Origin of the sequence: Dyella sp. SG609 (assembly GCF_012275375.1) — a bacterium.
Lineage (GTDB): Bacteria > Pseudomonadota > Gammaproteobacteria > Xanthomonadales > Rhodanobacteraceae > Dyella_D > Dyella_D marensis.
The window spans coordinates 1-57,671 of the sequence record NZ_JAAZQJ010000012.1 but is presented as its reverse complement, the minus strand read 5'-3'; the positions used below and the strand labels follow the sequence as shown (position 1 = coordinate 57,671).

The window sequence follows — 57,671 nt, the reverse complement described above, 5'->3', positions numbered from 1 at the left end:
CAACTCGGAAGGCCAGCTCGACTCCGACATCGTGCAGGCCGACGTGTCCACCACCGAAAGCTGGGACGCGCCGGAGCTGATGGAGAACACCAACGGCCCGCTGGCCAACGACCAGACGCACCAGCTGCGCATCCTGGGCGTGTACCAGCCGACGCCGGAATGGCGCTTCTCCACGGTCAGCCGCATCACTTCCGGCACGCCGATCAGCTGCATCGGCGCGCGCCCGGAATCGGCCGGCGGCGACCCGGTGGGCTACCAGGCGGCATACTTCTGGTGCAACGGCAAGCCCGCTCCGCGCGGTTCGTACGGCCGCACGCCGTGGACCTATACGATCAACCTGAGCGCGGCCTGGCAGCCGGCCTTCCTCGATCACAAGCTGACGCTGTCGGCGGACGTGTTCAATCTGCTGGGCAAGCAACGCATCACGCAGCTCAATGAGACGTGCGAGGATCCGTCGGGTAACACGACGATCAACTGCTTCCGCCCGCGTTCGTTCCAGGATCCGCGTTACGTCCGCCTGGGCGCGCGGTACGACTTCTCGCTGTAAGGGTCTGGCATTCCAAAGTGCGCGGGGCTCCATGGATGGGGTCCCGCGCCGACAAACAGCTGGTATCTCCCCATATGGGCCGCCGTGAGGCGGTCCCTTTTTTTCGGCGCTGTGCTCGTCATTTCGGCGTAGGCCGGGATCCAGTGGCGACTAGGTGTGGTTGTCGCGACTTGGCCGCTTATGCAGCGGGCATTTCGGACGCCTGCCGGCGCCCGAGTCACTTTCTCTTTGCTGGCTCAAAGAGAAAGTAACCAAAGAGAAATAGCCTAAGAGCCAAGGCTCGCGACGCGACTAGAAGGAGCGGTGGGCGGCTGCGGTAGTCTGATTAACCTGGGTCTACACGAAACGGCAGTGCGTTTACGTAGCGGCTGCTTCAACGTGCCGTTGCCGAGAGGATGTTCAATGACCGAGGCCAGCTTTTGCTCTTCGTTCCTGCCTGCCTCACGACTTCACCCCTCTCCCCTCCGGGGAGAGGGCAGGGTGAGGGGCCGGGCGGAGCGCAAGGTCGAATCTCGCCGGCGTAGGTTGGGGTGAGCCGCAGGCGAACCCCAACAATGCGTGGCGCATCGACGTGCAATGGCGGCTCTGTTGAAAGCCGCGCATAAAAAAGCCCCCGCCAAAAGGCGGGGGCTTTTTCCTCGACACCGCTTGCGTCAGAAGTCGTAGCTCACCGAGAACCGCACGTAGCGCGGCGTGGTGTACGAGATCGGCGTCTGCCAGTTCACGCTGGGGGTGCCGGGGCCGGAGACTGAGCCCTGGCGGTACTGCGTGATCACCTGCTTGTCGAAGATGTTGTAGACCATCACGTCGAACGCCAGCTTCTTGCCTGCCCACTCCGGACGGAATTCGCCGTTGAGGCTGACGATTTCCTGCCACGGCGTGCGGCCGGTCGAGCCGTACGGTGCGGGCGTGCCGTTGGGGCCGCAGAAGTGATAGGCCACGCCGTAGGCGTACGGATCGGTCTGTTCCGGACCGAAGAAGCTCAGGCAGGTCTTCGGCGTGCCGGACAGGATCTGCACGTTGCCGCCGATCAGCCACTCCGGAGTGATCTGGTAGTAGCCCACCATCTTCAGCTGGTGGCGGCGGTCGTTGGCCAGCGAGCCGTTGGAGTTGGTCATCACGCCGGCGTTGTCCCAGTCTTCGGTCTGCGACACGTCGGTCTGGCCGATGTCCGAACGCACCGAGCCCTCGGTGTTGCCGAAGTTGTGCGACCACACGTAGTCGATGCGGCCGTACCACTTGCCGTCGAACGGATGCTCCAGGTACGTGTTCAAGGCCACGTACTTGCGCTTGAGCGGCGGCATGCCCCAGGCGGACCACGGGATATTGAGGATGCTGTAGCCGCCGTTGCCGTCGGACACGTTGATCTGCGCGCTCTTGCCCGGGTTCATGATGTAGCAGCCGGTCGAGCCCAGCGCCGCCACCGGATCCAGCCCCTGCTGCACGGCGTAGGCCTGGATGATGGTGTCGTCGCAGACGTCGTCCAGGTCGTTGCGCAGCACGCGGTAGGTGCCCTTCGCGCCGTACACCCACTTGGTGCCGAACGCATCGAGCGTCTTGTCGAAGCCGGCGATGTATTCGTCCTGGTATTCGGCCTTGGCGTTGCGGCTGGTCACCGTCTTGGGGTCAGGCGGAATGCCGAACTCGTTGTTAGCCGACACGCCCGGATAGCGGTCCTGGGTGATCTGGGTGAGACCCGTCGGCGCGCCGGTGGCCTGGTCGATGCCGGTGTAGGTGAAGTACTGCGAGGTGAAGGTGCTGCCCGCGGCGCCGCGGATGGCCACGTTGGCCGGCTCGTCGAGGTAGTAGCGGCCGGCGTTGGCGTAGATCTTCAGGCTGGAATCGCCGTACACGTCCCAGCTCGCGCCCAGGCGCGGCGCCAGCTGCGGCTTGGTCAGGCGCAGGTAGGGCACGCCGTCGGGGTTGTAGTTGGTGAACTGGTCGTTGCGCACGCCGACGGTGAGCAGGATGCGGTCGTTGATCTGCCACGCGTCCTCGATGAACTGCGCGTGCTGCTTCACCCGCGCGCTGGCCGAGTTGGAGTAGATCGTCTTGGCCACGTAGTAGCCGCTGCCGCCCGGCGCGCCGACGGCGTTGCCGGGCAAGGTGCTGATCGGTGCGTTCGGATCGCCCTGGCCATAGACCCAGTAGTAGCCGGGACCGGACGGCGTGGTGCCGATGTCGATCGCCTGCACTTCGAGGTTGTCGATGCCGGCGGTGATCGAGTGGTTGCCGATCTTGTAGTTGACGTCGAAGCGCAGGTTCGAGGTCTTGTCGTGCGAACGCGGATCGTCCACGGTCTGGTTGATCTGCGGGCCGTTGATGCCGCTGGAACCGGGCGGCAGCAGCGCCGGATTCTGGAAGCTGGCGTTGCCGATCCACGCCGCGTCGCCGCCTTCGGCGTTGCTGTAGTCGGTCTGCCGCATCTTGCCGTACAGCGCTTCCACCGTGATGCTGTCGGTGATGTAGCCGGTGTACTTGGCCACCCACATGTCGGCGCCGTCCTTGGTATAGGTCGCCGGCCCCAGGTAGGCGCCGCGCGTGCCGGGCGAGCTGCTCTGGGTATACGCATAGGCGTAGGTGTTGCCCGAGAACATGCTCTTGTTGGACGCGCTGGTCAGCTCGAGGATGTTCTGGTCGGTGATGTTCCAGTCCAGCTTGCCGTACCACTTCGGCCGCGAGTAGCCATAGGTCTGCTCGGTATTGGTCGAACGGTTGGCGACATTGACGCCGCTGTCGATATGGTCGGCTTCGACCGCGCCGAAGATGTACAGCTTGTCCTTGATCAGCGGGCCGCCGAAGTAGGCGTCCTCGACGTGCTCCCACGACTTGTTGTCCTGCCGCGTCCAGTACATCTGGCCCTGGCGGCTGTTCGGGCCGGACAGGAAGGCCGGGCCGGTGGGATACATGCCGTTGTCCGGCGAGGCCTCGCCGAACTTCGGCTGCCACACCACCTGCGCTCCGAAATGCCATTCGTTGGTGCCGCGCTTGCCGACCTGGTTGATCACGCCGCCATCGGAACGGCCGTAGGCGGCGCCGTAGCCGCCGGTCATGATCTGCTCCTGGTCGATCGCACCGTAGGGCAGGGTCAGGCCGCCGAAGTTATGCAGCGGGTCGCTGGTGTTGAAACCGTTGATGTAATAAGCGTTCTCCGCCACCGACGAACCGCCGAACGTGACCAGGACCTGGCCGGTCGGGCTGGTGAAGTAGCTGCTGCCGGCGTTGACGCCCGGCGCCAGGATCGCCACCGACTCCGCGCTGCGCGCGATCGGCAGCTTGGACAGCTGCTCGGCGGTGATCACCGTGCGCGAGTCCATCTGGCTCACGTCGATGGCCGGCAGCGCATTGCCCACCACTGTGACGCTGCCGAGGTTGGTCGCATTCGCCTCGGACGCGCCGGCGAACATCACCTGGGTGCCGCCGCCGACGGTCAGGCTGATGTTGTCGCGCGTCTCGACCACCGCGCCGTCCTTCTTCAGGCTTACCTTGTAAGTGCCCAGCGGCAGCTTGGTCGCCGAGTAGCGGCCGCTGGCGTCCACCGGCACTTCGCGGGTAACGCCGCCGTCGCTCTGGATCACCACCGTCTCGCCCGATGCCACGGGCGCGTTGCCGAAGATCGAGCCGGTGGAGGACTGCGCGTGCAGCTGGCCCGCGATGGCGCAGCTGGCCGCGATGGCGAGCGCCAGCGCGGTGCGGCGCGTGGAAACGTGGCCGGAAGCCGGCCGGCTATACGGATTGGTCATGCGTTACTCCCCCGAGCAGAGAAAAGACCGCCAATTGAGTTAATCAAGGAAAAAAATCCCCACCGCCATTACCCGATGGCAATGGCGTTCCGAATAAATGGCCAACAAGCTCCCACCCTTTCATTGGAGCGACCGCGCTGCAGCCTTGCTGCAATGACGCCGCAACCGGACCCTGGCAGCGCGATTCGAATCACCCTAATCGGGCGAATAACGACACGTCAACAATGATTTATTGCGCGCTTAACACCAGAAATTGCGCCGGAGCGCGAGCGCGCCGGCGCGCTCGCGGCGGAATGCATGAAAGCAGCGGTAAATAGGCGCGAACGCGGCCACGCAGGTATTCGCAAAGAAATGACGCCGCGCGCGATTTCTTTGCGAACGTGCGATGCGCCTAGGAATAATTCCTAGATTAAGCGCAACACATCGCAACACATTTACAGACTTATTTATCCGGCCATTGCGCATTAGCAAAGTCGCGTTTATTTGCGTCAATTAATCGCGCTTGACAGCCGCCGCCGCGCATTGCATAAAAAATACGAACCGGATATTCGAGCGCCGTTTTACGCTGCGGCCGGGCAATACATACCCGCCACGCAGCTTTGCGGCATGGCGTCCGATGCAAAGGAAACCGATCCACCGATGCGTTCGCGCCATCGCCGATGGCGCGAACGTCCGTCGCCAGTCCAGCACCGAGCATTCACTACAAAGCGCGTGCGGCACCAGGACGGTGCCGCACGCCGATAATGTTGGATCACCCCGGTAGGGCCGCTCGCAGCGGCCCTTTTTTTATGGATGGCCGGCACGCGCGCAGCGCCGGCCATCGCTTCACTCGACGTTTTCCTCGAAGCGCAGGTGCTTCACGCTGCGGCCGTTGCGGCGCACCAGCTTGAGCGCCTCGATGCCGATGCGGATATGGCGCTCGACGAACTGCGCCGTCACGCTGCGGTCGCTGGCTTCGGTCTTCACCCCTTCCGGAATCATCGGCTGGTCCGACACCAGCAGCAGCGCGCCGCAGGGGATCTGGTTGTGGAAGCCCGCCGCGAAGATGGTGGCGGTTTCCATGTCCACCGCCATGCAGCGGGTACGGCGCAGGTAGTCCTTGAACTGCTCGTCGTGCTCCCACACGCGGCGGTTGGTGGTGTACACCGTGCCGGTCCAGTAGTCGTAGCCGAGGTCGCGGATCATGGTGGACACGCCGCGCTGCAGCTGGAACGCCGGCAGCGCCGGCACTTCCGGCGGCAGGTAGTCGTTGGAGGTGCCCTCGCCGCGGATCGCGGCGATCGGCAGCACCAGGTCGCCGATCGCGTTCTTCCTCTTCAGGCCGCCGCACTTGCCCAGGAACAGCGCCGCCTTGGGCGACACCGCGCTGAGCAGGTCCATCACGGTGGCGGCATTGGGGCTGCCCATGCCGAAGTTGATCAGGGTGATGCCGTCGGCGGTGGCATTGGGCATGGGGCGGTCGCGCCCGTGCACTTCCACGCCATGCCATTCGGCGAACAGATCCACGTAATGGCCGAAATTGGTGAGCAGCACGTACTCGCCGAACTGCTCCAGCGGCGTGCCGGTATAGCGCGGCAGCCAGTTGGAGACGATTTCCTGTTTGTCTTTCATGGGACCCTTTGGCAGGTCGATGGGCGCGGGAGCCTCCCGCACCGCGTTACCGGCGACGCCACGCCGGCGATAGGCCGAATGATCCGCGCCATTCTAGCCGGAACGGCGGGCTGGCTTCCGCATGGCGCAGTGCCGCATGGCCGCGATCCGTTCTGTGATGGACTTCACCCATGTTATGTTCCCGCCGCAGCCGGACTAGGGGGTGACAAGATGCGCATGGGCCTGGCCATCGATGCGTCCTGCGACGTTTCGCAGGGCTTCCTGGAGGAACACGGCGTCACGGTGATGCCGATCACCGTGCGGGTCGACGACGAGACCTTCCTGGACAACCGCGATCCCGCCGAGGTGCGCCGCTTCATCGACCGCAAGCTGGGCGACCGCAGCCATTCGGCCGAGACCGAGCCCTGCTCGGTGGAAGAGGTGCAGAAGCTGTTCCTGGAGAAACTGGTGCTGGAGCGGGACTGCGTGTTCTGCCTTACCGTCACCTCCACCCGCAGCCCGATCAACGACCACGTCAACAAGGCCAGCTTCGCGGTGCTCAAGCACTACCGCGCGGCGCGCGAGCAGGGCGGGCTGTCCGGCCAGTTCCTGATGCGCGTGATCGACACCCGCAACCTGTTCGCCGGCACCGCGCCGGCCATCCTGGAAGCCGCCCGCCTGGTCCGCGCCGGCGAGACGCCGCCGGCGATCCGCGAGCGCGCCACCTTTATCGCCAACCACTCCTACGGCTACATGCTGCCGCGCGACCTGTACTACCTGCGCGCGCGCGCCAAGAAGAAGGGCGACCGCAGCGTCGGCCTGTTCAGCGCGGTGCTGGGCTCGGCGCTGGACATCAAGCCGCTGCTGCGCTGCTTCCGCGGCGAGACCGGCCCGGCCGGCAAGGTGCGCGGCTTCGAGCACGGTGCGCAGACCCTGTTCGGCTACGCCGTGCAGCGGGTGCGCGCCGGCCTGCTGGTGCCGGCCATGTGCGTCAGCTACGGCGGCGACCTGGCCGAGCTGGACGGCCTGCCCGGCTATGCCGGCCTGCGCGCGGCCTGCGCCGACCACGGCGTGGCGCTGATGGAGGCGCCGATGAGCATCACCGGCATGGTCAACGTCGGCGAAGGCGCCATCACTCTGGGCTTCGCCGCCGAGGAACATGAGGCGGAGTTCTGAGCCGCCCGCCGCCGGCGCGCATAGAATCCTGCCGATGCGCCGACCTGTCCTGCTCCTGCTGATGCTGTCGCCGCTGGCCGCCCTGCCGGCCGGCGCGGCCACCGTGTACAAGTGCACCGGCGCCGACGGCCGGGTGACCTTCCAGGACCGCCCCTGCCCCCGCGCGCAGCGGCAGGACATCGTGCCGCTGGCCGACCCCACGCCGGCCGCGCCGGCACCGCCGCCGCAGCCCGTCAGCGACGACCGCGACAGCAGCCCGCCACCACCCTCGCCCGCCCCGCCGCCACCGTCCGCGCCCCTGCCCGGCCTGTACGCCTGCACGCGCGCCACCGACGGCAAGTTCTATATCAGCCGCAACGGCGATCCCCAGCCTTATCTCGCCCCGTTCGGCATGGTCGGCATGGTGCAGACGCCGCTCGCCCGCGGCGGGGCCGGCGGCGCCTCGGCGCCGGAGCTCAACCGCGGCAAGGTCACCGCGGGGCTGGTGTCGGACAACTACGTCTGGGTGCAGGACCAGTGCCGCCCGATGACCTTCAACGAAACCTGCCACGCCCTGCAGGACGACTACGAGGACAACGCGCGCAAGCTGCGCCGCGCCTTCAAGAGCGACCGGCCGCCGCTGGAACGGCGCGACGAGGAGCTGCGGGGGCAGCTGGCGAATTGCCGCTGACCCATGTTCGTCATCCCGGCGCAGGCCGGGATCCAGTGGCGAAAGCGCGTGATTTTCGTGACGGCGCTTGAAGGGCTTTCGCGAAAACCGAGCGATACCGCTACTGGATCCCGGCCTGCGCCGGGATGACGAGCAGAAAACTCAGAACCCGTAGTTGAGAAACCCGCCATCCACCGCCAGCACCTGCCCCGTGACGTAGCTGGCGGCCGGCAGGCACAGGAAGGCGATCGCCGCGGCCACTTCCTCCGGCTCGCCGATACGGCGCAGCGGGGTGTGGTCGAGCACTTCGTCGAGATAATCGTCGTCGGCCAGCGCCGGCTCCGAGCGCTGCGTGCGGATATACCAGGGCGCCACCGCATTGACGCGGATGCCGTCGGTGGCCCACTCGGCGGCGAGGTTGCGGGTGAGCTGGTGCAGCGCGGCCTTGCTCATGCCGTACGCCGCGCCGGTGCGCACGTGGGTGATGCCGGAAACCGAACCGACGTTCACGATCGCCGCATTCGCATGCTGCACCAGCTGCGGATGCGCGAGGCGGCACATCTCGAAGGCGGAGAACAGGTTCAGTTCGAAGATCGCGCGGTAATCGCGCTCGCTGTATTCCAGCGCCGCGGCCGGGGCATTGCCGCCGGCGTTGTTGACCAGCAGCGACAGCGGCGCGCCCAGATCCGCGATCCAGTCGAACACCGCCAGCCGCTCCTCCTGCACGCTGAGGTCGGCGGCGAAGGACAGCACCTCGATCTGCTCGAAATCGTCGGCCAGTTCGACGCGCACCTGTTCCAGGTAATCGTCGTCGCGCGCCACCAGCAGCAGGTTGGCGCCCAGCCCCGCCAGCTCGCGCGCGGCGGCGTAGCCGATGCCCTTGCTGGCGCCCGTGATCAATGCGGTATGGCCTTGCAGCTGCCAGGCGTCGATGCGGTTGTTCATGCGGCGAGCTTAAAACCTGGGTCACGCGGGGACCAGCCCGAGGTTGCCGCGCCACGGCATGCGCGGGACACTCGGGGCCGGCCCCCGTGGAGCATCCACCATGAAAGCTCGGCTCATCCTCCCGCTCAGCCTGCTCGCTCTCTGTGCCTGCTCCGGCAAGCCGCCCGCGCCCAAGGCCGAAGCCACGCCCGCGCCGCGCGTCGCCACGCCGTTCGACGACCTGAAGAAGCAGGAACAGAAGGCCAAGGACGTGCAGAAAGTGGTCGACCAGCAGGCCGAGCAGCAGCGCAAGCAAGCCGACGCGGCGGAACAGTAAACGCATGGCGCACGAATCCACTGCAGCCGGATACGCCGCACCCGCGATCGCCGCCGATGCACCCGTGCTGGAACTGGACCGCGCCAGCGTATTGCGCGGCGAGCGGCTGATCCTGGAAGCGCTGAGCCTGCGCGTCGCCGCCGGCGAACACACCGCCATCCTCGGCGCCAACGGTTCGGGCAAGTCCACCCTGGTGAAGCTGGTGACGCGCCAGCTGTACCCGCTGGCACGTGACGACGGCCAGCCCAGCGTGCGCGTGTTCGGCCGCGAGCGCTGGCACGTGGCCGAGCTGCGCAGCCTGCTCGGCATCGTGTCGCCGGCGCTGCAGCTGGACTACACCACCGACACGCCGCTGGAAGTGTTCGACGCGGTGGTGTCGGGCTTCTACGCCGCGCGCGGCCTCGGCCCCGGCCATCGCCCCACGCCGGCCATGCGCGAGCGCGCGCACGCGGCGCTGGCGCAGATGGGCATAGCGCATCTGATCGGCCGCGACATGGCCACGCTGTCCACCGGCGAGGCGCGCCGCGTGCTGATCGCGCGCGCCCTGGTGCACCGTCCGCGCGCCCTGCTGCTGGACGAACCCAGCGCCGGCCTGGACCTGGCCACCCGCCGCCACTTCCTGGAAAGCCTGCGCACGCTCGCGCGCGGCGGCACCACCTTGCTGCTGGTCACCCATCACATCGAAGAGATCGTGCCGGAGATCGGCCGCGTGCTGCTGCTGCTCGAAGGCAAGGCGCTGCGCCATGGCGACAAGGCGCAGGTGCTCACCGATGATGCACTGAGCGATGCCTTCGGCATGCGCGTGCGGGTGGGACGCGACGGCGACTATTACAGCGCCGTGCCGGCATAAAAAAACGGCGGCCCGAGGGCCGCCGTTTCGTTCAAGCTGCTGCGCCCGCTTCAGCGCGGCTCGCAGAAGCAATACGCATACACGTTCGGCTTGCCCGACTGCGCGTTCTTCAGCAGCTTCAGTTCCGGCGCCATCGCGGGCAGCTGCGCCACCCACTCCGGCAGATGCACGCCGTAGGCGCGCAGCGCGACGGTGGCCGAGCTGTCGTTGAGGTTGACCATGAACTGCTCGACGGTGCCCAGCGGCGCCTCCACGTAGCGCACCGACGGGTTCTTGCCCAGCTTGGCGCGCTGGGCCGCATCGGCCACCGCTTCGCGCAGGCCGCCGAGCTGGTCGACCAGGCCGCGGTCCAGCGCCTGCTGGCCGGTCCACACGCGGCCTTGCGCGATGGTGTCGATGGCGTCGTACGGCTTGCCGCGCGCCTGCGCCACGCCGCCGACGAAATCGCGGTAGCCCTTGTCGATGATGGCCTGGATCAGGGTGCCCACCTTCGGATCCAGCGGGCGGGTGATGTTGAACGCGCCGGCCAGCGGGCCGGTGCCCACGCCGTCGGTCTTCACGCCGAGCTTGTCCAGCGTGCCGGGCACGGTGAAATACATGCCGAAGATGCCGATCGAACCGGTGATCGTATTGGGCTCGGCGAAGATGCGGTCCGCATTCATCGAGATCCAGTAGCCGCCGCTGGCCGCCACGTTGCCCATCGACACCACCACCGGAATGCCGGCTTCCTTGGTCAGCGCGACTTCGCGGCGGATCAGCTCGGCCGCGTACACCTCGCCGCCCGGCGAGTTCACCCGCAGCACCAGCGCCTTGGTGCGGCGGTCCTCGCGCGCGGCGCGGATCAGCTGCGCGGTGGATTCGCCGCCGATGCTGCCCTGCGGCTGCTTGCCGCCGACGATCTCGCCCTCGGCCACCACCACCGCCACGCCCGGTTCCAGCACGCGGCCCGGCGACACGCCGGCCAGGTAGCGGCGCAGGTCGACCTGGCGGAAGCCCTCGCCCTTGCCGCCGGCCGGCACGCCTTCCTTGCGCATCATGTTTTCCAGGTCGTCGCGGGTGGCGAGGCCGTCGACCAGGTGTTCGTTGAAGGCCAGCTGGCCGAGGTCGCCCTTGGTACCGGCGATCGCGTCGGGCAGGCCGTCGATGGCGGCGCGCAGCGCGGACGGCTCGATCTTGCGCAGCTTGGCCACTTCGTCGATGTAGCGGTCCCACAGGCCGCCCATCCAGAACGCATCGGCTTCCTTCGACTCCGGCGAGGCGTGGTCCAGGACGTACGGCTCGGCCGCGCTCTTGAACTGGCCGACGCGGAACAGGTGCACGTCCACGCCCAGGCGGTCGAGCAGGTCCTTGTAGAACAGGCGGTAGTTGGCCAGCCCCGTCAGCACCACGCCGCCCATCGGGTCGAGCAGCACGCGGTCGGCATGCGCGGCCAGGTAGTACTGGCCCTGGTCCATGCTGGAGGCCCACACGATCACCGGCTTGCCGGCGGCGCGGAAGCGGTCCAGCGCCGCGGCCACCTCGCGCAGCGCGGCGAAGCCGCCGGCGTGCAGTTCCTGCGGCTGCAGCAGGATGCGGGTGATGCGGCTGTCGCTGGACGCCGCGTCGATGGCCGACACCAGGTCGCGCACCTGCACCTGCTTGGGCGCATTGCCGGACAGGCCCTGCAGCGCGCGCTCCAGCGGCTCGATGCTGAACTGTTCGACCAACTCGCCCTGCGGCTTCAGCACCAGCACGCTGTCGTTCTGCACGCCGCGCTCGCCGTGGCTGCCGGCCCAGAAGCCGAGCATCAGCAGCAGGAAAAAGCCGAGGAAGACGAAGAAGATCAGGTTGATGATGACCAGCCTGACCACGTTGATTCCGCGCCCGAACACGCGCAGGAATGCCCAGAAACCGTTGGTGCCGCGCTCCGCCATGCTTACTTTCCTCGACAAGACGGCGGCAGCGTAACCGCTCGGGCTTTACAGGTCATGTGGGAGAAGTTTGGGTCGTGCGGCGCCAGCGCTCGGTCCGGGAATTGCGCCAGAAGCGGGTGAACAGGAGGATGGCCGCCACGCTCAGCCCGGCCACCAGCCCCATCCACATGCCGCGCGCGCCCAGCCCCTGGCGGAACGCCAGCCACCAGCCGAACGGCATGCCGATCACCCAGTAGGCGAACAGCGTCATCGCCATCGGCCAGCGGGTGTCCTTCAGGCCGCGCAGCGCGCCGTTGGAGGCGACCTGGATGCCGTCGGAGAACTGGAACACGCCGGCCAGCACGATCAGCTGGGTAGCCAGCGCGATCACCGCCGCATCGCGGGTGTACAGCGCGGCGATCAGGTGCGGCAGGCCCAGCATCAGGCTGGCCGAGACCACCTGGGTGAGCACGGCCAGGCCGATGCCGCAGAAGCCGGCGTAGCGCACGCCCTCGGCGTCGCCGCGGCCCACCGCATTGCCCACGCGCACGGTGATCGCCATGGCCAGGCCCAGCGGGATCATGAAGAACACCGAGGCGATGTTCAGCGCCACCTGGTGGCTGGCCACCACGGTTTCGCCCAGCGTGCCCAGGGCCAGCGCCACCGCCACGAACAGGCCGCCCTCGGCCAGCAAGGTGATCGCCATCGGCAGGCCTATCGACAGCAGCTCGCGGATGCGCCTGAGGTCGGGCAGGTCGAAGCGCTCGCCCAGGTTCAGGCCGCGGTAGTTGCCGTGGCGCGCGATGTACAGCGCGAAACCCAGCATCTCCATCCACAGCACCAGGGCCGTGGCGATGCCGCAGCCGCGCGCGCCCTGCGGCGCCAGGCCGAACTTGCCGAACATCAGCACATAGCCCAGCGGCGCCAGCACGCACAGGCCGGCCAGGGCGAAGAACATCGACGGCAGGGTCATCGACAGGCCTTCGGAAAGACCCCGCAGCGCGAAGTAGCAGGTGAGCGCGGGCGCACCCCAGCTGATCGCATGCAGGAAGGCCACCACGTCGTTGCGCAGGCCCGGGTCCACGCCGATCAGGTCGATCAGCGGACCGGCATGGCGCACGAAGAACCACAGCAGCACGCCCATGCCCAGCGCCAGCCACAGCGCCTGGCGGAACACCGCGCCGACTTCGCCGCGGCGGCCGGCGCCGTCCAGCTGCGACACCGAAGGCGGCACCGCCATCATCATGCCGATGCCGCTGACGATGGCCAGCGCCCAGATGCTGGCGCCGACGGCGACCGCGCCGAGCACGTGCGCGCAGTAATGGCCGGCCAGCATGGCATCGACCACATTGGTGCCCACCGCGGCCAGCTGGGCCAGGATCAGGGGTGCCGCGAGCGAGACGGTGGCGCCGACCTCGTGCGCCACGCGGGCGCGATCGGAAGGGGAAAGAAACATAGGCGGGACTCCAGGGCCGGGCATTCTACAGGCTCTTGGTCCCTCATCCCGGCGCATGATCCGTCATCCCGGCGCAGGCCGGGATCCAGTGGCGATACCGTCGGGTTTTCGCGGTAACGCTCAAGAGCCATGCCTTTCGACGCCCTCGCCCGTACGTAGCTTGTCGCCACTGGATCCCGGCCTGCGCCGGGATGACGAGCGAGGGCGGCCGCGCGATGCTATCGGTCAAGCTCTTATGCCAAGATCGCCCGCTTGCAAGGGGAGAGGTCAAGGTGAGCGGGAAAGACATCGTCTCGTACGACGGCGTGCATTGCGCCAATTGCACGGCAGCCATGCAGGGCGAGTTCTGCCACCACTGCGGGCAGTCGATCCACACCGTGCTCAAGCCGGTGCACCACATGTTCGAGGACACGCTGGAGACCTTCCTCCACGTGGACGGCCGCGTGCTGCACACCTTGCCGCCGCTGATGACCAGGCCGGGCTTCCTCACCCTGGAATATTTCTCCGGGCGCCGCCAGCGCTACGTGCCGCCGTTCCGGCTGATGTTCGTGCTGTGCCTGCTGGCGTTTTTCCTGACCCATATCGCGGTCGACGCGCTGGTGACGCGCGGCAAGGATTTCGCGCCCGGCGTGCACGTGGACCGGCGCCAGTTCGACGACCTGAAGACCTCGGACGAGGTCCGCCACGCTCTGGACGAGCAGTTGGCCAACCTGCAGCAGGCCCGCGCGACGGTGGCCAACGTGCCCGGCGCCGACGCCGGCCTGGTCAAGGCCGAGAAGGAACTGCGCAAGCAGGCCGAGCGGCGCATCGCCACCATCGATGGGGCGGCGGCGCCGGCCTCGGGGGCATCGGCCAAGGCACCGGCGGCGGCGTCCTCAGCGCCGGCCGTCGCTTCCAGCGCCGGGCACCGCGTCGCCAAGGACGACGACGTGGAAGCGGAAGACTGGCTGGACAAGCCGGCCAACACCCGCGTCTCCTGGCTGCCCGAATTCATGAATGCGCGGCTGGCCCACGCCGCCGCCAACCTGCGCGCCAATATCCGGGGCTGGAAGAGTTCCGACCCGGAAGTGCACGAACAGGCCGCCGAGCGCTTCAAGGCCGGCATCTTCGGCGCCCTGCCGCAGACCATGTTCGTGCTGATGCCGGCCTTCGCCCTGCTGCTGAAGCTGTTCTACCTGTTCAAGCGCCGGCTCTATATGGAGCACCTGATCGTGGCGCTGCACAGCCACGCCTTCCTGTTCGCCACGGTGCTGCTGTGGGTGCTGCTGGCGCTGCTCAAGTCCTGGATCGCGCCGCATGCGGCCTGGGCCGGCAGCGTGCTGGGCTGGGTGGAATTCGCCCTGGCGATATGGGCGCCGGTGTACCTGCTGCTGATGCAGAAACGGGTCTACCGGCAGGGCTGGTTCATGACCGTGCTGAAGTACCTGGTGATCGGCTGGTGTTACACCTGGTTGCTCGGATTCGCCCTGGTAAGCGCCTTGATGATGGGCGCGGTGCACTGAAGCAATAGGCGGGTATTTTGTGATGCACATCACAGCGAAACCGGGCAGTGGCCGACGCATCGAGCCCTGCCAGAATCGCGCCAGCGAGGGTTTTGCACAGCATCACAGGACTGTCAATAGATTGACCACGGCTATGTCAATTGGATGAACACCAGCCGAGCGGCCCCTGTAAGTCATTGAATATACACTGCATTACAAGTTGGCTAAAAGTTCGACAGCACGTCGCAAAGTCCGATTTTTCTGGCTTTGAGGGCACCCTTCCCCGGCGCATCCACAGACTTATCCACAGCTCTTGTGGATAAGCCAGATTTTCCCCTTCACAGAGCTACTTAGGGGGGACTTCTCGACGGGGGGCCAGCAGGGGGCCGAAAACGAAGGCGCAGGTTGGGGTGAGCCGCAGGCGACCCCCGACACCGGCACCTTCATGCGCCGCGCCACGTTGGGGTTCGCCTGCGGCTCACCCCAACCTACGTCGATGGCGCACGGCCGTTACACTGGCCCGCCCTGAGGATCGCCATGCCCTCCGTCCTGCGCGTCGCCCTGCCGGTGCCCCTGCCCACCCTGTTCGACTACCTGCCGCCGGCGGCCGGCGAGGCGCAGGCGGGCAGCCGGGTGCTGGTGCCGTTCGGGCGCGGCAAGGCGGTGGGCGTGGTGGTGGAAACGGATGTCGAATCCACCCTGGGCGGCGCGCGCCTGAAACGCGTGCTGCGGCTGCTGGACGAAACTCCGCTGCTCGACGCGGAACTGATGAAGACCCTGGCCTGGGCCGCCGACTACTGGCTGGGCGCGCCCGGCGAGGCCTACGCCAACGCCTTGCCGCTGGCGCTGCGCGAAGACAAGCCGCTGCCCGACACGCATGAAGAAGTCTGGGCGCTGACCGTCGCCGGCCGCAGCGCGCTGGATGCCGGCAGCCGCAAGGGCGGCAGCCGGCGCCTGCTGGAAACCCTGGCCGCCGCGCCGCTCGGCGCCGGCGAACTGCACGAACGCCTGCCGGACTGGCGCGAGGCCGCGCGCCGGCTCGCCACCGCGGGCCTGATCGAACGCGTGCGCCGCGCAGCCGATACCGCGCCGCAGCCCGCCGTCGCGCCGCCGGCGCTCAGTCCCGAACAGCAGGCCGCGGTGGAGGCGGTAAGCGCGGAACTGGGCCGCTTCCAGCCCTTCCTGCTCGACGGCGTCACCGGCAGCGGCAAGACCGAGGTGTACCTGGCGCTGATCGAACAGGTGATCGCGCAGGGCAAGCAGGCCCTGCTGCTGGTGCCGGAAATCGGCCTGGCCCCGCAGACCGTGCGCCGCGTGCGCGAACGCCTGGGCGTGCCGGTGGAAGTGCTGCATTCCAACCTCGCCGAAGGCGACCGCGCGCGCGCCTGGCTGCGCGCGCGCGACGGCGAGGCGCGGGTGATCCTGGGCACGCGCTCGGCGGTGTTCACGCCGCTGCCGCGCGCCGGGCTGATCGTGGTCGACGAGGAACACGACGGCGCCTACAAGCAGCAGGAAGGCTTCCGCTACCACGCGCGCGACCTGGCCCTGCTGCGCGGCCGCGCGCTGGGCGTGCCGGTGCTGCTGGGTTCGGCCACGCCTTCGCTGGAATCGCTGGCCAACGTGGACGCCGGCCGCTACCGCGCCCTGCATCTGCGCGCGCGGCCCGGCGCGATCCGCCCGCCGCAGGTGCAGATCGTGGACATGCGCGCGCAGCGGCTGGAGCACGGCCTGTCGCCCACCCTGCTGAGCGCGGTGGCCGACACCATCGCGCGCGGCGAGCAGGCGCTGGTGTTCCGCAACCGCCGCGGCTACGCGCCGGTGCTGCTGTGCCATCAGTGCGGCTGGCATGCCGAATGCCCGCGCTGCGAACACCCGCTCACCCTGCACGCGGGCCGGCGCCAGCTGATCTGCCATCACTGCGACTACCACACACGCCTGCCCGAGCACTGCTCCTCCTGCGGCGCACCGGACCTCAAGCCGCAAGGCCAGGGCACCGAGCGCCTGGAAGAAGCGCTCAGCGCGCGCTTTCCGGATGTGCCCGTACTGCGCATCGACCGCGAGACCACGCGCCGCCGCGACGCCTTCGACGAACTGCTCGAGCGCCTGCGCGGCGACGGCCCGGCGATCCTGGTCGGCACGCAGATGCTGGCCAAGGGCCACGACCTGCCCAATCTCACCCTGGTCGCCATCGTCGGCGTGGACGAAGGCCTGCACAGCGTGGATTTCCGCGCCAGCGAGCGGCTCGCGCAGCTGATCGTGCAGGTGGCCGGGCGCGCCGGCCGCGCCAGCAAACCCGGCCGGGTGATCCTGCAGACCCACCACCCGGAACACCCGCTGCTACGCCAGCTGCTGGCGCAGGGCTACGCCGCCGCGGCGAAGGAACTGCTGGCCGAACGCCAGGCAGTGCAACTGCCGCCGTACATGCACCAGGTGCTGCTGCGCGCCGATGCGCACCAGCGCGAACACGTGGACGCCTTCCTGCGCGAAGCACGCGGCACGCTGGAACCGGCCGCGCAGGCGGAACTGGGCATCGCCGGCCCGATGCCCGCGCCGATGCCGCTGCGCGCGGGGCGCCATCGCGGGCAATTGCTGGTCGAGGCGGGCAGCCGCGCGGTCCTGCACGCGGCGCTGCGGCCGTGGGCGCGTGGTTTGTCGGCACTGCCGTCGGCGCGGCGGGTGCGCTGGTCGCTGGATGTGGATCCGGTGGATCTGTACTGAGCGTGCCGGAACCTGAAGCCCCTCTCCCATCGGGAGAGGGGTTGGGGTTGGGGTGAGGGTGCGGGCGGAGCGCAAGAGTGATGTGCACCGCTCCGACCGAACCCTCATCCGCCTGCCGGCACCTTCTCCCGGAGGGAGAAGGCTCTAGCTTTGAGAGATTGAGGAAACGGCCAGCCGCAATCGCGTACTGAGCGGGATCGGCCCGGTAAAATACGCGGCGCCCCTCTCCCAACGAGCTTCCCCCGATGTCACAGCCCGACCCCCGGCCGCACATCGTCATCCTCGGCGGCGGTTTCGGCGGCATGGCCGCCGCGCACCGGCTCGACGACGCCTCGCTCCGCGTCACCCTGGTCGACCGGCGCAACCACCATCTGTTCCAGCCCCTGCTTTACCAGGTCGCCACGGCGGGTCTTTCCGCACCGTCCATTGCCGCGCCGCTGCGGCAGATCCTGCGCAAGCAGCGGAACGTCACCGTGCTGCTGGACGAAGCGCAGGGCATCGACCTGGCCCATAAGCGTGTGCTGCTCGCGCAAGGCCCGCTCGACTACGACTATCTGATCGTCGCCACCGGCGCCACGCACGCCTACTTCGGCCATGACGACTGGGCCCGCCACGCGCCGGGCCTGAAGACGCTGGACGACGCCTTCGCCATCCGCCGCCGCGTGCTGCTCGCCTTCGAGCATGCCGAGCGCGAGGACGAGCCGGCGCGGCGCCAGGCCTGGCTCAATTTCGTGGTGGTCGGCGGCGGCGCCACCGGCGTGGAGCTGGCCGGCACGCTGGCGGAAATCGCGCGCCACACGCTGCCGCGCGAATTCCGCCGCAGCGATCCGCGCCAGGCGAACATCCTGCTGGTGGAAGCGGGGCCGCGCGTGCTGCCGGCGTTCGCGCCGGAGCTGTCGGCGAAGGCGCGCAAGCAATTGGAGAAACTCGGCGTGCAGGTGCGCACGGATACCGCCGTTACCGCGATCGGCAGCGACAGCGTGCAGCTCGGCAACGAGACGCTGGCCTCGCGCACCGTGCTATGGGCGGCCGGCGTCGCCGCCTCGCCGCTGGGCCAGCACCTCGGCGTGCCGCTGGACCGCGCCGGCCGCGTGCTGGTGACGCCGGAGCTGGCCGTGCCGGGTCACCCGGAGGTGTTCGTCGTCGGCGACCTGGCCAGCGTCACCCAGGCCGACGGCAAGCCGGTGCCCGGCATCGCGCCGGCCGCCAAGCAGATGGGCCGCTACGTGGCGGACGCGATCCTGGCGCGCCTCGGCGGCCGCGCCGCACCCGCACCGTTCCGCTACCGCGACGACGGCACGCTGGCCACCATCGGCCGGCTGTCGGCGGTGGCGCAGTTCGGGCGGGTGAAGCTGTCGGGCGTGCTGGCCTGGTGGGTGTGGCTGGTGGCCCACGTGTATTTCCTGATCGGCTTCCGCAACCGCCTGGTGGTGCTGCTGGACTGGGCCTGGTCGTACTGGACCTACCAGCGCCATGCGCGCATCGTCACCGGCTCCGATACCCGCCGATCCGGCGGCACAGACGAAAGCTGAGCGCGCTTTGCCCGGCGCCGCCGGGCGGCGACAATACCTCGTTCCCCCAGACGGATTCCGCTCGTGTCCAACCAACTCGAACAGCTGCGCCAGTACACCACCGTGGTCGCCGACACCGGCGACATCGAGGCGATCGCCCGCTATCGCCCGGTGGACGCCACCACCAATCCCTCCCTGCTGCTGAAGGCGACCGAGCTGCCGGCCTATGCGCCGCTGATCGACGAAGCCGTGCAGTGGGCCAAGGCCCAGAGCGGCTCGCGCGAACGCCAGCTGGTGGACGCCGGCGATTACCTCTCGGTCGCCGCCGGCCGCAAGATTTCCGAGCTGGTGCCGGGCCGCGTGTCCACCGAAGTGGACGCGCGCCTTTCCTTCAACACCGACGCCACCATCGCCAAGGCCGAGCGCCTGATCGGCCTGTACGAAGCGGCCGGCGTGAAGCGCGAGCGCATCCTGATCAAGATCGCCTCCACCTGGGAAGGCATCCGCGCCGCCGAGACGCTGGAACGCCGCGGCATCCAGTGCAACCTCACCCTGCTGTTCTCGTTCGAGCAGGCGGTGGCCTGCGCCGAGGCCGGCGTGTACCTGATCTCGCCCTTCGTCGGCCGCATCATGGACTGGTACGTCGCCAACACCGCGACCAAGACCTACGCGCCGGAAGAAGACCCGGGCGTGAAGTCGGTGCGGCGCATCTACGGCTGGTACAAGCAGCACGGCTTCGACACCGTGGTGATGGGCGCGAGCTTCCGCAATATCGGCCAGATCCAGGCGCTGGCCGGCTGCGACCGCCTGACCATCAGCCCCGATCTGCTGGAGAAGCTGGAAGCCACCAGCGAACCGCTGCCGCGCGCGCTGCAGGACGACGGCAAGCGCGAGGCGCGCGTGCCGGCGCTGGATGAGGCGGGGTTCCGCTGGGGCCACAACGAGGATGCGATGGCGACGGAGAAACTCGCCGACGGCATCCGCAAATTCGCCGCCGACCAGCGCAAGCTGGAGGCGATGCTGGCGGCACGGCTGTAAGCCTCTGCTCTTGCCCCCTCTCCCCTCCGGGGAGAGGGTTGGGGTGAGGGGCCGGGCGGAGCGGTGAGCTGAGGGTCGAGAAAGCTCAAAAGCTTTTCTTCTCTTCGTAGAAGCCTTACCGCGAGCACCCGCCCCTCATCTGCCTGCCGGCATCTTCTCCCCGGAGGGGAGAAGAGTTCGCTATTTGGCGCTGGCTAAATCGCCGGTGGTCCACCCGCCACCCAACGCCCGCACCAGCTGCACACTCGCCCGCAGCTGCCGCGTATCCAGATCCAGCAAGGTTCTCTGCGCATCCAGCGCCGCCGTCTGCGCCTGCACCACGTCGAGATAGCCCACCGCGCCCTGCCGATACCGATCCATCGCGATATCCAGCGAACGCTTCGCCGCGTCCGCCGCGTCCTGCTGGTCGTTGCGGGCCGTGCCGAAGTGATCGAGCTGGGCGAGGTTGTCCTCCACCTGCTGGAACGCGTTGAGCACCACGCCGCGATAGCGCGCGCCGGCTTCCTCGGTGGCGGCCTTGGCCGCTTCGACGCCGGCCTTGCGGCGGCCGCCGTCGAACAAGGTGAGCAAGGCCGTCGGGCCGATCGCCCAGAACTGGTTGGGCGCCGTGAACAGGCTGCCATAGCGGTCGCTCTGGAAACCGCCCTGCGCGCTCAAACCCAGCGACGGGAAATACGCCGCGCGCGCGATGCCGATCCGCGCATTCGCCGCGGCGACGCGGCGCTCGGCGGCGGCCACATCCGGACGGCGCTGCAGCAGCGTCGACGGCACGCTCACCGGCACCGTCGGCAAGGGCAGCGCCGCGGTGTCGGCCTGCAACGAGAAATGGGAAGCAGACTCGCCGACCAGCGACGCGATCGCATGCTCCACCAGCGCGCGCTGCGCCTGCGTCTGCGACCACTGCGACTTGGCCGAGGACAGCTGCGTCTGCGCGCGCGCCACGTCCAGGCCCGAAGCGATGCCGCCGCTGTGGCGCGTCTGCGTCAGCTCCAGCGCTTTCTGGTAGGCGGCGATGCTTTCCTTCAGCAGCTGGATCTGCTGATCGAGTCCGCGCAGCACCAGGTAGTTGTCGGCCAGCTGCGCCTGCAGGCTCAGGCGTGCGGAGGCCAGATCCGCGGCCGCGGCCAGCGCATCGTCCTTGCCCGCTTCGACCGTATTGCGCACGCGGCCCCAAAGGTCCACTTCGTAATCGACCTCGGCACCGAGCGTGTAGCTGTCGTAGTTGGCCGGCGAGGTGGCACCGCGCAGCGGACGCGTATCCGACTGGCGGTCGCGCTGCGCATTGGCATTGAGGCCCGCCTGCGGGAACAACCCCGCGCGCGCCTGCTGGCTGAACGCCTGCGCCTGCTGGTAATGCGCCAAGGCAGCGGCGAGGTCGGCGTTGTTCTTCAGCAGGCGCTGCTGCAGATCGCTCAAGCGGGCGTCGCCGTACAGCGTCCACCAGCCGTCGCGCGGCAGCTGGTCCGAGGGCTGCGCCGCCACCCAGCTCTTGCCGTAGGCCTCGCCGTGCTCCTGGAACTGCTCGGCCACCGGTACCTCCGGCGCCTTGTACGCCGGCGCCAGCGAACAGCCGGCCAGCAGCGCGGCCAGCGCGAGGGCGAGAACGCGCTCAGGCCTTCTTTGCATTGCCGCGCCCCTGGTTCTTGGCCAGTTCGGTGTTGTCCTTCTCGGCGGTGCGCACCTGGTCGCCGTCGACCAGGCCGTCCGGCGGGCTTTCGATCACGCGGTCGTCCGCGCCCAGGCCCGAGCCGATCTCCACCGTCTTGCCGTAGTCGCGCAGGATGGTCACCTGCTTGAAGGCGATCTTGTTGTCCGCGCCCAGCGTGGCGATGCGCGTGCCCTTGTCGTCGATGATCAGCGCGCTGGCCGGCACGCGCAGCGCGGCGGCGTCGCCGGGGCGGTCCAGCCGCACGCTGGCGAAGCTGCCGGGCATCAGCTTGCCGTCGGCGTTGTCGACCGCGAGCTGGATCAGCGTAGTGCCGGATTCGGCGGCCACCGCGCCGGCGGAAGCTTCCACGCGCGCCTGGAAGGTGCGGCCGGGATACTCCGGCAGCGACAAGGTGGCGATCGCGCCCGGCTTGATCGACGGCGCGTAGTTCTGCGGCACGCGCACGTACACGCGCAGCTTGCGCACGTCGGACACCACGAACAGTTCCGGCCCGCTGCCGCTGCCGGCGTTGATCAGCGCGCCGACGTCGGTCTCGCGCGCGGTGACCATGCCGTCGAACGGCGCGACGATGCGGGTAAAGCCCTTCAGCGCCTCGATGCGGTCGACATTCGCCTTGGCCGCCTTGGCGATGGCCTGCTTGGCGGTGAAGTCGCCGGTCTTCTCGTCCACTTCCTGGCGCGAGACCGAATCCGAACCGAGCATGGCCTGCCAGCGCTTGGCGGTGGTGGCGGCCAGCGCGGCATTCGCTTCGGCGCTGGCCAGGTCCGCCTTGGCCTGCAGCAGCTGCTGGTCCAGGTCCGGCGTTTCGATTTCCGCCAGCAGCTGGCCGGCCTTTACCGGCGCGCCGATGTCGACCTTCCAGGATTTCAGGTAACCGCTGACGCGCGCATAGATCGGCGCGCGCGCATAGGCTTCGAGGCGGCCCGGCAGATCGAGCGAGGCGCCGGCGGCGCTGCGTTCGACCGGCACCACGCTCACCGTGGGCACGGCCTGCTGGTCGGTCCAGTCCTTGAGCTTGCGCGCGTCGTTGGCGCGGGTGACCACGCCGGCGGCGACCACGGCGACGACCACGACGGCGCCGATGATGCCGGCGCGGCGCAGGCGGTGCACCGGCACGGGACGGGGGGTGTGAGGAGCGTTAGACATGGACGGGCTCTCCGGAAACCGAAGCCGGGTCGGCGGCGCGGCCATGCCGCGCGTGGATGATGCGGAAGACGACAGGAACGAAGAACAGCGTGGCGACCGTGGCGAAGATCAGGCCGCCGATCACGGCGCGGCCCAGCGGGGCGTTCTGCTCGCCGCCCTCGCCCAGGCCCAGCGCCATCGGCGCCATGCCGATGACCATCGCCAGCGCGGTCATCAGCACGGGGCGGAAGCGCACGAAGCCGGCCTCCATCGCCGCCAGATGCGCGTCGCCGTGCTCGGCCAGGCGCTCGCGGCAGAAGCTCACCACTAGGATCGAGTTCGCCGTGGCCACGCCCATGCACATGATGGCGCCGGTGAGCGCCGGCACCGACAAGGTGGTGCCGGTGGCGAACAGCATCCACACGATGCCGGCCAGCGCCGCGGGCAGCGCGGTGATGATCACGAACGGATCGCTCCACGACTGGAAGTTCACCACGATCAAGAGATAGATCAGCACCGCCGCGCCGAGCAGGCCGAAGATCAGGCCGGAGAACGCGCTGTTCATGGTCTTGACCTGGCCCAGCAGCACGGTGGACGAACCCTTCGGCAGCTGCTTGGCGTGCGCGGCGACGATGTTCTGGATATCCGCCGCCACGGCACCGAGGTCGCGCCCCTGCGTGGTGGCGAAGATCTCCACCATCGGCTGGATGTTGTACTGGCTCACCACCGCATTGCTGGTGCCGCGCTTGATCGTGGCCAGGCCGCCGAGCAGCTGCGAGCTGCCGCCGCCGCTGGAGGTGACGGGGATGTTCTCCAGCGCCGACAGCGAATCGAGCTTGTACTGCGGCGTCTGCATCACGATCGGGTAGGAGATCTGGTTCTGCGGATTCAGCCAGAAGGTCGGCGCCACCTGGCTGGAGCCGGCCAGGTTCACCACCAGGCTGTTGGTGACGTCGCGCTCGGTCACGCCCAGCAGCTGCGCGCGGGTGCGGTCCACGTCCACGGCGAAGGTGGGGTTGGCCTGCGACTGCTGGATGCGCGCATCGGCCACGCCCGGCACGCGGCGGATCTCGCGCAGCAGCGTGTTGGCGTAGGCGAAGTTCTGCGGCAGGTTGTTGCCGCGGATCTGCAGGTCGATCGGCGCGGGCGAGCCGAAGTTGAGGATCTGGCTGATGATGTCCGCCGGCGGGAACGAGAAGGTCACGCCCGGGAACTGCCGCGGCAGTTCTTCGCGCATGCGGCGCACGTACCCGGCGGTGGGCCGGTGGCCTTCGTTGAGCGCGATCTGGATGTCGCCGTCCCACGAACCGATCGTGCCGGTGTTGTTGTAGGCGGTGTTGATGCCGCTGATCGGCTGGCCGATGTTGTCCACCACCGTGCCCAGTTCCTCCGGCGGCACGATGCGGCGGATCGCCGCCTGCACGTTGGCGAAGATGGTGGCGCTCTCCTCCACGCGCGTGCCGATCGGGGCGCGCACGTGCATCAGGATCTGGCCCGCATCCACCGCGGGGAAGAAGTTGCGGCCCAGGAACGGCACCAGCGCAAACGAAGCCACCACGAAGGCGAGGAAGCCGCCGACGAACACGCGCCGGTGTTCCAGCGCCATCGCCAGCAGGTCGCGGTAGGCCGCGCGCACGCGCTCGAAGCGCGCCTCGAAGCCGCGCTGGAAACGCACCAGCGGGTTGGACGAAGGCGGCAGCGCAGCGCTGTTGCCGTGCTCGTCGGTGTGCGGCGCGTGCGGCTTGAGCAGGTACTTCGCCATCGTCGGCACCAGGGTGCGCGACAGGATGAACGAGCAGATCATGGCGAACATCACCGCTTCGGCCATCGGCACGAACAGGAAGCGCGCCACGCCTTCCAGGAAGAACATCGGCACGAACACGATGCAGATGCACAGCAGCGAGACGAAGGCCGGCGTCACGATCTGGCGCGCGCCGTCCATGATCGAGGTCTCCACGTCCTTGCCGTGTTCCAGATGCCAGTTGATGTTCTCGATGGTGACCGTGGCGTCGTCCACCAGGATGCCCACCGCCAGCGCCAGGCCGCCCAGGGTCATGATGTTGAGCGTCTCGCCCACCGCCGACAGCGCGATGATGGAGCCGAGGATCGCCAGCGGGATCGAGGTGGCGATGATCACGGTGGAGCGCCAGCTGCCCAGGAACAGCAGGATCATCAAACTGGTCAGCGCCGCGGCGATGATGCCTTCCTTCGCCACGCCGCCGATGGCCGCGCGCACGAACAGCGACTGGTCGCCGATGGGCGCGATCTGCAAGGTGTCGGGGAAGCTGTCCTTCGCGTCGCGCAGTTTCTGCTTGACGCCGTCGATGATGGCCAGGGTCGAGGCCGAGCCGTTCTTCAGTACCGTCATCAGCACCGAGCGGCCGCCGTCGACGTGCACGATATTGCTCTGCGGCGGGTTGCCGTCGCGCGCCTGCGCCACGTCGCGGATGTACACGGTGGTGCCGTTGACCGTCTTGATCGGCAGGTCGCCCAGCGCGCGGATGTCCGACGGCGCGTTGTTGAGCTGCAGCGTGTATTCGTATTCGCCGATCTTCTGCGTGCCCACCGGCACGATCAGATTCTGCGCGGCCAGAGCATTGGCCACGTCCTGCGCCGACAGGCCGCGCGCCTGCAGCGCGGCCGGATCGATGTCGATCTGCACCTGGCGCGTCTTGCCGCCGAACGGATACGGGATCGACGCGCCCGCCACCGAGGTGAGCACCGGACGCACCGCGTTGGTGCCGAGGTCGCCCAGGTTCTGCTCGCTCAGCCCCTTGCCCGACAGCGCCAGCTGGATGATCGGCACGGTGGAGGCGTTGTAGTTGAGGATCAGCGGCGGCGTGATGCCCGGCGGCAGCTGGCGCAGCAGGGTCTGCGCGACCGCGGTGACCTGCGCGTTGGCGGTGCGGATGTCCACCGTCGGCTGGAAGAAAATCTTGATCACGCCGAAGCCGTTGATCGACTGCGCCTCGATGTGTTCGACGTCGTTCACCGTGGTGGTGAGCACGCGTTCGAACGGCGAGGCGATGCGCCCCGCCATCTGGTCCGGCGGCAGGCCGGTGTACTGCCACACCACGCTGATCACCGGAATCTTGATGTCCGGGAAGATATCGGTCGGCGTCCGCATCGCGGACAGCGGGCCGATGATCATGATCAGCAGGGCGAGAACGACGAAGGTGTAGGGCCGCGAGAGCGCGATCCGGACGATGCCAAGCATGCGGGGGATTCCGAGCGCGAATGTTGCGTCGCGAAATTTTGCCACGGCACCCTGGCCGGGCGTTCGGTTATCCGGATGAAGATATTTTCATTATTGATTTACCCCCCACGCCGAGACGACCTAGCCCCCTCTCCCCTCCGGGGAGAGGGCTGGGGTGAGGGGCCGGGCGGAGCGTTAGGCTGAGGGTCGCAAAAGACGTAAGAGCCTTTCTTCTCTTCGTAGCGGCGCTACCGCAAGCACCCGCCCCTCATCCGCCTGCCGGCACCTTCTCCCCGGAGGGGAGAAGGCTTGCTTCGTCGAGCGGCGCCTGCACCGTGCGCGACAGGCAGGTACCCGGCACTTCCCCCGGCTTCACCGTATAGCCGTATAGCGTAATACGCGAACCGGGCCCTTCCTTCTGCTCGCCGATATCCAGCGCAAAGCCATGCAGGCGCACGATCGCGCTGACGATGCTGAGGCCCAGGCCCGAGCCGGGCATGGCGCGGCTGTTATCGCCGCGGTAGAAGCGGCGGGTGACGGCATCGCGCTCGTTCGCGGGGATGCCGGGGCCCTGGTCCAGGATGCTGATGCGCGGGCCGCGGCTGTCCATGCGCGCGCGCAGGCGCACTTCGCCGCCGGCGGGGGTGAACTTGATGGCGTTGCCGACCAGGTTGGCCAGCGCCTCGAACAGCAGATGGGCGTCGCCGCGCACGGACACCGTGGGTTCGATATCGAGCACGAAAGGCTGGCCGCGGTCCTCCGCCACCGGCGCGTAGAACTCGTGCACCTGCTGCAGCACGCTGCCCAGGTCCACCTCGTCGAAGCAGGCGCTGCGCCGGCCGTCTTCCAGTTCCGATACGCGCAGCAGCGCGCGGAAGCGGCCGAGCACCTGGTCGATGTCGACGATGCTCGCTTCCAGCAGCGCGGCCTCGGGCTGCTCGGCCAGCTGCTGCTGCGCGCGGTACAGCCGCGCGCGCAGGCGGGTGAGCGGCGTGCGCAGGTCGTGGGCGATGTTGTCGCACACGCCCTTCACTTCGTTCATCAGGCGCTCGATCTCGTCGAGCATGGTGTTGACGATGGCCGCCAGCACGTCGACTTCGTCGCCGCGGCTGCTCACCGGCAGGCGCTTGGCGAGATCGCCCTGGCGGATCGGATCGGTGGCCTGCTGCAGCATGCGGATGCGTTTTTCCGGGCCGCGGCGCAGCAGGAAGCCGCCGAGCAGGCCGGGAATGATGGTGAGCGACACCGCCCACAGCAGCGCGCGCCACACCACGGCGCCGAGACCGTCGACGGTGCTGTTGTCCTTGGCGATGACCAGCACGCGGCCGTCCGCGAGCTTCGTGGCCAGCGCGCGGGCGCGCACGCGGCTGCCGTCGCGGTCGGGGCGCGGCAGGCCCTGCGCCAGCAGGCGCACCTTGCTGTCGGCGGCCAGCTCCGCCGGCATGCGCGCGATATTGCCGGCCAGCGGCTTGCCGGCGGCGTCGAACAGGCCCACCGACATCACGCCGTGCGGGTCGATGGTGATGGCGGCGTCCACCGTGGCGGGCAGGCGCGAGGTGTCGGTGTTCGCCAGATAGTGCATGCGCTGTTCCAGCATCTGGTCGATCACGGTATTGAGATAGCGCGTGGTCTCCCACTGGATGACGCCGACCAGCACCAGGCCCCACACGGCGAACAGCGCGCCGTAGATCAGGATCAGGCGGGAGGTGGCGGAGCGCCAGGCGTTGGGGCGATTCATGCCGATAACCTCACGGCGGGGCCGCCGCGTTCTGGGGTGCCGAGGTGATCATGTAGCCGGTGCCGCGCACGGTGCGGATCAGCGGCACCTGGCCGGACCCGTCGATCTTGCGCCGAAGCCGGCCGATGTGCACGTCGATCACATTGGTGCCGGGGTCGAAATGGAAGCCCCACACCGCCTCGAAGATCATGGTGCGGGTGAGTACCTGGCCGGAATGGCGCATCAGGTATTCCAGCAGGCGGTATTCGGTGGGCTGCAGGGTGAGCGGCTGGCCGTTGCGGAAGGCGACGTGGCGCACCCGGTCCAGTTCCAGCTCGCCGACGCGCAGGCGCGTGCCGTGCGGCTGCGGCTGGCGGCGGCGCAGCAGCACTTCGGCGCGCGCGGCCATCTCGTCGGGGGCGAAGGGCTTGGTCAGGTAGTCGTCGCCGCCGGCGCGCAGGCCGCGGATGCGGTCGTCCACTTCGCTGAGCGCGCTGATCATCAGCACCGGCGTTTCGATCTGCTGGCGGCGCAGCGCCTCGACCACTTCGATGCCTTCCAGGCCGGGCAGCATGCGGTCCAGGGTGATCAGGTCGTAGGCCTGGGCGCTGGCGCGGGCCAGGCCCTCGCGGCCGTCGGCCACCCATTCGGCGGTCATGCCGTGCACGCTGAGCTCGGCCACGATCTCGCGGGCGGTGACCTCGTCGTCTTCGATGACCAGGACTCTGGGCATGGCTATGGACGTCCGGACGTCTATCTGTCGTGTCGCAAAAACCGACGGCCCCGGGTGGGGCCGTCGGCAATCGTAACGCTGCAACGGAGAATCAGGCGGCGAACAGGCCGCGCATCTTCTTCATCGCATTGGCCTCGACCTGGCGGATGCGCTCGGCCGACACGCCGTACTCGTCGGCCAGGTCCTGCAGGGTGGCCTTTTCCTCGTTCAGCCAGCGGCGCTGGATGATGTCGCGCGAGCGCTGGTCCAGCTTCTGCAGGGCGTCGCTCAGGGTTTCGAGCTGGTTGTCGGCCTGGTCGGCGTCGGCGATGTTGTCGTACGGGTCGGCGCCTTCGTCGATCAGGAACGCGGCCGGCGCGGGCTTGGCGTCGTCATCGGCGTCGGCCGGGGCTTCGAAGCCGATGTCGCGGCCGGACAGGCGGGCTTCCATTTCGCGCACGGTCGCTTCCGGCACGCCCAGGTCCTTCGCCACCACGCGCACTTCCTCGGCGTTCATCCAGCCCAGGCGCTTCTTGCTCTTGCGCAGGTTGAAGAACAGCTTGCGCTGCGCCTTGGTGGTGGCCACCTTGACGATGCGCCAGTTGCGCAGGATGAATTCGTGCATTTCGGCACGGATCCAGTGCACCGCGAAGCTGACCAGGCGCACGCCCTGGTCCGGGTCGAAGCGCTTGACCGCCTTCATCAGGCCGATGTTGCCTTCCTGGATCAGGTCGCCGATCTGCAGGCCGTAGCCGCTGTAGCCGCGGGCCACGTGGACCACGAAGCGCAGATGGGACATCACCAGCTTGCGGGCGGATGCGAGGTCTTCTTCTTCCTGATAGCGGCGCGACAGCGCCTGCTCTTCTTCCTGGCTGAGCACCGGGATGCGGTGTACCGCCGAAATATAAGCATCCAGACTGCCGACGACGCTGGGCACCGGCAGGTTGGCGGTCACCAAAGCTTGAGACATGTGTGGATCCTCCTGGGGTCGAATTCAGCTTAGCACTCCCTCAGTGAGAGTGCTAAAGCGGTCGGGAGTTCCTCAGCGGGTGATCCCGGCTGCTTTATTGAACCGAATCGTACAGGAATACAGGGTTCCTGTCCAGACGCAGGCCACGGTAGCCGCCCGGCCCTCAAGTCCCCGTTAATCGAACCTCACCGCAAGCTTCACGTAAGGCTTTTCCTACCGTGCGGCGGGGGCTGCGCCGACAGACAGGCGGCATCCCGGAGGCGTCCCATCGACCGGTCCGGCGGGGTGCCGGGCGTTCCATGCGGACATTCACTCTCCAAGGAGCAAACCAGATGCGCGTTGCAAAATGGCTGTTGATCGCCGCGACCACCGGCGTGGCGGGCCTGTTCGCCGGCTCCGTCGCCGCCGAGCCGAACTGTACGGTGTGCCTGAAGGGCTACCAGGGTTGCGTCAACAAGGACCCAAACAATGCGGCGAACATCGCCGCATGCATGGCGCAGTACTCCACCTGCCTGGCCTGGTGCGGCGAGCCGTCCGCCACCGCGGCCCAGCGCCGCGCCCTGCTGGACGTGCGGCCGTACCGGCCGGACCTGTCCGCCACCTCGACGGCCACCGCCCTGCCCCCGCCGCTGGCGCCGCGGGCGCCCTGATCGCCGGGGATTCCACGGAGGGTGCCGCCGGCACCCTCCTCGCCGTCAGGCGGCCAGCTCGCTGCGCCGGGGCAGCGACCAGTCGATCGGCGCCTGGCCGTGCTCTTCCAGATAGCGGTTGGCCGCGGAAAAGTGCCCGCAGCCCAGGAACCCCCGGTGCGCCGACAGCGGCGACGGGTGCACCGAACGCAGGATGCAGTGCCGGCTGCTGTCGATCAGCTGCCCCTTGCGCTGCGCATACGAACCCCACAGCAGGAACACCAGCCCTTCGCGCTCGCGGTTGAGCGCGTCGATGGCCGCGTCGGTAAAGCCTTCCCAGCCCTTGCCCTGGTGCGAGGCGGCCTGGCCCTGCTCCACCGTCAGCACCGCGTTGAGCAGCAGCACGCCGCGGTCGGCCCAGGGTGTGAGGCAGCCGTGGTCCGGCGGGGCGATGCCCAGGTCGCGCTGGATCTCCTTGAAGATGTTCTGCAGCGACGGCGGCGGCGGCACGCCCGGCCGCACCGAGAAGCACAGCCCATGCGCCTGGCCGGGGCCGTGGTAAGGGTCCTGCCCCAGGATCACCACCCGCACCTGCTCGAACGGCGTGTGTTCGAACGCGGCGAAGATCTCCGGCCCGGGCGGGAAGATCACCTTGCCGTGCTGCTTCTCGGTGCGCAGGAAAGCCGACAGCGCCTGCATCTGCGGCCGCTCCAGATAGGCGCCGATGCGCTCCTTCCAGGACGGCTCCAGCTTGACCCGGCCCTCGTTCATGCGGCCTGGTCGTCGCGCTGGCGCAGATGCCGCGCCACGCGCAGCTGGAACAGCACCTTGGTGATCAACAGCTTCTCCTCGATCGGTTTCTCCACCAGGTCGTTGGCGCCGGCCTTGAGCAGCGCGGCCTGGTTGGCGGGATTCTCGTCGCCGGTCATCACCAGCACCGGCAGGCGGCCCTTGCCGTAGGCGTAGTCGCGGCGGATGCGCTCCAGCAGGTCGCCGCCGGTGAGCTCGCCTTTCAGGCTGACGTCGGTCAGCACCAGGTCGGCGCCGATCTGGCCTTGCGCCTTGGCCACATCCAGCCAGGCGAGTGCGTCCTCGGCACTGATCACGTGGCGCACGGTCAGGCCGTATTTTTCCAGGATGCGGCGGGTGGCCAGGGCGACCACGCGGCTGTCCTCCACGTAGAGCACCTCGCCCTCGGCCGAGCTTTCCGGGCGCACATAGCCGCGGATGAACTCGGCCAGCGCCTGGAAACCCAGCGACTTGTCGAAGTAATCGGTGACGTGCTCGCCCAGGGTACGGCGGTGCAGGCGGTCGTCGACGTCGCCGGACACCACCACGATGGGCACATAGATCTGCGGCGCCGATTCGCGCACGTAGCGCGCCAGCTCCAGGCCGTCCATGTCCGGCAGGCGCAGAGCAATGGTGATGAAGTCGAACACGCCGCCCTCGAGCAGCTGGTGCGCTTCCGCACCGCTCGCGCAGCCCACCACCTCGGCGTCCGGCAGCTCCACCTTGAGCACGCGGCTGATCAGCTGCCGCACCACTTTCGAACCGTCCACCACCAGCACGCGCGGCGCGGCGCTGACGATGCGGTTGCTGAAACCTTCACTCATTGACCGATCCATCCACGCTCAGCGGCCTCCTTGCCGAACCATCGATGGACGCCCCCTTGCGCCCTCTCATCCGGGCATCTTGCCCTGCCGGTGCGGCAGCTGCCTGCGACCGGCGTCACTTTCGTTATTGTCCTAAGCGGCCTTGCGCAGCTGCCAGGCACTGACCAGGCGCGCGCCCAGCCAGCCCAGCACCGCCGCGGCCAGCGGCACCGCGCCCAGCAGCCACAGCGGCAGCATGCCGAGCTGAAGCTTGCCCTCGTAGACATGACCGAGCCGTGTCACCGGCTCGGCCAGCGCCATCTCGATTAACAGCGCCATGCCGGCGGCCAGCACGCCGCTGAACAGGCCGTACCAGATGCCCGCGTACAGATAAGGCCGGCGCACGAAGGCGCCGCTGGCGCCGATCAGCATCAGCACGCCGATCTCCTCGCTGCGGCTGGCGATATCCACGCGCACCGTATTGCCCACCACCAGCAGCACGGCCAGCGCCAGCAGGCCGGCCAGGATCAGCACCACCCGGTTGCCCACCCCCAGCAGCGCATCCAGGCGCTGGCGCCAGGTGCCGCTGTCCTGCACCAGGTCCACGCCCTGCAGGGCGCGCAGGTCGGTGACCAGGCGGGCCACGTCGTCGGCATTGGCGCCGGGCCTGGGCAGCACTTCCACGGCGTACGGCAGCGGGTTGCTGTCGAGCGTGTTCAGCGCGCCGGAGAAGCCCTGCATCCGGGCCAGTTCGTCCATGCCCTGCTGCGGGCTCTTGACCGTTACCGAGGCCACGTCCGCGCGCTCGCGCAGCTTGGTCGCCATCAGCTCCACCGCCGGCCCGGTCTGGCCCGGCTGCATGAACACCGACACCGCCTGGTTCTGCCCCAGCGCCGCGCCGAGCTGCTGCACATTGCCCAGCAGCAGATAGAAAGTAAGCGGCAGGGCCAGCGCCAGCGCCATCACCGCCACCGTCAGCAAGGTGCCGACCGGGCGCGCCATCAAGCGGCGCAGGCTGGCGCCGGCGCTCCAGGCGTGGTGGTCGCGCCAGCTGGCGACGGGGCGCGGGCGGCTGCGTTCGACCCGGTTCGGCTCGGCCACGATCGGCGCATCGAAGTTCTGCGGGGCGCTCACAGCACCTCCTCCGAGGCGATGTCCGCCACCAGGCGGCCGTGGTCCAGCACCACCACGCGCTTGCGCATGCGCTTGATCAGCGGCAGGTCGTGGCTGGCGATCAGCACGGTGGTGCCCACCTGCTGGAATTCGGCGAACAGGCCCATGATTTCCACCGCCAGCTGCGGATCGAGGTTGCCGGTGGGTTCGTCGGCGATCAGCAAGGTGGGCTTGGCCACGATGGCGCGGGCGATGCCCACGCGCTGCTGCTCGCCGGTGGACAGCGTGGCCGGCAGCTGGCGCTCGTAGGCGAGCAGGCCGACTTTCTCCAGCGCGGCGCGCACGCGCCGGCCGCGCTCGGCCGGGGCGACGCCGCCGATCACCAGCGGCAGTTCCACGTTGGCGAAGACGGTGCGGTCCATCAGCAGGCGATGGTCCTGGAACACCATGCCGATGCGCCGGCGCAGCTTGGGGATGCCGCCGCGGCCGATCTTGGCCAGGTTCTGCCCATCGAGCGAGATGCTGCCGTGCGACGGGCGCTCGATCAGCCCGAGCAGCTTCAGCAGCGTGCTCTTGCCGGCGCCCGAATGGCCGGTGACGAAGGCCATCTCACCCGCCGCCACCTGAAAAGACAGCTGCGAGAGCGCCTCATGGCCGCCCTCGTAGCGTTTGCTGACTTGGTCGAAGCGGATCACCGCGTGTCCTCGATCCCTGATGCCGCACTGCCCGCAAGGATAAGGGATGCGCGCAGCAAAACGATCACCGCGCAGGCCGCCGCGACGCGATCGGCGTGCGCGGCGGCAAGCAGGTTCAGCGGCCGGTGAACAAGCGCGCGAGGCGGCGGAAGAAACCGGGCTTCTTCGGCGCAGTTTCCTTCGCGTGCACGGCGGCGGTGGCCGCCACCTGGCGCGACGGACGCGGGCCGGCATCGGCGCCGCGCTCGCGCTGGGGACGATGCCCGTCGCGATTGCCGCGCGAACCTTCGCCAGCGGCGGCGGCCGGAGCGGCGTTCTCCACCGGCGCACCCTCGCGGCGGCGGCCGCGGCCGCCACGGCGGCGGCGGCGCTTGTTCGGGCCTTCCGCACCGGCGGCATCGCCGCTGGCCGGGGTTTGCGCATGCACGGCCACGGCCTGCACGGCTTCCTCGGCTGCCGGCACGGCTTCGCGCGGCTTGCGCTCGCGCGGCGGGCGGCCCTCACTGGAGCGGCCCTCATTGGAGCGGCGCTCGCCCGAACGGCGCTCGCCGGACCCGCTGCGGCTGCGCGGACCGCGTCCGCCGCCGTCCTTCTCGCGGCTCTCGACCTTGTCGCCGAACGCGGCGCTGTCGGCCGCGGCGTCGGCGGCGTACTGCGCGTCGATCTCGCGCGGCTTGGGCATCACCAGCATTTCGGGATCGATCGCCGCCACCGGGATGCGCTGGCCGATATAGGTTTCGATGTCCGGCAGCGACATGGCGTACAGGTCGCAGGCGAAGCTGACCGCGTCGCCCTCGGCGCCCAGGCGCGCGGTGCGGCCGATGCGGTGCACGTAGTCCTCGGCGTCCTGCGGCAGGTCGTAATTGAAGACGTGGCTGACCGCCGGGATGTGCAGGCCGCGCGCGGCCACGTCGGTGCACACCAGCATGTCGAGCTGGCCGTCCTGGAAGCGCTGCAGCAGCTTCTGGCGCTTCAGCTGCGGCACGTCGCCCGAGAGCGCGCCGACGCGGTAGCCCTGGCGCTTCACGCGGTCGGTGATGCGCTCGGCGGCCATCTTGGTGTTGACGAAGATGATGCTGCGGCTCGGGTTGGTGCGCTCGAGCAGGTTCAGCAGCAGCGGCATCTTCTCCTCCTTGGAGGGGAAGTAGACCACCTGGCGCACGCGGTCGGCGGTGACGTTCTCGGTCTCCACCACCAGCTTCTCGGCGTTGTGCATGTGCTCGTAGGCCAGCTCCAGCACGCGGTGACTGAGCGTGGCCGAGAACAGCAGCACCTGGCGCTGCTCGCGCGCCGGCAGGCGGCGGAAGATGAAGCGCACGTCCTTGATGAAGCCGAGGTCGAACATGCGGTCGGCCTCGTCGATCACCATCACTTCGACGCCGTTGAGGCCGAACACGTGCTGCTTGTAGTAGTCGAGCAGGCGGCCGGGCGTGGCGATGATGATGTCGCAGCCGTCCTGCAGCTGCTTGCGCTGCTTGTCGTAGTCGACGCCGCCGTAGATCAGCGCGGTCTTCAGGCCGGTGTGGCGGCCGATGTTGCGCGCGTCCTTGTCGATCTGGATGGCCAGCTCGCGGGTGGGAGCGATGATCAGGGCGCGCGGGTCGCTGTCCTTGCGCTCGGCCACGGCCGGGCTGGTCAGCAGGCGGTTCATCAGGGCGACCAGGAAGGCGCAGGTCTTGCCGGTGCCGGTCTGGGCCTGGCCGGCGACGTCGCGGCCGGTGAGGGCCATGGGCAGGGTCAGCGCCTGGATCGGCGTGCAGCGGGTGAAGCCCGCCTCGTCGAGGCCCTGCTGCAGCAGCGGATGGAGGTCGAAATTGGTGAAAAAGGTATCGGTAAGAACGGTTTCGGACATGGATAAGAGTCGGTGAGGTAGGCGGCCGGGTGGCGGCTCGCCCTGTCCCGGCGGCGGTCGGAAAGCCTGAAGGACGGGTTAAGGTGCGGCGCCGGCCAGCGCGACGGGTTGGCCGGTCAGCGGCGAGGGCTCGCGGGTTACCGCGGTGCGCCTCGCGACTGGCGCCGAGGTGGCGGGCCCAGGCGACCGGCAGTTCCGCCGACATAGGGAAACAGGCCCCTTGCCCGTTTTCCTATATCGCCGGAACTGCCGCGAAGGCGGCCCTTGAATCGCTTGAATCGTGCCCTGAGTTACGCTGGAATGGAGGCCTGCCGCAACGGCATCACTTCCTTATTCCGGTCCGACCCGCGCTTCATGGGCGCCCCAGTGTAGCCGATGCTGGCCGCGCGGTCGTCAAACCATCCCCCGCCTGTCAATCGGAGACCCCGGTGAGCGACCTGATTACCCACGTGAGCGACGACGCCTTCCAGAAGGAAGTGCTGGAGTCGGATACCCCCGTCCTGCTGGACTTCTGGGCCGAATGGTGCGGCCCCTGCAAGGCCATCGCGCCGGCGCTGAACGAACTGGCCCAGGAGTACGAGGGCAAGCTGCGCATCGCCAAGATCAACATCGACCACAACCAGAAGACGCCCCGCGACTACGGCGTGCGCGGCATCCCCACCCTGATGGTGTTCAAGAACGGCAAGGTCGAGGCCACCCAGATCGGCGCCGTCAGCAAGGGCCAGCTCAAGCAGCTGATCGACAAGTCGATCTGAGCCTTCGATCCGAATACCGGATCTTTCGCACCCGCCGCCCGCTTTACGGCGCCGCGCGGCGGGTGTTAGATTCCCCGGGCCTGTCGGGACTCCCGTCCCCCGCGCCCTTCGCGCCCCGCGCGCACCCTTCCCTCCTGTGATTAACGGCGCCCCGTGAGGTTTGCCCGTGTCTGATATCGAAAGCCAAGACCAGAACGACGCCAAGAGCGCCGAGCCCAAGACTGCGTCCGAAACGCCGCGCACCCGCGCACCGCGTAAATCCGCCGCAGCCGCCGCAGCAGCCGCCGCCGAGAGCGCGCCCCGCGTGGAAAAGCCCGCGTTCGAGCCGCCGCCGCCGCTGCCGCCCATCCCCGTGCAGGCCAGCCTGCCGGTGGACCAGGCGCCCGGCAGCTTCCAGGGCGATGCCGCACCCCGCGAGGGCGCGCCGCCGCAGCAGGCCCGCGAGGGCGGCCAGCCCCAGCAGCAGGGCGGCCAGAATCCGAACAACGACCGCCGCAACGACCGCAATGACCGCGGCCGCCGCCGGCGCCACGAGCGCAACAACAACCAGCCGCAACAGCAGCAGCGCGGCCAGGGTGGCGGTGGTGGCCAGCAGCACGTCCGCAACAACAACGGCCTGCCGGTGGACGACGACTACGCCGACGCCGGCAGCAACGACCGCCTGATCAACCTCACCGAGCTCAAGCGCAAGAACGCGATCCAGCTGCTGGAATTCGCCGAATCGCTGGGCATCCAGGAAGGCGTCGCCCGCGCCCGCAAGCAGGACGTGGTGTTCAGCATCCTCAAGGCCCACGCCCGCTCCGGCGGCGGCATCTGGGCCGAGGGCGTGCTGGAAATCCTGCAGGACGGCTTCGGCTTCCTGCGTTCGGCCGACGAGTCCTACCTGGCCGGCCCCGACGACATCTACGTCTCGCCCAGCCAGATCCGCCGCTTCAACCTGCGCACCGGCGACTACATCACCGGCCGAGTGCGCCACCCGAAGGAAGGCGAGCGCTACTTCGCGCTGCTGAAGGTCGACGACATCAACGGCGACCCGCCGGAAGCATCGAAGAACAAGATGCTGTTCGAGAACCTGACGCCGCTGTTCCCGCGCAAGGCATTCCATCTCGAGCGCGGCAACGGCTCCACCGAAGACATCACCGGCCGCATCCTCGACCTGGTGGCGCCGATCGGCCGCGGCCAGCGCGGCCTGATCGTGTCGCAGCCGAAGTCCGGCAAGACGATGATGCTGCAGAACGTGGCGCAGGCCATCCAGTACAACCACCCGGACGTGCATCTGATCATGCTGCTGATCGATGAGCGCCCGGAGGAAGTGACCGAAATCGCCCGCACCGTGCGCGCCGAGGTCATCAGCTCCACCTTCGACGAGCCCGCCGTGCGCCACGTGCAGGTGGCCGAGATGGTGATCGAGCGCGCCAAGCGCCTGGTCGAGCACAAGAAGGATGTGGTCATCCTGCTCGACTCCATCACCCGCCTGGCCCGCGCCTACAACACCGTGGTGCCCAGCTCCGGCAAGGTGCTCACCGGCGGTGTCGACGCCAACGCCCTGCAGCGCCCCAAGCGCTTCTTCGGCGCCGCGCGCAACGTGGAGGAAGGCGGCTCGCTGACCATCATCGCCACCGCGCTGACCGACACCGGCAGCAAGATGGACGAGGTGATCTACGAAGAGTTCAAGGGCACCGGCAACATGGAAGTGCACCTGAACCGCCGCATCTCCGAGAAGCGCGTCTACCCGGCCATCGACATCAACCGCTCCGGCACCCGCCGCGAAGATCTGCTGATCGACCCGGACATGCTTTCCAAGATCTGGATCCTGCGCAAGCTGCTGCATCCGATGGACGAGCTGGCGGCGATGGAGTTCATGCTGGACAAGATGAAGAACACCAAGACCAACGACGAGTTCTTCAACTCGATGAAGCGCTGACGCCTCACCGCGTTCCGCTCGATAAGGCCGGCTCCATGCCGGCCTTATTTTTTGGCGCAGGCGGAAGCACCGCACGCCAACTGAAAATTGGGAGTCTTCCCTAAGCCATCGTGGCTAGCCCAAGCCACATGCGGCTTGCGGCGAATACGGCCGCGCATGTGCGCAAATATTTCGGAGTTCGCCGCATTTATTCGGGTTTCTGGCTGAGTGTATTCAAGCTTCTCCCTAACGCGAGAGGCATACGCTCATGCAGCACACGAAAGCGCAGCAACCGGGATTCGCACGTTATCTGCCTCTGCTCCTGCTGGCCTTCGCGCCGGCCGCCTTTGCGGAAGACCGCATCCTTCCCGAGATCAACTACACCGGCACGCTGGTCACGTCCAATCCCAATACCGTGGGCAAGGGCGCGCTCATCCTCACGCCCAACCTCATCTACCTGTATGCGAACGAACGCTACAACCGCTCGGGAGAAACCAGGAAGCTCGCGCACCCGTATTCGCAGTGGCAGGTGCTGCTGCCGATCGCCTACGGCATCACGCCGCGCCTCACCGGCAAGTTGAACCTCGGTGCCACGCACACCTCCGAAAACGGCAAGCACACCACCGCCATGCGCGCCACCGACGCCTCGGTGCGCCTGCAATACCTGCTGCAGGCGCCGAGCCGCGACGGCACCCGCGCCGCCATCTCGTTCTTCGTCCAGCACAACCTGCTCACCGCCCCCTACGATTCGCTGCGCGACCACGCCTTCGACGGCATGGGCAGCGGCGCACGCCGCACCACCCTCTCGCTGCTCGCACAGCGCACCTTCTGGATGCCGAACGACCGCCCCCTGCGCATCCGCGGCCAGCTCTCGTGGAGCCCTCGCCCACCCGCCGTGCGCCTGCGCGACATCAGCGTGTACAACACCCCGCGCGGCTTCCGCGGACGCTACCACCCCGGCGCGCAGTTCAACCTCAGCGTAGGCGCCGAATACAGCATCGATCCGCGCTGGGTGCTGGCCATGGACGTCAGCGCCAACCGCCAGGGGCGCGCATGGCTCGACGGCAAGGTGCGCCGCAAGGACGGCAGGCACTGGGCCATGCAGCGCACGGACGACTACAGCTCGGTTTTCAGCGTAACGCCGGGCATCGAATACAACTTCAACAGCCAGTATGGGTTGATCGTGGGGGCGCAGGTGAGCTTTGCGGGGCATAACACGCGGGCGTTTGTCAGTCCGCGGGCGGCGTTCAATATGGCGTATTGAATGAAGGTCGCCGCGATGGAAGAAGAAGCGGACAGGCCGCTTGCCTTCCTCTCATTGCCACATCGGACGCCTCAAACCTGGCAGCGGGAAACCTATGGCGTCGTCAAGCGCGAGCGGGGGCCAAGTGCAGGCGACACGAGCGGCGGCAAGACAGACAGCGACATGTGCGCGAAGGCGCCATGGTCCGCCAACGCGGTGATCTGATGCATCCCCGCCTGTGGCAGCGCCACGCGCATCGGGGCAGCACCGGAGCTCGATCCCTGCAACCTTCCATCCACCAGCCATTGCACCTGCTCCACCGTGCCCAGCGCACGCAAGGTGATGGATAGCGGCGCATCGCTATGGGGTGCGGCACGCAGCACCGCGCCATCGCTGATGCCGGCGATGCGGATCGGGTTGGCCACTTCCAGTGAATCGGGTTCGCAGCCCGGCGCCAACGGCGGCAGAGCAGAGGCTGCCGCATCCGCGGATGCCAACCATGGGGTGGCGAGCGCAGGCCAGCGGGCCAGGGTCACGGTGTGCTCGCCCGCGCCGTGGCAGGTGGCGCTGAGGCGGCGCTGGTGCGCGTCCACGCGCAAGGTCAGCAAGCCACCCATCCAGGCGGAGACATCGCGTTCGGGAAACGTGGGGGGCACGGCGCCATCCAGCGTCCATGCGGTGCGGCGGTCGCGGCATAGCGTCGGCGACGTGCTGCCGGCGAGGCCACCAAGCGGCCAGCAGATATCTACCGCACTCACCGACGCCGGGCGTGGCGAGCGCGGGTTGGCATGCGTGTTCGGCAACATGCTGGCGACGTTGAACATCAGCGGCAGCGCCGTCACCGCGCCGTATTGGCCTGGCGACGGCGTGCCGTCGGGGCGGCCGATCCATACGCCGAAGGTCCAGTCGTCGGTGACGCCGATGGCCCACGCATCGCGATAGCCGTAGCTGGTGCCGGTCTTCCAGGCAATGGCGCTCTGCGCGTTCAAGGTACCGTCGAGCGGCGCGCCGGTGACGTCGGCCGGATTGCTGGAAAGGATGTCGCGGATGATCCATGCCGCGCCCGGCGACAGCAGCCGCCGCGGCTGTGCCGGCTGCGCTGTCGTGTAGCGCGGCGTGCCTGCCACGCCGCTATTGGCGAACGCGGAGTAAGCACCGACCAGTTCCTCCAATCGAGTAGAGGCGCCACCGAGAATCACTGCCAGGTTGGGCGAGCCACCCGACGGGAAGCGCAGATCGATGCCGCCATTGGCCAGGCGCGCCACGAAGCGATTCGGCCCGACGCGATCGAGCACATCGACAGCCGGCACGTTGAGCGACTGCTGCAACGCCTGCGCCACGCTCACCGGCCCGCGGAACGCCTCATCGAAATTGGCGGGACGATAGCCGCCGAAATCCTGCGGCGCATCGACCAGCAGGCTTTGCGAGGTGATCAGCCCATCGTCCAGCGCCAAGCCGTAGAGGAAAGGCTTGAGCGTGGAACCGGGCGACCGCGAAGCGCGCACCATGTCGACATGGCCGAGCCGGCGCGGATCGGCGAACTCGGCGGTGCCCACATAGATGCGCGTTTCCAGCGTGGCGTTGTCGACCACCAGCACCGCGGCCGACGTACGCGGCGGCATGCGCGACAGGTACTCGCTGACGCGGTCCTCCACCGCCCGCTGCAGGTTGGCGTCGATGGTGGTGACGATGCGCCGCTCGCCCGGTTGCTCGCGATGCAGGCGTTCCGCCAGCAGCGCCGCATCCAGCGGCGAGCGCAGCGAGCGTGCGGCCACCGGTTCCAGCCTGGCGTCCGCAACCTCGGCCGCACTCCATAGCCCCTCGTCCTGCATGCGCTTGAGCACTTTGTCGCGCGCACGCCGCGCCGCTTCCGCATGGCGATCCGGACGGAACGTGCTGGGCGATTGCGGCAGCACCGCGAGCAAGGCCGCTTCGGCATGCGACAGCTGTCGTGCCGGCTTGCCGAGATAAGCCCATGAAGCAGCCTCCACGCCTTCGATCGGCCCGCCGAACGGCGCGTGGTTGAGGTAGATATCCAGGATCTGCGCCTTGCTCAGATGCGCTTCCAGCTGCAGGGCGCGGAAGATCTGCACCACCTTGCCGGTGACCGTATGCGGCATCGGCATCACGATGCGCGCCACCTGCATGGTCAAGGTGGAACCGCCGGAGACAGCACGGCCATGACGCAGCACACCCCAAGCCGCGCGCGCCAAGGCCAACGGATTCACGCCGGGATGGCGATAGAACGCGCGGTCCTCATAAGCGAGCAGCGCTTTCAGATACAGCGGCGACACCTGTCCGGCCGACGTGGGATAGCGCCACACGCCATCGCTGTCGGCAAAAGCGCGCAGCGGCGTACCGTCCTTCGCCAGCACCACGGTGCTGCCGGTATCCGGCGCCGGCAGGCGCAATGGGAAAAGGCGATCCAGCAGCACCGCCGCCAGCAGGACGCCAAGACTACCCACGACGAGCACGCGCCATAAACGACGCCACCATCGGCGAGGCGGCGTCTTCTGGCTGGAGGGAGCGGAAGTGCTCATCGATCGGGTTGCCAACCGGGCCGCGCGGAGCGCGCGGCCCAGCGACACTCAGGGTTCTTCGACGGTGAGCTGGGCAGGCGTCGCCGCACCGTAGCCACGGATGCCAGGGCGATACATGTCCTCCACCAGCGGCGGCGGCACCGTGTAGGTCCCCGGCGTCACCGCGCGGACCACATAGAACACGCGCGCCACGTTGCCACGCCGCAGCTTGAGGGCTGCCGCATAGCGGTCGTCGCGATACTCCTCGTGCACCACGTTGGCCGCACCTTCGTGCTCGGCGAGCTGGATGCCATCGACCACCACGCCCTCCCACTGCCTGGCGCCGCCCAGGTTGAGGTTCTCTACCTCCAGGCCGCCGGGCTGCAGGTCGGTAACCAAGGCATCGGGCATGTCCACCCGCGCTTCCATGCTCACCTCCACGATCAAGGTGTCGCCCTCGCGCAGCTTGCCGCCCGGCCAGGGATGGCCATCGGTAGTGAAGTAGCTGCGGCGCACGTCGATCTGGCTGGCATCGGCGGCCGGCGCCTTCTGCGGAATGCCCGCCACGTCCAGCGTGGCGAATACGATGCCCTTGTCGGCGCCTTGCACGGTCACGCCGCTCTCCAATTCCGCCGGAGTGAGATCGCGCACCCAGATCGTCTGGCCTTCCGGCGCGCTTTCCGTCTTGCTGCCCACCCGCACCGTGGCGGCAAGCGTGCCGCGGCCCGCGGCGTCGAAGGTATGCGCCACACGTGCGATCGCCACCTGCTCCTGCGTGCTCAGATACGACCACGACCAGTGGTAGTACGGCACCTTCTCGTCCGTGGACTTCACCTTGGTGGTCGCGTTGCGCGCCCAGCCGACCAGCTTCGCGTCGTACTCGGCCTTGTTGAGCCCATAGGCATGGGCCAGCGACACCATCACGCCCAGGTCGCGCAGCTCGGAACCGTAGTCACCCACGTACCAGGGGCGCTCCTTGTCCCAGGCAAACGCTTCCTGGATCGCCTTCTGCGCGCGCTCATTGTCGCCCATCAGCTTGAACGCCACGGCAAAATGGACCAGCGGCAGCGGACCCACCAGCTTGTTCCGCTCGTTGTCGAAGACCGCGCGCAGCGTGCCCAGCGGCGCCCGGTTGACGCGGGCGAGCACATAGCCGGAGTAAGCCTCATCGGCGATGCGCATGTGGTCGTGATGCTCGTACGAGTAGTACGGATGCCCACCGGCGAGCAGGTCGTCGTTGAGCCGCTGCAGCGCCTTCTGCAGCACCTCCTGCGGCACGGCGAAACCGCCGTCGCGTGCGTCGAGCATGAAGTCGACCGCATAAGGCGTGGTAAAGGTCTCGATCGGGCTGGTGCCGCCCCAGAAGCTGAAGTGCCCATTGGCAGCCTGGAACGAGGCGATGCGTGCGAGCGCACTCTCCACCGCCGCCTTGCGTGCAGCCTCGCCGAGGCCCGCCGTGTTCAATGCATGCGCGGTCTTCTCGTCGAGGTAGAGCGCCGCATAACCCTTGCTGGTGGTCTGCTCGATGCAGCCATACGGATAGAGCAGCAGATCATGCAGGGCCGCGCTGTAAGGCAGCGGCGGCAGCATGCTGAGGGTCAGGCGGTTGCGCACCGTCGGCAGCACCAGGCCGCTCATCGCACTGCCATCCAGGCGTGCCGGCTTGCCCTCCTCGATCGCCATCGGCACGGTGCTCAGCACTTCCGGCCAGGCGTTACGCACGGCGAACTCGAAGTGGCGATCCACCTTGTAGTCGTTCAGTTCGGCGTGGATGTCGATCTTGGCCACGGCAACGCCGGCATCGGCGGCGACAGGCATGGTCAACGTCGTGCCGGCGCCATCCTTCAACGGCACGCTGCGGGTGGCATCGCTCACCTTGATAAGGCCATCCGCCTTCACGCTGACCTTGGCAACGCCGTCCTTACCCGAAAGATTCTTCAGGTCGATGCTGATCTTCGCCTTGTCGCCGGCAGCCATCACCCGCGGCGTGCTCGGCTCCACGACCAGCGGAGCGCGCACGGTGACCGCGCCGTCGGCGTTGCCGAAGCGCTCGTCCGCATAGGCCAGCGCGGCGAGCCGCAGGCTGCCGTTGAAGTCGGGCACCGGCAGATGCACCGTCGCCCGGCCCTGCGCATCGAACTGCACCGGCGCCGCGAACAGATCGACGATCTGCACCTTCGGGTTGAGGCGCGCACCGTGCGGCAAACCCTTGCCACTCATATCGCCGCCGTAGCGCAGCTTGGCTTCGGCACCCTCCATCGCCTCGATGACGCGGCTATACAGATCGTAAGCCTCCACGCTCAACGCGCGCTTGGCGAACATCCACGCCCACGCGTCCGGCACCGGATAGCTGGTGATATTGAGCACGCCCTGGTCGACGGCCGAGACAGTGACGTAAGCCTTCTTGCCGGAGAGACCTTCCGCCTGCACCGTCACGTCGAGCGCATGCCCGGGGCGCATCAGTGCCGGAGCGGTGAGCTTCAGCGAAATGCGCCGGTCGTTGCGCTCCATCGCCACGTGCTCCACGCCCATGGCGCGCGCCGGCGTGGTCTTTTCGGAAGCATCGCCGCCGCGGAACACCGTCGCCACCACGTAGACATCGTGGCGTTCCCATTCCTTGGTGACGGGGATCTCGAACGTCGCGCCGGCGGTGGCGTCGATAGTGCGGCTGTAGAGCAGATGATCCGATTCCACCAGCAGCAGGCCCGGACCATCGTGCGGCGGCGTCACCGTCACCTTCATGGTGTCGCCGGCGCGGTAGCGGGCCTTGTCCAGCGCAAGCTTCACCTTGTCCGGGCGCGCTTCCTTGCCGGTGTTCTGGTCTTCCCAGCTATAGCCGGCGAAGAACGGGAACACCGAAGTGAGCTTGGTTTCGGGGTCATAAACCTCCAGCCGATAGCCGCCCCATTGCACGGGGAAGTCCACTTTCGCGCGCTGGCCAGCGGCGACGTCGATGTCCTTCTCTTCCACGAGCGTCAGCTGCACGTTGGCGTTGGATTTCCATTCGTCGCCGTGTTCGTACAGCCAATAGAAGTCACGGCTTTCCTGCTGCAGGCGCACCTTCAAGTGCTTGCCCGCCACCAGCTTGCCGTCCATATCGGCACGCATCACTTCGAATGCAGCGCGCCCCTCGCTCGGCGCACCTTGCTTGGGATCGAACAGCGGACGGACGCCCGTCAAGGCAGGCGCCGGCCAGTACACGCGATTGAGCATGCGCGTCACCGCACGGCCGCCGGTCTCGTACACGCTGCCGGACAACGTCGCCGTCAGCGGCGCCACGGGCTTCACTTCGTCGGGCAGGTCGATGTCCTGTTCCAGATGGCCTTGTGCGTCGAGCTTGGCGTCGAGCACGTCCGCGGCATCCTTGGGCAGATCCACCAGCGGGTCGCCGAAGAACACGTCGGCCAACGCCGGCAGCGGATGCACTTCGGGCTTGACCAGCAGCTTGGCCGTCACGCGGTTGCCATCGGCCGGCGCGCCATACAGATAGCTGGAAGACACCGCCAGCTTCAGCGGCTCGGACGGCGCCAGGCGCGCCTGCGGGCTGGAGAGATCGAGCTTCAGGCGCTCCGGAAGAAACTCCTCCACATGGAACGGAAAAGCCTGCACCGCTTCCTTGCTGGCCGGATCGAGGCGGAACTCCAGCTGCCACAGGCCGGTGGGCGCGTCCTCCGGAATGGTGCGGCTCAGTTCGAAATAGTTGAGGTCTTTCGGATCCAGCTTGGTATCGACCAGGCTGCGCCCATCGGGCTGCTTCAGGCGCACGAACAGCGCCTGCTGCTTCATCGCCCGTCCGTCGTAGTCGCGCAGCAGCGCGGAGGCGCGCAAGGTCTCGCCCGGGCGGTACAGGTCGCGGCCGGACCAGGCGAACACTTCGAACGGCGCCTGCTTGCGGCCCGTCACGTCGAAGTTGGAGATATCCAGCGCCGGCCGATTGAACGGCAGCACGGAGACGTCCTTACCCTTGCGGGCGATAAGCACGTCGGTGGGGTCGACCTTGTAGGCGATCAGCGCGTTGCCGTTGTCGTCGGTGGTGGCTTTCACCTTGGCGGTGCCATCGGCATTGTCCACCTCCACCGCGACGCCGCTTACCGGCGAGCCGTCATGCAGCGACGCCACATGCAGCAGCGCGTTGTCGCGATAGACGCGCAGATGCAGGCCCAGGTCGCTGACGAAGAACACCGCCGTGTCATAGCTGCCCGAGTACGTGCCGCCTTGCTTGAGCACCGCCATGTAGACGCCGGGCTGGGCCAGCTCTGCCACTTTCTGCACCGGGATATAGGTGATGGTGCGGGCATTCGGCTCGCCGCCCAGCGTGTAATGATTGGCGTAGACCGATTCCCCCATGTCGGTGATGGGGCGGCGGGTGCGCTTCTGGTCGTTGCAGCGATTCCAGTTGGTGATCTCGTGGTCGAGATCGTAATTGTTGCGATGCTTGTTGGCGGGGAAGGCGCAGAACACATCCGAGATAGCGTCATCGCGCACGCGGAAGAACTCGATATCCGCGTCGTGGACATTCATCGACACCAGCGGCAAGCCGCGCGATCCCCGCGCAGGCAATACGCTGCCCGAGGAAGCAAAACCCACGGCAGCTGGCATATTGCCGGAATAGACATCGTGCTTCTGATCCGCGCCGATCGAACGCCCGTCGGCCGCCAATAACCCGCCGCGCACCTGCACCGCGTAATGCTGGTCGGCCTGCACGAACGGAAATACCAGCGTCTTGCCGTCGTCCTTGAGGCTCCAGCTCCCGCTGATCGCTTCGCCATTCGGGCCGGCGACCGAAAGCAGCTTGTCGAAAGATTGTGCGGATGCCAGCGGTGCGTTGAACACCAAAGCCAGTTCCGTCCGCGTGTCCTCGGTACGAGAGCCTGCACTGAGCAGGGCAAAGGCAGCCTTTTCCGCCTGCCCCGCCGAGGACGCCGGCGCGGGGTGCCCCTGCAAGGCGGGCTTATCGCTTTCGTGATGGCCGCAACCGGCCAGGGAGACCGCCACGCACAGCGCAAAACCGACCACGCCAAAGACGCGGCCGCCAAACAGTTTCCGATCCATAGATATTCCCCCAAGGTACGAAAACAGTCTGGCACGCATTTATGGCCGAATCGAGGCTTGGGGGTAGCGCCTTGATTGAATCTGCATTTAATGGGGATGAGTCCAGCCCGTCCCGTTTTAACCGCCACTACCGGCGTAGGTTGGGGTGAGCCAACGGCGAACCCCAACATCGCGATGCGCTTGAAGGTGCCGATGTTGGGGTTCGCCTGCGGCTCACCCCAACCTACGCCGTCGCCTCTGGATCAGGCGCCGGCCAGCGACTTCTCTATCCGCCGCATCAACCCATCGAACGCCCTATCGCTCAACCAGCGCCGCAGGAACAGGATCGTCCGCGCGCCTCCACCTGTGGCGTAACGCGTGCGCGGACGCGAAGCGCGCAGCGCACGTGCGATCGTCTTGGCTACGACATCCGGCGGCGACACCATCGACGACTTGTCGCTCGCGGCGAACAGGCGCGCATGCATGGCGGCTTGTTCGGCGTAGGCGGTGTGGCCGGAGTAACGCAGCATGCCCTCCTGGGCAATGCCGGCCCATTCCGTGCGAATGCCGCCAGGTTCCACCACCACCACATCGATGCCGAACGGCGCCAGCTCCATGCGCAGGCAATCGCTCAAGCCTTCCACCGCGAACTTGGTGGCGTGATACCAGCTGCCCAGCGGCTCGTGCATCTTGCCGCCGATCGAGGTGATGTTGACGATGGTGCCGGAGCGCTGCGCGCGCATCATGGGCAGGCAGAGCTGGATCAGGCGGGCCAGGCCGAAGACATTGACTTCGAACTGGCGGCGGCCCTCGTCCAGGGGCACGTCTTCCAGCGAGCCGTATGAGCCATAGCCGGCGTTATTGATCAGCGCATCCAGGCGCCCTTCGCGTTGGGTAATGGTTTCCACTGCCTGGACGATCGAAGCGTCGTCGGTCAGATCCAGCGGAAGCACCTGAATGCCGGCGTCGGACAAGCTTTTCATGCGGTCCACCCGGCGCGCGGCCGCGTAGACTTTGTATCCCTCCAGCACAAGGCGGCGCGCGGTCGCCTCGCCTATGCCCGACGAGGCGCCGGTAATCAGTACGGTTTTGCTCATGGCCAGTCACTTGGTGGTTTGCGGACCCTAAGCCTAAACTAGGGCCTATACCCCCTAGTCAAGGCCTACGCCATGCTGATCGCTGAATTCTGCCGGCGCGCCGGGCTGACGCGCGACGCCGTACGCCTCTACGTCAAGCTCGGACTGATCAGGCCCAGCGCCGGCGCGTCCGGCAGCAACCGCTACCAGCAATTCCACGAGGCCGACGTCGATCGCGTCGCCCTGATCAAGGTCGGCCAGCAACTGGGCTTTACGCTGAAACAGATCGTCATCTTGAACGAGGAATACGAAGCCGGCGGCATCGATCAGGCACGGCGGCTGGCGGTGATGCAGGCGCAATTGGCGCAGGTGGACGAGAAGGCAACGCAGCTGGGCAAGCTGCAGAGCTATCTGCGGGCGAAGATCGCGTGGATCGAAGCGGGCGAGCATGGCGACGAACCGTCGTTCTGCGGGCTGGAGGTGGTTAATCGCATGGTGGGTGGCAAGCGCACGCGGCTTGCTTGAATGCGCTGAGGATAACTTCGGCCAACGAGGAGCCCGGCACCCGACGTCGCCACCGTAGGTTGGGGTGAGCCGAAGGCGAACCCCAACGGCGCGATGCGTTGCAAGGTGGGAATTAATGGGGGCAGGTGCAGTTATCTTTATTAATTGGACCCGCCCCCCATTTTTATTACGTACTCCACGTAGCAAACAGCGAAATCACCATACCCAGCGACACCAGGCCAGTGACCAGCTGCAGCAGCCGCAGGTACGGCGTTATTTCGTTGATGGAGCGGCCAGGCCGCAACACCGCGCGCTGCAGCCCGGCGGAATAAGGCAGCGCCGACGAAACAGCAAACACCGAAACAAGCGCCAGCACCGTAAGCGGCCCCGGCAGGCCCGGCCGGCTGGCGAGGTGGAACTGGTTGTCGCCGAGGAGCAATACATTCCAGACCACGATGACCAGAAGGGCAACGCTCCAGCGGAAGGCGACACCGGAAGGCCGATCGACCGCCTTGCCTTGCGGCCTGAAACCCACGGAGCGGATGTCATCCAGCACCGCCTCCCTGTTTCCCATGCACCAGAAGACGACTTTCTCCGGATAGTCCAACCGGTTGTGGTTAATGCGAATGCCGCTGGACAGAATAGGGATGGAGCCATAGAGCTCGAACGACACCACTTCCTGATCGGTGAACGTATAGGTCCCGAGCGTTGAAAGCTTGAGTTCTTGCGTGCGGGCGGTCAGTGTTGCCAATGGCCATGACGCATTTACCCAGCCAATGCGCGACCCACCGGTGAACGACACTTCTTTCATGGCTTTGCCTGTCCTTGCTGTTGATCGGCCTGAAGCTGCCGCGCCTTGTCGTACAACTGCTGGGCCTTCGCCTGCTCGCCCTTTGCCTTGTACCCATCGGCCAAGCTATCCCACGCATTGGCGGATGCGGGAAAGAACTCGGTATTCAGCGCCAGCACCCGGATGGCCGCGTCCGCGCTGAGGAATTCCAACGCGGCATAGCCGGTGTTGTTGATGGTGCGTTCAAGCGCTTCGCCCTGGAGTGACGTGCCGGACCGGATCTTCTTGCCGTCTTCCGGCCCAGTCGACGACGCCAACGCATAAACAATGAGCTTTTCCGACAGCACTTCCGCCGGAAACTTGTCCGGCGCTACCGTGGCCATAGCGCTGCCGATCAAGGTGCGCGACCAGACATTCTTTGCGCTGCCATTGCTCAGATAGATAAAGACATAGGTATCGTCGTCGAGGCTGTCCTTGTAGACGACGCGTACCCGCACCCGCGCACCGCCGTCATGTCCGGCATGCCGATAAGCCCCGCTCTCGCCGTATTCCCAGCCGGTGGAGAAGTCGCCCCGGCGACCGTCGGACAAGTTCTGCGGCTGCCAGAACTGCTGCAGCGAAGCCTTGCTTACGAGCTCGCCGGAACTCAACGCTTGCAAGAACCTCGCGAGGTCGTCCAGCGTGAGGTAAAGCTCCGCATGTCCATAGCTGTAGGCCGGCCACGCAATCTCGGTTTCCCGCTGCGGCTTGCCGTTCTTGCCGAGATAACCCAGGGCGACGCCGCTGGCCGGCAGCGAGGGCCGGCCCAGCCAGGTGTGCTTCAAGCCGAGTTTCCGGATGATGCGTTCGCCCGCAATCTGCGGATAAGGCTGGCCGTAATGCGCTTCGAGCAAAGCCGACAGCACCAGATAGTTGGTCTGCGTATAGCGCGCACGGGTGCCGGGCGCGAACAGCATCGGTTTAGGTCCAAGCGATGCGAAGACGTCCTGCATGCTGGCAGGGAAAGCCGTGGGCTGCTCGTTGTCGGAAAAATAATCCGGCACGCCGGAAGTGTGATTGAGGAACTGGCGCACCGTGATTCCGCGCCAGCCATCCGGCAATCCCTGCAAGTAAACGCTGGCCGGTTTATCCAGATCCACCGTACCCTGCTCGACCAGCTGCATCACCAGCGTGCTGACGAAAAGCTTGCTCAGCGAATAAACCGGAAAGACGGTGCGCGCGGTAATTTTTTCCTTGGCCTGGAGATTGGCATAACCATCCACGCCGCGAAAAACTTCCTTGCCGTTATGCGTCACCAGCAACGCCTGCCCCGCCGTACCGTAACGCTGCCGGTTGACCTGCAACTGCCGGGTCATGGCGTCCGACAGCGAGTCCTTGCCCGCGCAGGCCATGGCCGGCAGCAGCAATACAAGCACGAGTGCGACGATGGATAGACGACGAGTGTTCAAGGCCTTCCCTTCCCTTATCCGAGCTCCTGGGCCAGCCCGATGAGCAAGCCCTCAGGCCCGCGGATATAGCACAGCCGATAAACGTTCCCGTAGTCGACCACCTCACCCACCAGCTGCGCGCCGTGCTTGCACAGCCGTTCGAGCGTGTCATTAAGGTCGTCCACGGCAAACATCACGCGCAGATAGCCCAGGGCATTCACCGGAGCGTTGCGGTGATCCGCGACGACAGCCGGCGCGAGAAAGCGGGAAAGTTCGAGCCGGCTATGGCCGTCCGGCGTGCTCATCATGGCGATCTCGACATGCTGGTCGCCCAGGCCCGTGACGCGGCCGGCCCATTCGCCTTCGATGGTGGCGCGGCCTTCGAGATTGAGGCCAAGCTCGCGGAAGAAGGCGATGGTCGCATCGAGGTCTTCGACGACGATGCCTATGTTGTCCATTCGTTTGATGGCCATGTACCTTGTCTCCGAGCGGCCGTTACTTCTCGCTATCGCTTTGCGCGTTCAGGTCGATCCGATTTTTTGTCGCATCGTCTTCGAACACCGCCTGATTCAGGTGCCACTTCCCCATGGCCTCCACCGCCAGAATGTAGACCCTGCCTTTGCCCTTGGGGCCTTCCACATTGAAAGCGAGGTTGGCCCTTCCATCAGCGCCCGACACCTGGATGCTGCCGGTAGGGATGCCTGGTGTGATGGGCGTACCCAAGAGCTGCGACACCTCGGTACTGGCCTGCACCTCGCTGACAGCGAGCTTGTAGGCATCGGAGCTTTTCATGATGGAAATGACGCTCCAGAAGAGGCCGCCGACCGCCAGTACGAGCGCGACCAGGACAACCGGGCCCCACATGGCCCATTTGCGCTGCGAGCGCTTGAAAGCCTCCACGCTTTCCCAGCGCTTGTTCTGCCATGCCCACGCGCTGCCCTTGATGCCAAGAATGACCCACATCGGGATATTGACGATGGGCACGAACATAAGGAACGCGATGGGCGTGTTGTTTGCCGCGCCCCAGATCCAGGTGAGGAAGAAAGCGCCCCAGTTCCAGTTGTCGATTTCCGGCGGTACGACTGCTTTGCGGCCGCCGCCTGATGTGTTTTCCATGTTCTTCCCCTGGTATTTAAGTTAAAGCGCAATGCAACAGTGCTGAATCGGCGGAGCGGATAGTTATTCCCGCTTGCCTGTCCCCGAACCTTTCGGCACCGCCACATCCGGCTTCTCAAACGCCACCGCATCCAACGCCGCCTCACTCGGCAGATCCCCGAATTCCCCCGTCCGCAGAAAGTCATACACCTTCGCCGCCAACTCCGGACGCGTGCGCAGCCACTGGAACGTCCCGCCATGCTGCGCGCGATGCAGGATCATCATGCGGGCGTTGGGGAACCAGGGGAGCATGGCGAGGGTGTTTTCCATCGGCGTCGATGGATCCCAATCGCCCTGCACGAACAATACGGGTGTCGTGTCCCGCACCGGGCGCCGGAAGCTGTCGCCGGCATCCGGCGTGGCCCACTCGCCCTTGGTCGCCAGATAACCGGCGAAATTCCAGCTGCCGATTATCGGCAGCGCGGGGTCGGTGCGCAGCAGCGCCTTGCGCTCGGCGCTCATATCCAGGCCGATATTGATCAGCGGATTGATCAGCGAACGCGGCTCGCCCGCGCGGGCGGCCACGGCGTCCTTGGCCCAGGCGTCGTAATGCCGGTGATAGAGATTGAGTACGAAGCGCGGGAAGGTGGCGGCGTGCTGCGAGGCGTCGAGCAATGCGGATTGGTAATCCTCCACGCCGAGCACCACGCGCTGCGTTTTGCCGTTGGCGTCTTTCACCGTGACGGTGACCGGCGCCTTGGCCAGGCGTTCGCGCACCTCCCACATGGCGGCAACCAGGCCGCCCGCCGGCAGCCAGGGTTTCAGCGCGGGGTCCTGGTCCGCTTCCCACGCGATGCGCTGATAGACGGCGTAGACCTGCGAAGGCATGTCGTAGCCGTAATCGAGCGGCTCGGCCGAGGTAATCACCGCGCGCGCCACCAGCCCCGGATGGGCTTTCATCACGGCGAATGCCCATTGCGAACCGAAGCTCGCACCGAGCGCGCTGATTTTGTCGTAGCCGAGCGCGTGGCTGAGATCGGCCACGTCATCGGCAATCTCGTTAATGGAATAACCGGAGAGATCGGCCTGCGGATACGCGGCCTGCGCGCGCCGGGCCAGGTCGCGGGTGACGTCGATATCGTCGGCCGCCACAGTGGGCCGGTCCAGTGGCAAGGCCTTGCTGGGGATTTCCATGCGGTCGCCGCGCAGCGTATAGCCGCGCTGCTCGATCACGATCAGGTCGGCCACCTGCGCATAGGCCTGCCAGGCTTTGACACGCCGCCGCGCGGTGTCGTCGCGGTCGAGCACGATGTCCAGCATGGTGACGCCCGGGCCGCCCACCAGCAGCACGATCGGCGGCGCCTTGGTGGGGTGCGCCGCCTTGACCCGCGCAAAGCCGACGCCGATCAGCCGGCTGCCGGGTTTGGCGCGGTTCTCCGGCACGTAGAGCGTGCCGATTTCGTAGGGCATGGTGGTGCCGTCGTTGGCCGCGGCGACGCCGGTTTCGATCACCGTCTCGCCGGCGTGACGGGGCGATCCGGTGGCGGCGAAGGACGACAGGCTGAAAAGCGTTGAAGCGGCGGCGAATGCGTAAGGCGCGATGCGGAACGTCATGGACCGGATCCTTTCCTTGGCGGTGCGGCGACGGAGGCTGGGCAGACTACCGCCGGCTTGTTTACCACAGGAGGTGTGGGGTGCGCCTGGGCCGGATTGCCCGTAAAAAACGGCGGTAATCACTTCACTGGATTACCGCCATCTCTTTTGTTGCCAAGGGGGGCGGGTGCCGTTATTCCACCTTGACCAGCTTCGGCCTCTTTGATGCACAGCGCTAGCAATCCAAACTCCTTACGGGAACCAGCTCGGTATCCAACCCTTCGCAATCCCGCTGGCTGCATCCGTACCAACGGGAGCCGTCGGCTCTCCACTCTCCGCCCATGTTGTCATTCCCGAAGTTGCAATTATCGAATACACATTCGACCAGCCGGCAGCCGGCGAACGAGCCTCCATGGAAGTCGCAATGCTTGAAGGTGACGCCGACTAAGGCCGCCACGTTGAACATGCATAGATAGAAATCGCATTGTTCAAAGGTGCAGTCGATAAAGGAAGCATCGTTATGCAAGCCTTCGCCACGGATCCCGCGAAAGGTGCAGAAGACGAAGACCTGATCTTCCCAGGAAATCTCTTCTGGTGCGCAGTTCTCGAAGACTTCATTCTCGATTGGCATATGGCCTTGTCCCTGATACGCGCGATCCGTCTGTCGAAGCGGATGGCGAATGATCCGTTGAGAATTCTCCGCATTGCACACGCTGGCGGAGTGGAGGGCCATCGGCTTGAGCCGAGCCACTAGAGCTAAAGGTCAATGGTATCTCCCCATTCCCCTCTGCTTCCGACACTCGGATTAGACCGAAATGCAGTTGGCAAAGTACGCATCCATGCAGCTTTTGCGGCATCGCGGTTGCGATGCGGGTGCCGGACTACAGACAACCCCAGGTTGCTTTGCTAGTTTTCTTCGCGTTGCCCGCGTTGTTGCTGAAGACGCGTCGCGGGCAACCATGGCAGCAATGTCGTGAGAGCGCGGGCCAAGGGTGCGTCAACACCCCTGACCCGCTGACCATCACCAACTGAAAGAGAGTTGATCATGGCTACCCCAGATCATACGGCACACGGCCGCCCGCCGATCCCCTCGGCGGCATCCTCACCACCCACTCGGGCTGTCCGACGACCACGCGGACACGGTTGAAGCACCGCGGTTTAAGAGTTTTCGCAGGAAAGATTCCGAGCCGTCTTACCCGGCACGTCGCCTTGCGCGACGGCGAAACCTCCTGACACCGCCACACATTTCATCCATCAAGCCGCCCGGCGCCCATCCTGTGGGCCTCCGGTGACCCCTCGAGTCCGTATGGTCGCGGCACGCCGAGCTTTCAGCGGCGTGCCGTTCTCGGACGAGGGCCGCGGCATCCAGCAAGGAGTTGCTTATGGACACTGTTTTCGGCGAACCCTGGATCGTGCGCCACGCCATCTACTACACCGACCCGGAGGCGGGGCCGGATGCGCTGTTGAATGACGCCACGGAGTGGTTGCAGTACGCGTGCAGCTCGGTCCGGTTGTTGGCGGAGCTGGTGCGAGAAGGCGGCGAGGTCGATGCGGACCGGCTGCCGGTGATGTTGGAGGGGATTGGGGTGTTTATCGATATGGGCATGCGGTGCGCGGTGCAGGCGCATTTGAGGATGCAGTGGGAGCAGGTGCGGGGGGAGGTGGAGTCCGAAGCCGCGGAGCCATGATTGTCTCCAATTAACTACTCCTGCCCTCCTGGCAATTTTTGCTCCCCAATGTGTGCACACGCGGTGCGCGGCGCAGACGCATCTGCGGATGCAGTGGCAGCAGGTGCAAGCGAAGGTCTAACTGCCGGTGAGCCCTGACTGATGTTCTTGCTCGTCATTCCGGCGTAGGCCGGAATCCAGTGGCGGTATGGTTTGATCGAAGCGATCCGTGTGCGCTATTGCGGCTGAGACGTTGCGTCTTTGCGACAGCGCGATCATCGGGCATTTCTGTCACTGGATTCCGGCCTGCGCCGGAATGACGATGGGGCGTAATGAGTGAATCCATCACTTGCAAGGAGGTAAGTGGTCCGAAGCGAGAGCTCGGCTGCAATGTGCAATGATTTCTGTCGCGATATTTTACGACCGGCATTCACCGAATGCTTCATGCGCTACCGCCTTAATCTTCATTGCAGGGGGAAAGCCGAAGGGAGCGCATGACGACCGATACTCTGCAAAGGAACGGTGTACGTACGAATGCCACTGGCATCACGCCGCTGCTCGAGCCCCTGAAGGGCTACCGCTGCGCGGGTGGTCATACCTGCATGACGGACGACACGGCCGCGTGCACCAGCAATTGTTGAACGATGAAAGGGGGGCGTATCCCGCCCCCTTTCTTAGATGGGTCGGAGAGGAATCTGCATGTTGGCTCGGCTGCTGTTTTTCTTTGTAGTGACCGCAAGCGTTCTTTTTTCAGTTTCGGTGCGAGCAGGCGACGACGAGCTCACCAGCTGGGAGAAGGCTTATCTGGAGCTCGAAAAGGTATCGCGCGATAACGCCGGGTCCGAGGACAGAGCCCATCTGATCTCCGCTAGCTACGCCAAGCTGTTCAAGAGCGTGGCGTCGACGGACTTGGCCAAGGTGACATCTCGGGACCTCCACGCCATGTTCATGGCAGCGGCATCCGTGGATTTCTACGAGACCACGGATGCGCATCTTTCGGATCTTCGCCGGGTCATCGCGGCGCTGGAAGACCGTCACGATGCATCCGCCGGCGAAGTCGAGAAATTCTACGCCGCCCTGTTCCAAGGCCGGAAATTCGATGAAATGGCAGCGTTCTATGCCAGGCATCAGGACGCGGGCTTGGCAAAGCCCATCGCCTATCGTGGCGCGCCGGTCGGTGACGTGCGCCACGCAGTACTAAAGGTGGACCCCATCGGCAATGAAGTATCCGGAAGCCAAGTCGACCTCGACAACGGAGCCCGCATCCTCGTGGTGGCTCATCCACTTTGCCATTTCACACAGAACGCCACGGCCGCCATCGAATCCGATGCCACCTTGGCGAAGGCTTTTGGATCAGCGTCTATATGGGTAGCACCGGCTGACCGTGGCGTCGACCTCGCCCCTTTCCAGGACTGGAACAAAAAGCACGTCAGCACGCCGATGACTATCGCCTACGCTGCCGACGGTTGGCCTGAGGTTCGCATCTGGCAGACACCCACCTTTATCTTTCTCAAGGATGGGAAGGTGACCGGAGAAGTCATTGGCTGGCCGAAGGAAGGGAATTCTGAAGCACTGCGACGTGAGATGTTGAAGCTTGGCTTGCTTCAAGCGCATTGAAGATGCATGACTCACGCTGGCGCGTAAGCGCCAGGAAGCGTATCGGCAAAGCCTAGGTGATCGAGTCCATCCAACTACTATCGTCCGCCATGGCCAGTAATCAGGCTGGCGAGGCTATCAAAGTCAGCCACCAGACCTGAGATGGTTACGTTGCGGCCATTGCGAAGCGAAATCTCAAGCTGAGCGCTTCGACTCCCATCGATTCTCCTTACTTCAACGATGTCAGATATGGAGAACTCGCGTTTGAAGTAACTGCCCACGGACACGCGGCCACCTTCGATCGTCACGCGATACTTCAGAAAGTAGGCGCCAACGCTTGCCGCAAACAGCGCGAACAGCCAGAGGAAGCTCGCGAACTTCAGGAAGTCCATGTTTCCAGCGGCGCCGGGCAAGAAAGGCGCGCCGACGAAGAGAAGTCCGATACCGAACATCAGGTAAGCGAGCGCCGGGGGGGAATTTGTAGACAAGGCGACCGTCGACCACTTGATGACGAGCCCGAGATCTCAGAACGCCGACCGCTGCGAGGACAGCGCCTACTACCACAGGTGTCAATGGAGCGAGGTTCATCGTTATTGAGTGTCCCGTATGAGAGTTGCCGATTCGGCGCCCGCTACAAGGTCAGGCCAACTCGCCCTTCTTCATCGCCGCTCGCCATCCATATACCAGCACCCATCCAATAGCCGCATAGAGCGCATCAGTCAAGAATGCGCGCACTGCAAATACGCCGGGGATTGAGCCGCCCAAGAGTAAGCCGCAGACGAGTAGAAGCGCCTCGACTGCGAGGAAGGCTATAAGCGCATGGGCAAGCAATCGCTTGGTGATCGGCCACAGAAACCACGTGTAAACAAAGATCGCAGCGAAGCCAGTCAGAACATATTCGAGTAGACGAAAGTTGCCCTTCATCGCCATCGAACCATCGCCAAAAAGGGAAGGACTCCAGCCCAACAGCGCGGCGAGGATCGTGCCCGGAACAATCAGGGCGAGAAGTATGCAGAGCGAGAAGACTGCGATGCGCCGATAGTTCATCACTCACCTCAAGCTTATGGACTGCAACTCGATGGAGGCAGATTCACTTCTGAAGCCATGAGTGAACCTGAGCTCGTTATTGACCTAGCACACAGCGCAACCCAGATCAGGGCGTACCCGCTTTCGGTTCAAATCGATTCGGAAAACCCTGGTACGCCCCCGCTTTCGTAGACGGTTAGCTACTGGATTTTGAGTTAGCCGCCTCGAACATCATTGGCGCAAGGCCTCCCAGATGTCCATGGC

At 66.7% G+C, this 57,671-nt stretch carries 43 protein-coding genes (1 of these 43 running past the window's edge); 16 read left to right on the top strand and 27 right to left on the bottom strand.

From position 1 onward, the window contains the following. On the top strand, positions 1-547 hold the end of the coding sequence (locus tag FHW85_RS18465) for a TonB-dependent receptor (RefSeq protein WP_167252686.1). The gene continues 2,525 nt to the left of window position 1, outside the view; only the last 547 of its 3,072 coding nucleotides appear in the window; its start codon lies off the left edge, out of view; its stop codon occupies positions 545-547. 653 nt (positions 548-1,200) lie between these two features. On the opposite strand, the gene FHW85_RS18460 is transcribed toward FHW85_RS18465, so the two are convergent. Both FHW85_RS18460 and FHW85_RS18455 read right to left on the bottom strand, forming a co-directional pair. Continuing rightward, positions 1,201-4,290 carry a TonB-dependent receptor gene (locus tag FHW85_RS18460; protein WP_168649231.1) on the bottom strand — a complete coding sequence of 1,030 codons (3,090 nt, stop codon included), beginning with the start codon at positions 4,288-4,290 and terminating at the stop codon, positions 1,201-1,203. An 825-nt stretch (positions 4,291-5,115) separates the two neighbouring features. Further along, positions 5,116-5,901: an AMP nucleosidase gene (locus tag FHW85_RS18455; protein ID WP_167252688.1), complete on the bottom strand. Its 786-nt coding sequence runs from the start codon at positions 5,899-5,901 to the stop codon at positions 5,116-5,118. Between the two features lie 210 nt (positions 5,902-6,111). On the opposite strand from FHW85_RS18455, the gene FHW85_RS18450 reads away from it, so the two are divergent. Together FHW85_RS18450 and FHW85_RS18445 are read left to right on the top strand one after the other, a co-directional pair. Further along, on the top strand, positions 6,112-7,056 hold the full coding sequence (locus FHW85_RS18450) for a DegV family protein (protein WP_208399580.1): 945 nt from the start codon (positions 6,112-6,114) through the stop codon (positions 7,054-7,056). A 34-nt stretch (positions 7,057-7,090) separates the two neighbouring features. After that, positions 7,091-7,726: a DUF4124 domain-containing protein gene (locus FHW85_RS18445; RefSeq protein WP_210427854.1), complete on the top strand. Its 636-nt coding sequence runs from the start codon at positions 7,091-7,093 to the stop codon at positions 7,724-7,726. Between the two features lie 141 nt (positions 7,727-7,867). On the opposite strand, the gene FHW85_RS18440 is transcribed toward FHW85_RS18445, so the two are convergent. Next, complete coding sequence (locus FHW85_RS18440) at positions 7,868-8,650, bottom strand: SDR family oxidoreductase (protein ID WP_167252690.1); 783 nt, start codon at positions 8,648-8,650, stop codon at positions 7,868-7,870. Positions 8,651-8,750: 100 nt separating this feature from the next. Here FHW85_RS18440 and FHW85_RS18435 point away from each other — a divergent pair, with 100 nt between their 5' ends. After that, a complete protein-coding gene (locus FHW85_RS18435; protein ID WP_168649229.1) occupies positions 8,751-8,966 on the top strand; it encodes a hypothetical protein in 216 nt (71 codons plus the stop codon). 4 nt (positions 8,967-8,970) lie between these two features. Next, a complete protein-coding gene (locus FHW85_RS18430; protein WP_168649228.1) occupies positions 8,971-9,816 on the top strand; it encodes an ATP-binding cassette domain-containing protein in 846 nt (281 codons plus the stop codon). Between the two features lie 50 nt (positions 9,817-9,866). Here the strand turns inward: FHW85_RS18430 and sppA are convergent, their stop codons facing one another. Together sppA and FHW85_RS18420 are read right to left on the bottom strand one after the other, a co-directional pair. Beyond that, complete coding sequence (gene sppA / locus FHW85_RS18425; RefSeq protein ID WP_168649227.1) at positions 9,867-11,729, bottom strand: signal peptide peptidase SppA; 1,863 nt, start codon at positions 11,727-11,729, stop codon at positions 9,867-9,869. Positions 11,730-11,781: 52 nt separating this feature from the next. After that, entirely contained in the window at positions 11,782-13,164 is a 1,383-nt protein-coding gene (locus FHW85_RS18420; protein WP_168649226.1) for an MATE family efflux transporter, read from the bottom strand. A gap of 272 nt (positions 13,165-13,436) precedes the next feature. On the opposite strand from FHW85_RS18420, the gene FHW85_RS18415 reads away from it, so the two are divergent. The 4 genes from FHW85_RS18415 (at position 13,437) to tal (ending at position 19,912) form a co-directional block, all read left to right on the top strand. After that, entirely contained in the window at positions 13,437-14,666 is a 1,230-nt protein-coding gene (locus tag FHW85_RS18415; protein ID WP_343203715.1) for a DUF3667 domain-containing protein, read from the top strand. Between the two features lie 516 nt (positions 14,667-15,182). Next, positions 15,183-17,363, top strand: coding sequence for a primosomal protein N' (locus FHW85_RS18410; RefSeq protein ID WP_168649224.1), 2,181 nt, complete (start codon positions 15,183-15,185; stop codon positions 17,361-17,363). A gap of 245 nt (positions 17,364-17,608) precedes the next feature. Next, positions 17,609-18,895, top strand: a complete 1,287-nt coding sequence (locus tag FHW85_RS18405; RefSeq protein ID WP_168649223.1) for an NAD(P)/FAD-dependent oxidoreductase — start codon at positions 17,609-17,611, stop codon at positions 18,893-18,895. A 63-nt stretch (positions 18,896-18,958) separates the two neighbouring features. Beyond that, positions 18,959-19,912 (top strand): transaldolase, encoded by a 954-nt coding sequence (gene tal / locus FHW85_RS18400; RefSeq protein ID WP_168649222.1) that lies wholly within the window; start codon positions 18,959-18,961, stop codon positions 19,910-19,912. A 180-nt stretch (positions 19,913-20,092) separates the two neighbouring features. On the opposite strand, the gene FHW85_RS18395 is transcribed toward tal, so the two are convergent. The 6 genes from FHW85_RS18395 to rpoH all read right to left on the bottom strand — a co-directional run bounded on the left by FHW85_RS18395 (position 20,093) and on the right by rpoH (position 29,301). Then, complete coding sequence (locus FHW85_RS18395) at positions 20,093-21,538, bottom strand: efflux transporter outer membrane subunit (protein ID WP_168649221.1); 1,446 nt, start codon at positions 21,536-21,538, stop codon at positions 20,093-20,095. Then, on the bottom strand, positions 21,522-22,727 hold the full coding sequence (locus tag FHW85_RS18390; RefSeq protein ID WP_167252699.1) for an efflux RND transporter periplasmic adaptor subunit: 1,206 nt from the start codon (positions 22,725-22,727) through the stop codon (positions 21,522-21,524). The genes FHW85_RS18395 and FHW85_RS18390 overlap by 17 nt, the downstream gene beginning before the upstream one ends. After that, positions 22,720-25,923, bottom strand: a complete 3,204-nt coding sequence (locus FHW85_RS18385) for an efflux RND transporter permease subunit (protein WP_168649220.1) — start codon at positions 25,921-25,923, stop codon at positions 22,720-22,722. The genes FHW85_RS18390 and FHW85_RS18385 overlap by 8 nt, the downstream gene beginning before the upstream one ends. 247 nt (positions 25,924-26,170) lie before the next feature. After that, positions 26,171-27,640 (bottom strand): HAMP domain-containing sensor histidine kinase, encoded by a 1,470-nt coding sequence (locus FHW85_RS18380; protein WP_167252701.1) that lies wholly within the window; start codon positions 27,638-27,640, stop codon positions 26,171-26,173. A 10-nt stretch (positions 27,641-27,650) separates the two neighbouring features. Next, positions 27,651-28,352, bottom strand: coding sequence for a response regulator transcription factor (locus FHW85_RS18375; RefSeq protein ID WP_168649219.1), 702 nt, complete (start codon positions 28,350-28,352; stop codon positions 27,651-27,653). A 91-nt stretch (positions 28,353-28,443) separates the two neighbouring features. Continuing rightward, positions 28,444-29,301 (bottom strand): RNA polymerase sigma factor RpoH, encoded by an 858-nt coding sequence (gene rpoH, locus FHW85_RS18370; RefSeq protein WP_167252703.1) that lies wholly within the window; start codon positions 29,299-29,301, stop codon positions 28,444-28,446. Positions 29,302-29,633: 332 nt separating this feature from the next. Here rpoH and FHW85_RS18365 point away from each other — a divergent pair, with 332 nt between their 5' ends. Beyond that, positions 29,634-29,951 (top strand): hypothetical protein, encoded by a 318-nt coding sequence (locus FHW85_RS18365; RefSeq protein ID WP_167252704.1) that lies wholly within the window; start codon positions 29,634-29,636, stop codon positions 29,949-29,951. A 45-nt stretch (positions 29,952-29,996) separates the two neighbouring features. Here the strand turns inward: FHW85_RS18365 and ung are convergent, their stop codons facing one another. The 5 genes from ung to FHW85_RS18340 form a co-directional block, all read right to left on the bottom strand. Beyond that, on the bottom strand, positions 29,997-30,701 hold the full coding sequence (gene ung, locus FHW85_RS18360; protein ID WP_168649218.1) for a uracil-DNA glycosylase: 705 nt from the start codon (positions 30,699-30,701) through the stop codon (positions 29,997-29,999). Continuing rightward, positions 30,698-31,543 carry a response regulator gene (locus FHW85_RS18355; protein ID WP_167252706.1) on the bottom strand — a complete coding sequence of 282 codons (846 nt, stop codon included), beginning with the start codon at positions 31,541-31,543 and terminating at the stop codon, positions 30,698-30,700. Before FHW85_RS18355 ends, ung begins: the two co-directional genes overlap by 4 nt. Positions 31,544-31,675: 132 nt before the next feature. Continuing rightward, positions 31,676-32,626, bottom strand: coding sequence for a permease-like cell division protein FtsX (gene ftsX, locus FHW85_RS18350; protein WP_343203716.1), 951 nt, complete (start codon positions 32,624-32,626; stop codon positions 31,676-31,678). Between the two features lie 26 nt (positions 32,627-32,652). Next, positions 32,653-33,330: a cell division ATP-binding protein FtsE gene (ftsE, locus tag FHW85_RS18345; protein ID WP_167252707.1), complete on the bottom strand. Its 678-nt coding sequence runs from the start codon at positions 33,328-33,330 to the stop codon at positions 32,653-32,655. Positions 33,331-33,445: 115 nt separating this feature from the next. Beyond that, positions 33,446-35,182, bottom strand: a complete 1,737-nt coding sequence (locus FHW85_RS18340; protein ID WP_168649217.1) for a DEAD/DEAH box helicase — start codon at positions 35,180-35,182, stop codon at positions 33,446-33,448. Between the two features lie 428 nt (positions 35,183-35,610). Here FHW85_RS18340 and trxA point away from each other — a divergent pair, with 428 nt between their 5' ends. The 3 genes from trxA (at position 35,611) to FHW85_RS18325 (ending at position 39,104) form a co-directional block, all read left to right on the top strand. Then, positions 35,611-35,937, top strand: a complete 327-nt coding sequence (trxA, locus tag FHW85_RS18335; protein WP_167252709.1) for a thioredoxin TrxA — start codon at positions 35,611-35,613, stop codon at positions 35,935-35,937. Between the two features lie 166 nt (positions 35,938-36,103). After that, on the top strand, positions 36,104-37,861 hold the full coding sequence (gene rho, locus FHW85_RS18330; protein WP_167252710.1) for a transcription termination factor Rho: 1,758 nt from the start codon (positions 36,104-36,106) through the stop codon (positions 37,859-37,861). A gap of 247 nt (positions 37,862-38,108) precedes the next feature. Continuing rightward, positions 38,109-39,104: a hypothetical protein gene (locus FHW85_RS18325; protein WP_168649216.1), complete on the top strand. Its 996-nt coding sequence runs from the start codon at positions 38,109-38,111 to the stop codon at positions 39,102-39,104. A gap of 92 nt (positions 39,105-39,196) precedes the next feature. On the opposite strand, the gene pbpC is transcribed toward FHW85_RS18325, so the two are convergent. From pbpC to FHW85_RS18310, 3 genes are all read right to left on the bottom strand, one after another. After that, positions 39,197-41,623: a penicillin-binding protein 1C gene (pbpC, locus tag FHW85_RS18320; protein WP_168649215.1), complete on the bottom strand. Its 2,427-nt coding sequence runs from the start codon at positions 41,621-41,623 to the stop codon at positions 39,197-39,199. A 48-nt stretch (positions 41,624-41,671) separates the two neighbouring features. Further along, complete coding sequence (locus FHW85_RS18315; RefSeq protein WP_168649214.1) at positions 41,672-46,654, bottom strand: alpha-2-macroglobulin; 4,983 nt, start codon at positions 46,652-46,654, stop codon at positions 41,672-41,674. Between the two features lie 242 nt (positions 46,655-46,896). Continuing rightward, entirely contained in the window at positions 46,897-47,730 is an 834-nt protein-coding gene (locus FHW85_RS18310; RefSeq protein ID WP_168649213.1) for an oxidoreductase, read from the bottom strand. Positions 47,731-47,802: 72 nt separating this feature from the next. On the opposite strand from FHW85_RS18310, the gene FHW85_RS18305 reads away from it, so the two are divergent. Further along, a complete protein-coding gene (locus FHW85_RS18305) occupies positions 47,803-48,234 on the top strand; it encodes a MerR family transcriptional regulator (protein WP_168649212.1) in 432 nt (143 codons plus the stop codon). A 166-nt stretch (positions 48,235-48,400) separates the two neighbouring features. On the opposite strand, the gene FHW85_RS18300 is transcribed toward FHW85_RS18305, so the two are convergent. From FHW85_RS18300 to FHW85_RS18275, 6 genes are all read right to left on the bottom strand, one after another. Then, positions 48,401-49,024: a hypothetical protein gene (locus FHW85_RS18300; RefSeq protein WP_168649211.1), complete on the bottom strand. Its 624-nt coding sequence runs from the start codon at positions 49,022-49,024 to the stop codon at positions 48,401-48,403. Then, on the bottom strand, positions 49,021-50,451 hold the full coding sequence (locus FHW85_RS18295) for a serine hydrolase domain-containing protein (protein WP_168649210.1): 1,431 nt from the start codon (positions 50,449-50,451) through the stop codon (positions 49,021-49,023). Before FHW85_RS18295 ends, FHW85_RS18300 begins: the two co-directional genes overlap by 4 nt. Before the next feature lie 14 nt (positions 50,452-50,465). Then, a complete protein-coding gene (locus FHW85_RS18290) occupies positions 50,466-50,903 on the bottom strand; it encodes a VOC family protein (RefSeq protein WP_168649209.1) in 438 nt (145 codons plus the stop codon). A gap of 22 nt (positions 50,904-50,925) precedes the next feature. Next, entirely contained in the window at positions 50,926-51,546 is a 621-nt protein-coding gene (locus FHW85_RS18285) for a cytochrome c oxidase assembly factor Coa1 family protein (protein WP_168649208.1), read from the bottom strand. Positions 51,547-51,609: 63 nt separating this feature from the next. Beyond that, positions 51,610-53,139, bottom strand: a complete 1,530-nt coding sequence (locus tag FHW85_RS18280; protein WP_168649207.1) for an alpha/beta hydrolase — start codon at positions 53,137-53,139, stop codon at positions 51,610-51,612. Between the two features lie 214 nt (positions 53,140-53,353). Next, the gene (locus FHW85_RS18275) at positions 53,354-53,749 is read right to left on the bottom strand and encodes a pentapeptide repeat-containing protein (protein ID WP_168649206.1); all 396 of its coding nucleotides are present in this window, start codon (positions 53,747-53,749) and stop codon (positions 53,354-53,356) included. Positions 53,750-54,500: 751 nt separating this feature from the next. Here FHW85_RS18275 and FHW85_RS18270 point away from each other — a divergent pair. Beyond that, the gene (locus tag FHW85_RS18270) at positions 54,501-54,806 is read left to right on the top strand and encodes a hypothetical protein (protein ID WP_167258549.1); all 306 of its coding nucleotides are present in this window, start codon (positions 54,501-54,503) and stop codon (positions 54,804-54,806) included. Positions 54,807-55,484: 678 nt separating this feature from the next. After that, on the top strand, positions 55,485-56,402 hold the full coding sequence (locus FHW85_RS18265) for a hypothetical protein (protein ID WP_168649205.1): 918 nt from the start codon (positions 55,485-55,487) through the stop codon (positions 56,400-56,402). Positions 56,403-56,479: 77 nt separating this feature from the next. Here the strand turns inward: FHW85_RS18265 and FHW85_RS18260 are convergent, their stop codons facing one another. Together FHW85_RS18260 and FHW85_RS18255 are read right to left on the bottom strand one after the other, a co-directional pair. Beyond that, on the bottom strand, positions 56,480-56,833 hold the full coding sequence (locus FHW85_RS18260) for a hypothetical protein (RefSeq protein ID WP_168649204.1): 354 nt from the start codon (positions 56,831-56,833) through the stop codon (positions 56,480-56,482). 187 nt (positions 56,834-57,020) lie between these two features. Continuing rightward, positions 57,021-57,428 (bottom strand): hypothetical protein, encoded by a 408-nt coding sequence (locus tag FHW85_RS18255; protein ID WP_168649203.1) that lies wholly within the window; start codon positions 57,426-57,428, stop codon positions 57,021-57,023. Positions 57,429-57,671: the final 243 nt, after the last annotated feature.

Coding starts and splice junctions, on each gene's coding strand:
- FHW85_RS18305 (WP_168649212.1), top strand. CDS start 47,803: ATGCTGATCGCTGAATTCTGCCGGCGCGCCGGGCTGACGCGCGACGCC.
- FHW85_RS18325 (WP_168649216.1), top strand. CDS start 38,109: ATGCAGCACACGAAAGCGCAGCAACCGGGATTCGCACGTTATCTGCCT.
- FHW85_RS18300 (WP_168649211.1), bottom strand. CDS start 49,024: ATGAAAGAAGTGTCGTTCACCGGTGGGTCGCGCATTGGCTGGGTAAAT.
- FHW85_RS18430 (WP_168649228.1), top strand. CDS start 8,971: ATGGCGCACGAATCCACTGCAGCCGGATACGCCGCACCCGCGATCGCC.
- FHW85_RS18280 (WP_168649207.1), bottom strand. CDS start 53,139: ATGACGTTCCGCATCGCGCCTTACGCATTCGCCGCCGCTTCAACGCTT.
- FHW85_RS18255 (WP_168649203.1), bottom strand. CDS start 57,428: ATGAACTATCGGCGCATCGCAGTCTTCTCGCTCTGCATACTTCTCGCC.
- FHW85_RS18315 (WP_168649214.1), bottom strand. CDS start 46,654: ATGGATCGGAAACTGTTTGGCGGCCGCGTCTTTGGCGTGGTCGGTTTT.
- FHW85_RS18435 (WP_168649229.1), top strand. CDS start 8,751: ATGAAAGCTCGGCTCATCCTCCCGCTCAGCCTGCTCGCTCTCTGTGCC.
- FHW85_RS18285 (WP_168649208.1), bottom strand. CDS start 51,546: ATGGAAAACACATCAGGCGGCGGCCGCAAAGCAGTCGTACCGCCGGAA.
- FHW85_RS18455 (WP_167252688.1), bottom strand. CDS start 5,901: ATGAAAGACAAACAGGAAATCGTCTCCAACTGGCTGCCGCGCTATACC.
- FHW85_RS18390 (WP_167252699.1), bottom strand. CDS start 22,727: ATGTCTAACGCTCCTCACACCCCCCGTCCCGTGCCGGTGCACCGCCTG.
- FHW85_RS18410 (WP_168649224.1), top strand. CDS start 15,183: ATGCCCTCCGTCCTGCGCGTCGCCCTGCCGGTGCCCCTGCCCACCCTG.
- FHW85_RS18405 (WP_168649223.1), top strand. CDS start 17,609: ATGTCACAGCCCGACCCCCGGCCGCACATCGTCATCCTCGGCGGCGGT.
- rpoH (WP_167252703.1), bottom strand. CDS start 29,301: ATGTCTCAAGCTTTGGTGACCGCCAACCTGCCGGTGCCCAGCGTCGTC.
- FHW85_RS18450 (WP_208399580.1), top strand. CDS start 6,112: ATGCGCATGGGCCTGGCCATCGATGCGTCCTGCGACGTTTCGCAGGGC.
- FHW85_RS18385 (WP_168649220.1), bottom strand. CDS start 25,923: ATGCTTGGCATCGTCCGGATCGCGCTCTCGCGGCCCTACACCTTCGTC.
- ung (WP_168649218.1), bottom strand. CDS start 30,701: ATGAACGAGGGCCGGGTCAAGCTGGAGCCGTCCTGGAAGGAGCGCATC.
- FHW85_RS18460 (WP_168649231.1), bottom strand. CDS start 4,290: ATGACCAATCCGTATAGCCGGCCGGCTTCCGGCCACGTTTCCACGCGC.
- FHW85_RS18445 (WP_210427854.1), top strand. CDS start 7,091: ATGCGCCGACCTGTCCTGCTCCTGCTGATGCTGTCGCCGCTGGCCGCC.
- FHW85_RS18270 (WP_167258549.1), top strand. CDS start 54,501: ATGGACACTGTTTTCGGCGAACCCTGGATCGTGCGCCACGCCATCTAC.
- FHW85_RS18440 (WP_167252690.1), bottom strand. CDS start 8,650: ATGAACAACCGCATCGACGCCTGGCAGCTGCAAGGCCATACCGCATTG.
- FHW85_RS18340 (WP_168649217.1), bottom strand. CDS start 35,182: ATGTCCGAAACCGTTCTTACCGATACCTTTTTCACCAATTTCGACCTC.
- FHW85_RS18395 (WP_168649221.1), bottom strand. CDS start 21,538: ATGCAAAGAAGGCCTGAGCGCGTTCTCGCCCTCGCGCTGGCCGCGCTG.
- FHW85_RS18275 (WP_168649206.1), bottom strand. CDS start 53,749: ATGCCAATCGAGAATGAAGTCTTCGAGAACTGCGCACCAGAAGAGATT.
- FHW85_RS18260 (WP_168649204.1), bottom strand. CDS start 56,833: ATGTTCGGTATCGGACTTCTCTTCGTCGGCGCGCCTTTCTTGCCCGGC.
- FHW85_RS18310 (WP_168649213.1), bottom strand. CDS start 47,730: ATGAGCAAAACCGTACTGATTACCGGCGCCTCGTCGGGCATAGGCGAG.
- FHW85_RS18355 (WP_167252706.1), bottom strand. CDS start 31,543: ATGAGTGAAGGTTTCAGCAACCGCATCGTCAGCGCCGCGCCGCGCGTG.
- sppA (WP_168649227.1), bottom strand. CDS start 11,729: ATGGCGGAGCGCGGCACCAACGGTTTCTGGGCATTCCTGCGCGTGTTC.
- pbpC (WP_168649215.1), bottom strand. CDS start 41,623: ATGAGCACTTCCGCTCCCTCCAGCCAGAAGACGCCGCCTCGCCGATGG.
- FHW85_RS18375 (WP_168649219.1), bottom strand. CDS start 28,352: ATGCCCAGAGTCCTGGTCATCGAAGACGACGAGGTCACCGCCCGCGAG.
- FHW85_RS18420 (WP_168649226.1), bottom strand. CDS start 13,164: ATGTTTCTTTCCCCTTCCGATCGCGCCCGCGTGGCGCACGAGGTCGGC.
- FHW85_RS18265 (WP_168649205.1), top strand. CDS start 55,485: ATGTTGGCTCGGCTGCTGTTTTTCTTTGTAGTGACCGCAAGCGTTCTT.
- FHW85_RS18380 (WP_167252701.1), bottom strand. CDS start 27,640: ATGAATCGCCCCAACGCCTGGCGCTCCGCCACCTCCCGCCTGATCCTG.
- FHW85_RS18365 (WP_167252704.1), top strand. CDS start 29,634: ATGCGCGTTGCAAAATGGCTGTTGATCGCCGCGACCACCGGCGTGGCG.
- FHW85_RS18290 (WP_168649209.1), bottom strand. CDS start 50,903: ATGGCCATCAAACGAATGGACAACATAGGCATCGTCGTCGAAGACCTC.